This window comes from Dactylosporangium sp. NPDC049742 (genome assembly GCF_040674675.1).
Lineage (GTDB): Bacteria > Actinomycetota > Actinomycetes > Mycobacteriales > Micromonosporaceae > Dactylosporangium > Dactylosporangium maewongense.
This window is the reverse complement of sequence record NZ_JBFANF010000079.1, coordinates 1-53,379: the sequence shown is the minus strand read 5'-3', so window position 1 is coordinate 53,379 and position 53,379 is coordinate 1. Positions and strand designations below refer to the sequence as shown.

The window sequence follows — 53,379 nt, the reverse complement described above, 5'->3', positions numbered from 1 at the left end:
CCGCCGCACCGCCCGAGACCGTGCCCGCCGCACCGCCCGAGACCGTGCCCGCCGCACCGCCCGAGACCGTGCCCGCCGCACCGCCCGAGACCGTGCCCGCCGCACCGCCCGAGACCGTGCCCGCCGCACCGCCCGAGACCGTGTCCTGGACGCCGCCCGAGACAGCGCCCGAGACTGCTTCCGGCGCGGTGCCGGAAGCGGCGCCGGCGGTGCCCGGGGAGGCGTCGGGCGGCGGCCACGTGCTGGCGAAGGCGGGCCGGCCCCGGCGGGGACTGCTCCGGCCGGCGGTGGTGGCCCCCGTGGCCGCGCTGCTCGCCGTCGCGCTGCTGGCGGTCGGCGTGTACGCCCTGAACCGGGGGCCCGGCGCGCGCGATCAGGCGCTCACCGGCCAGTCCGCGTCAGCGACCGCCGCGGGATCCCCCACGGAAGCACCGACCGGCGACCTCAGCCTGGCGCTGGCGACGACCGACCGGCCGTGCCACGTCGGCAGCTGGACCAACGCCGTCACGGACGATCTGGTGGTCTGGATCGCCGTCCGCGGCATCGCCCGGGGCACACTGTCGATGGGCACGAATCTGCGCGGCATCGGCGTCCGCCTCGCGACCGGCGGCGTCGACGGCGACATCCAGTACCTGAAGGATGACGGCGCCCTCGACTACGTCACGACGTTCACCGACCGGCCCGGCGTCAACTACGGCTGGGTCGAGCTGCCCGCGGCCAAGGTCACTGCGGCGCGCGGCCGGACCATCGTCGTGACGGCCGTCATCGACCCGTCCGGGTACGTCGCGGAGGCCGACGAACGCAACAACGCCAAGCAGATCACGGTCGACGTCCCGGCGGAGCTGCCCGACCGGGGTCACTACACGGACACCGCCTGCACCATCTCGGCGTAGCCCCGCGGCGCCGGGGGTCAGCCCTTGACGGTGAGGAGGGGGCGGAGCTCGGCGACCGGGGTGGCCACGCCCGCGGTCTCCAGGGTGCGGACGACCGGGCCGACCTCCTTGTACGCCCAGGGAGCCTCCTGTTTGAGGTCGCGGCGCCAGGCGTCGAGGATGTCGCGGCGGCCGGCGAGGGCCGGGTCGCGGTGGTTCAGCGGGGTCACCACGCGGAACTCCTCCAGGAACGCGTCGAGCTCGGCGTCGCTGCCGCGGGAGGCGGAGCCACGCGGGACGCTGCGGCCGGCGCCGTGGCAGGCGCTCTGCAGGGCGCGCGGGTTGCCGAGGCCGCGCAGCAGGTGGCTGGGGGCGCCCATCGAGCCCGGCACGATGACCGGCTCGCCCCACGGGGTCGTGTCGCCGGGGCCCGCGGCGGGAGTGGCGCCCTTGCGGTGCACGACGGTGCCGTCGGGCGAGGGCCACAGGAGGTTGTGCGGCGACTCGTACACCAGCCGCGAATCGACCTGTCCGGCGACGGCGGCGAGCCCGGCCCGCATCATCAGGGCCAGGAAGAAGCGGTTGCCGATGGCGAAGTTGGCCGCGTTGGCGAACGCCGTCAGGTACTTCCCGATGCGGGCGGAGCCCTCGTCGGTCAGCAGCATGGGCAGGATGCGGTTGCGGGGCATCGGCACGCCCCGCGGCCACAGCGCGCGGGCCTGGTCCTGGCCGGTGGAGTTGGCCTGGTGGCCGAGCGAGAGCGACCCCGTGTGCACCATGAGCACCACCCGTCCCGGGGCGAGGCCCCAGGCGTAGGCGGCCGCGCCGTCGTGGATCTCCGAGACGTACTGCAGCTCGGCGAAGTGGTTGCCGCCGCCGACGCTGCCGATGATGCTGTCGTAGCTGGTGCCGCCGCCGCTGGTGATCCAGTCGTCGAAGCCGGCGGCGGACGTGACCGGGTGGCCGGCGGCGTGCAGGTTGTCCGGGGCGAAGTCGTCGGGGCGGACCTGCGCCCAGGCGCCCTCCGCGCCGGACGGGACACCGGCGGACAGCAGGCCCGGCAGGCCGTCGCGGAGCAGGCCCTCGCGGTGCGCGGGGGTGAGGCCGATGCGCCGGCCGCCCTCGAAGAACAGGTGCCGCAGGTGCTGCTCGAGGCGGTCCAGGTGCGGCCGGACCCGGTCGACGGTCAGCGACGTGGCCTCGACCCGCATGCCGCAGTTGATGTCGTTGCCGACCGCCTGCGGGATGAGGGCCCCGGTGGTCTGCAGGACGGTGCCGATCGGGATCCCGGCGCCCTTGTGGAAGTCGGGGGTGCACACGACCCGGTCCAGCCGGGCGCCCACGGCGTCGAGCGTGGCCGCCGTCTCCACGACGGTCAGCAGCTCGTCGACCGCCGCGGACTCGATCGGCACGTCGGGCGCGGCGCAGATCTCCACGGGCACGCCGTGCGGGTTGGGCAGGGTCAGCCAGGAGTCATCGGTGCGGGCGAGGCGCGGATCGGGCCGCTTGGTGGTCGACATGGTCCGCCCAGGGTAGGAAGGCGCCCCGCCCGCCGTACAACGAATTACCCGTCGAAGTTGGCCTGCTTGACGGCGAACACGTTGCGGTGCCCGACCTGCTCCTGCAGCGACCACAGCAGGTCCGCCTCGGTCGCGTCCTCCCAGTAGCTGATGCTCTCGCCGCCGCTGACCCACGCGTACGTGTGTGAGCCCGCCGACGGCGTCCAGTAGTACAGCTGCTTGGAGCCGGACGAGTTGAACCACCAGCGGTTGTTGTGCGAGGCGACGCCGTTCAGCTTGTACCAGGGAAGCTGCAGCGCCTGGCTGGCCGTGGTGCTCGCGGCGAACGTGGTGGCGCCGGCGGCGAACGGGAAGCGCACCGCCCGCGGGGGCCGGTTGGGGTAGTCGGCACAGCCGGAGGCGCACGTGTACTCGGTCATGACGATCGACCGGCTGACCCGGTCCAGCGAGATGGACGACCAGGCCAGGTTCGTGCCCGACGTGGTCGCCGCGGTGATCGTGCCGATCTGGGGCAGCACGTACGCGTAGTTGTGCGCGTAGTAGGTGGTCGCGTTCTGCCGGCCGATCTGCGCGGCGGTCCCGCCCGTGTTCGTCTTCAGGATCTTGCGCATGTCGAAGACCCGCATGCCGCGGCCGGTGTCGGCGACGTACAGGTAGTCGCCGAACCACGAGACGCCACCGGCGTGGATCTTGATGTCCTTGAAGTCGGGGGCGGCCGTCGTGCCGGTCGGCTCGACCAGCAGGACCTTGCGGTACTTGTTGGGATACGTGGCGTCCCAGTCGACGAGCGTGATCCGGCTGCGCGAGGACGCCCTGTCGCAGCCGTCCTTGGTGTACCAGCTGACCAGGATCAGCTGGTGGCCGTCGTAGTTGCCGCTGTTGGCGGTCCCGATGGCGTCCCGGCTGGTGGTGATGCCCTGCGGGTAGTTGGTGCAGTCGTTGTCGTCGCCGGAGTCGAACGAGAAGCCGGTCTCGTAGCTGATCCCGAGCGAGTCGGTGATCCCGGTCCGGTCGTGGTTGGCGTTGTCCATGACGGTGTGCACGGCCGCGGTGCCCAGCGTGGACACCAGGGCCGAGTTCACCGCGTCGAACTGGTGGTAGTTCGCCGACAGCGTGAACTGACCGGCGGGCAGCGTGGCCGGCGCCGCCGCGGCGGACGCGCTGGTGGTGGCGGTGACCAGCGTCGCGGCGACGGTGACTCCGGCGGCGAGAACAGCAAGGACTCTCATAGACGCGTAACGATAGCCGATTTGCCGGAGTTGTGCCGTCCCGATCGAGGACGGGTGCGATCGGTTTCGGATGACGGGTGCGATCGGTTTCGGATCAGGAACGCACGGGCATCACTGAAGCAGAGCCGAGGCGGAGCGGGAGCAGGCCGAGGCACACAGGAAGCAACGAGTTCAGGAGGAGCAATGACCGTCACTGGGATCATCACCGCGCTGATCGTCGGTCTGATCGTGGGTGCGCTCGGGCGGCTCGTGGTCCCGGGCCGGCAGCACATGTCGATCCTGCTGACCATGGTCGTCGGTGTCGTCGCCGCGCTGCTGGGCACCGTCCTGGCGAACGCGGTCGGCATCGCGACCGACACCCCCGGTGTCGACTGGGGCGAGCTCGTCGTGCAGGTGCTGCTCGCCGCCGTCGGTGTGGCGCTGGTGGCCGGCATCTCCGGCCGGGGCCGCCGCGCGCTCTGAGCAGACGTTCAGCGCTGGCTTCAACGGCGCCCGGCCATCGTGCCGGGCGCCGTTGCCGTATGGTCGCGGCCATGTCGAGCCTGCGGATCGGACCGGTCACCGACGACGCCACGCTCGAGGACTGGCGGCTGGTGCACAACACGGTCGTGCCGGACGCCGCGATGTCGGCCGACGAGGCGCGCGAACGGGTCGAGAAGTACCTGCTGGAGGTCGCCTACGACGGTGACGTGCTGGTCGGCTGCACCACCGTCCGCCCGCCCGAGGCCGGCGGCGGGGCGTCCACGGTGATCGTCCGGGTGCTGCCGCAGTGGCGCGGCCGTGGGCTGGGTTCGGCACTGTACGACCGGGCGATGCGCCAGGCCGCCGACCACGCCGCCCCCGCGGTCGAGACGGTGGTCTGGGCGGCGAACACCGCCGGTGTCCGGTTCGCGGAGGCGCGCGGCTTCGCCGAGGTGGACCGCTACGAGCCCGAGCCGGGCGCCGTGCCGTACCTCACGCTGCGCCGCCAGTCCGCCTGAGCCGTCGCTGACTACTGGATCACGAACGTGGTGTAGTACACGTCCATGATCTCCTTCTCCTTGTCGACCGTGTAGGCCTTGACGACCTTCTCCTTGAGCTGCGTCTTGTACTTCTCGCGGCCGTCGTTGGTCAGCAGCTCCTTGGAGTCCATGTTGCTAAACAGCGAGATCGCGGCGTCCAGCGCCTTGCTGCCGTCCGGGGCCTCGGCCGCCTTGTCGGTCGCCTGCAGCGTCATCTTCAGCTTCAGGTAGTGCCCGTCGGCGAGGTTGATCGTGATCGCGTCCAGCGGCACGACGATCCCGGCCACGAGGACCTCGGCCTCCGCCTTCTTCGGCGCGAACATGAAGTACCCACCGGCGCCACCACCGGCGAGCGCGACCAGGACGATCGCGAGGATCATGATGAGCTTCTTCTTGCCGCCCTTCTTGGGGGCATCCTCCGCCGCCGCCTTGTCCTTCTCGTCCTTCGCCATGAAGCTCCCCCTCGTGCCTGTTCGACCGCCGACCTCCGACGCTTCCTGACATCGGACCGATCGCCCGACAGGTGAGTTGCAGCCAGGTGCGGAGCGGTAGCGCCACGAGCGCACCACCGCGACGCCGGTGCGGTGCCGTGGCCGCCGGGGCGCCTGTGACGGGAGCGCCGGCAACCGTCCCGGCGGGGGACGGCACCGACGTACACATTGTGCGACGGGACGGTTGCACGCGTGGAACACTGCGATCTTCGGGGGTCGACGTTGGAGGCAGCGGTGGACACGATGGCCAGCACACACCTGCCGGGGACCGCGGGTGAGCACCTGCTGCAGTCCCGGTTCGGAACCGTCGAGCGGGCGGAGCGGTTCTACCAGCAGCAGGTGCTGCCGGAGCTGAACCCCGACATGGTGGACTTCGTCGGCCGGCAGGAGATGATGTTCGTCGCGACGGCGAGCGCGCTCGGGCACTGCGACTGCACGTTCCGCGCCGGGCCGCCGGGGTTCGTGCAGGTGCTCGGGCCGGGGCGGGTCGCGTGGCCGGAGTACCGCGGCAACGGCGTGATGGCGAGCCTCGGCAACATCGTGGAGAACCCCCACGTCGGCATCGTCTTCGTCGACTTCCTGCGCGACGTGATCGGGCTGCACATCAACGGGCGCGCCACGATCGTGCCCGACGCCGAGATGCGCCGGGCGTTCCCCGCGCTGCCGAGCGACACCGTGCCGGGGCGCCGGGCCGAGCGGTGGGTCAACCTGCACGTCGACGAGGCGTACATCCACTGCGCGAAACACATCCCGCGGCTGCGCAAGGTCACCGCCGAGGAGCGCGCGTGGGGCACCGACGACGCGCGCCGCAAGGGCGGCGACTTCTTCCACGTGGCGGCGGAGCGCGCCGGCATCGACCGCGGCGCCTGATCACCTCGTCCGCTCGTTCAGCTGTACGGCCGGTCGGGGGCGCTCAGCACCAGGTCAGTAATGGTCATGCTGGCAATCTATCCACGCCTTAGGATCGGCGGATGAGCAACCCGAGCCTGACGCAGGCCGAAGCCGAGCACAGGGCCGCGCTGCTGGCCGTCGAGCACTACGCGATCGACATCGATCTCACCGAGCTGCCGTCCGGGCCGCGGGTGCGGTGCGTGTCGCAGGTGCGGTTCACCTGCGGCGAGCCGGGCGCGCAGAGCTTCGTCGACTGCGCCGCCGAGGTCGTCAGCGCCGAGCTCAACGGCGTCCCGCTGCCACCCGCCCAGGACGGCCGGATCCCGTTGCCGGGCCTCGAGGCGACCAACCACCTGCGGGTCGAGACCGTACAGGCGGAGACCAAGGACGGCGAGGGCGTGCACAAGGCGGTCGACCCCGCCGACGGCGAGATCTACGTGTGGACGTCGTTCGAGCCCGACGAGGCGCACTTCGTGTGGGCGTGCTTCGACCAGCCGGACCTGAAGGCGCCGCACCAGTTCACGGTGCTCGCGCCACCACAGTGGACGGTCGTGAGCAACAGCGGCGACCCGGTCGTCACCACCGCCGGTGCCGCGCGCCGGTGGCAGTTCCCCGCGACGCCGCCGCTGTCGGCGTACAACACGGTCGTCAACGCCGGACCGTTCCACGAGGTGCGCCGCGAGGTCGACGGGCACGACCTGGGGCTGCTCACCCGCCGGTCCCTCGCCGCCGTGCTGGACCGCGACGCCGACGAGCTCTTCGCGCTGACCCGGCAGGGGCTCGCCTTCTACGGCGAGGTGTTCCGGATGCCGTTCCCGCAGCGCCGGTACGACCAGGTCTTCGTCCCCGAGTTCGGCGGCGCGATGGAGAACTACGGCTGCGTCACGTGGTCCGACTCGTTCATGTACCGGTCGGCGCCCACCCCGGCGGAGCGGGAGCTGCGCGCGAAGGTGCTGCTGCACGAGATGGCGCACATGTGGTTCGGCAACATCGTCACGATGCGCTGGTGGGACGACCTGTGGCTCAACGAGGCGTTCGCCGAGTTCGCCTGCAACTGGGCGGCGGAGCGGGCGACCGAGTTCACCGACGCGTGGGCCGGCCACCTCGCCGAGGGCAAGCTCCTGGCGTACCTCGCCGACCAGGGCCCGGCGACACACCCGATCCGCCAGCCGATCCACGACGTCGCGCAGGCCATGTCCATCTTCGACGCGATCACCTACCCGAAGGGCGCGTCGGTGCTGCACCAGCTGATGCGCTACGTCGGCGAGGCGGACTTCGCGACCGGCATGGCCACCTACTTCGCGCGGTACGCCTGGAGCAACACCACCCTGCAGGACCTCATCGACACGCTCGGCGCGGCGAGCGGCCGGGACCTGAACGCCTGGCGGACCGGCTGGCTGGAGACCGCCGGCACCGACCGGATCACGCTGCGCCACACCGGCGACGGCTTCGTCCTGGACGCCCGCGGCCCCGACGGTCCCCCGCGCCCGCAGGTCCTGGCGGTCGGCGCGTACCGCAGCGACGGCGGCGAACGGCTGGAGCGGACCGCCCTCGTCCAGGTGGAGATCGCCGGCCCCACCACACCGGTCGACCTGCCCTCCGGCGCCGACCTGTACCTGGTCAACGACGAGGACCTGACCTTCGCCACGACCCGCCCCTCCCCCTTCCCGACCGCGACGGCGCTGCCGAGCGCCATCTCCCGCGGGGTCGCCGTCGCCACCGTCTGGGACATACTGCTCACCGGCGAGGTGTCCGCGGCGGAGGCGGTGCGCTGCCTCACCGGCGTGCTGCTCGCCGAGACGTCGGGCTCGGTCATCGAGCCGTACCTGACGCTCGCCGCCGACGTCGCCGAGCGGTGGTCGCCGGACGCCGAACGCCCGGAGCTGATCGAATCCGTCGCCGCGACCTGCCGCAAACTCGCCGAGCACCCCGACCAGGCGCAGGTGGCGCTGCGCACCCTCGCCCGCACCGCCGCCGACCTCGACGAGGTCACGTGGCTGCGCTCCCGGGCCGGCGACGACGTGGACCTGCGGTGGCGCGCCCTCGCCCGGGCGGCCGAGCTGGGCGGCACCGTCGACGCCGACATCGACGCGCTGCTCGGCGTGGACCCCGACCCCGACGCATGGGTCCGGGCCACCGGGGTCCGGGCGGCGTCGCCCGACCCGGCGGTGAAGGAGTCCGTCTGGCAGGCCGTGGTCGTCGACCGCTCAGTGCCGATCAACGAGGTGAAGGCGGTCATGGCGACCTTCTGGCGCCCGGGCCAGGACGCGACCCTCGCGCCGTTCGCCGCCCGGTATCTGGAGCTCGCGCCGCAGCTGCACCGCGGCGGCATGACCCCGGCGATGGTGTTCGCGAACCGGCTCTTCCCACTGCACGGCGTCGACGAACCCTACCTGCGCCGCGCCGAGACCGTCACCGCCGACGTGGCCCCGGTGGTCGCCAAGTACATGACCGAACGCATCGACATCGTCCGCCGCATGCTCCACACCCGCACCACCTAACCCCGCCGCCCTCCCCGCCGAGCCCAACGCCCTCCGCCCCGGATAAATCCAGGCGCAAGCGCCCGGATTTATCCGACATTTCGCATATGCCCGACCCACTCGCACCACCGCGCGCCAGACCATGATCGAATGGCAGATCCGGTCGTCCGGACAGCCAGATCCGTCATTCGATCATGGAAGGGATTCGGCATTCGGCGGCGAAGTGGTCCATGCGATGGCGGTGGTGACGATGTCGTGGAGGGCGGCGTTGAAGGTACTGTCGCCACCTCGGTTGGTCGGGTGGTGCGGCTGGGCTGGCGGGGAGTGGGGTAATCCCGGCGAACGCGGCTTCGCTGGAGAGGTGGCAGTGGGACCAGGCCGCGAGCAAGGGCGACGACGGGACCGACGCCAGGCAGGTCAAGCAGACCGACGACCACTGGATCCGCCATTCGATCCTCGAAGGGATTCGGCGTTCGACGGCGAACTGGTCCATGCGACGGCGGCGGTGACGATGTCGCGGAGGGTGGAGTTGAAGGTGCTGTCGCCCGCCGCGGTTGGGCTGGCGGTGCGGCCGGGGCCGGCCAGAAGTGGGGTGATCCCGGCGAACGCGGCCTCGCTGGGGGATGCGGCCGCGGGACCAGGCCGCGAGCAAGGGCGACGACGGGACCGACGCCGGGCAGGTCAAGCCAACCAACGACGACCGGATCAGCCATTCAGTCTTCGAAGGAGTTCGGCGTTCGGCGGCAGGGTGGTTCACGCCGCAGCGAAATTGACGACGTTGCGGAGGCCGGCATTGAACGTGTTGCCGCCGCCGCGGTTGAGCCGGTGGCGGGTGGTGCGTCCGGAGCCGGCGGGGAATGGGGTAATCCCGGCGAACGCGGCTTCGCTGGGGATGCGGCCGTGGGACCAGGCGGCGAGTGAAGGCGAGGTAGGGACGGACGCCGGGTAGGTCGAGCAGGCCGACGCAGTCGTGATCAACCAGGACACGGAGTTGCCGGTCGCTTGACGGCGGTGGTCGGCGCTCAAAGGTGGCGGTGCGGAGAGACACCGCCCCGGGCGGTGCGCCTCTCCCCCGGTCTCCAGCGCTGGGTCACCGTGCATCCGCCCGCCGGCTGGCCCTGGTCGGGGGATCAGTCCTTGTGTTTGCGGTCTTTGCGGTCCTTGCGACGGACCGTTACGCCGCCCCAGAAGGCGAAGCCTGTGACGACGATGCGGGGGGCGCCGTGGCGGCCGGCGGTGGCGGCGCCGTGGTCGAAGCCGCCCATCACGCCCATGCCGGTGACCTCGACCGCGGCGTCGTCGGGGACGATCACGTCGACGCCGCCCATGACGGCGAACGCGCGGATCTTCAGGTCGCCGTACAGGAAGCGGGCGTCGCGCAGGTCGATGGTGCCGCCGCCCCAGAATGCCAGGCAGGTGAAGAGGCGCGGCGGGATCCAGGCGCCGCGGCGGTGGAAGCCGCTCATGACCGCGACTGCGCCGCTGCGCTCGGCCACGTCGCCGGGGCGCGGCGGTTGGACGCCGTCCAGATTGACCTTGGCCGATGAGTGGGCGGGCAGGTCGGCGAGGAGCGGCTCCAGGTCGGCGTACGTGCGGGAGGCGTACACGGCGCGCAGCCGCTCGTCGAGCTCGTCCAGGTCCAGCCGGCCCTCGGACGCGCTGGTGCGCAGGACCTCGGCGACCTGCTCCCGGTCGGCATCGGACGCGCGCAGCTGCCGGTGGTCCACCCGCTCGGGTAGCTCGCTCATGCCGCCCAGCGTAGACGGTGCCGCCCTAATCGGGTTGCCGCCGCCGGTACCGTCGACATTGGACACCGACCGGAGGGGAGCGTCATGGCGCACGCCGAGCTGCTCGACCGCGGGCACCCCTTCCGGCAGTGGAAGTCGTGGGCGATCCCCGGTGCGGGCATCACCATGAGCGGCTACTCCCGCTCCAACGACAAGACGTTCTTCCTGCTGCCGGAGCTGAAGGCGGGCGTCGACTGCGGGCTCGTCGAGGGCTGGCAGCCGGACACGGTCTTCCTGACCCACACGCACATGGACCACAGCAAGGACCTCGACTACGTCGCGGTCAAGGAGACCGGCGTCGACATCTACCTGCCGGCGGCCGCGGTCCCGTACGCGGAGGGCTACATCCGCGCGACGAGCGAGCTGAACCACAACGCCGCCTACGACCCGTCGCTCGCCCCGGCGGCGCGGCTGCACGGCGTCCGCGGCGGCGACGAGTTCAGCATCGGCAAGCGCGGCGCGCACCGGGTCAGGGTCGTCGACTGCGAGCACAAGGTGCCGTGCGTCGGCTTCGCGATCTCGTCGGTGAAGCGGGCGATCAAGCCCGAGTTCGAGGCGTTGAAGGCCGACGGCCGGCTCCTCGCCGCGAAGCGCCGCGAGGGCGTCGAGATCGACCACGAGGTGGTGACGCCGCTGGTCGCGTTCCTCGGCGACACCCGGCCCGACGTGTTCACCCGGTCGCCGTGGCTGCTGGACTACCCGGTCGTCGTCACCGAGTGCACGTTCCTCGGCGACGACCAGCTGGAGCGGGCCCGCCGCATCGGCCACACGGTGTGGAGCGAGCTGCGCCCGGTCGTCGAGGCCAACCCTGCCACGACGTTCGTGCTGACCCACTTCAGCCTGCGCCACACCGACCCGGAGATCGTCGCGTTCTTCGAGAAGCAGGCCCTGCCCAACGTGGTCGCGTGGGCGCACCCGGCCAGTCGGCTGCCGGAGTCGTACCAGTAACTCCGGCAGCCGCTGGGGTGGGTCAGTTGTTGAAGATGTCGTACACCTCGGCCGGAGCCTCGATGACGGCCTTGCCGGTGGGCTTGGCCGGCACCGTGGCGGTGTACCCGGTCACCGTCAGCTTGAGCTGGTGCGCCTTGTGCTCACCGGCGGCGGGGACGTCGATGAGCAGCTCCTTGAGCTGACCCTCGGCGTCGACGGTCACGGTGAACGGCACGGTGGCCGCCTTGTCGGCGAGGGCCTTGACGACGTCCTCGTCGGTCATCGGGGAGTCGTCGCCCTTGGCGAGGTCGAGGGTGCCGGTGAACTTGCCGGCGCCGTCGGCCTTCACCGACTGGGCGCTCTTGAGCAGCTCCTTGACGTCGAGCATGTCGGTCTCGTTGGAGGAGAAGCCCAGGCTCCCGGTGTCCTTGACCTTGGTGCGGTCGACGTGCATCCACGTCTTGCCGTCGAGGTTCTTGATGCCCATGACCTTGGCCAGCTCACCCATGTCCATCTTCACGTAGGCGTCCGGCTCGACGAGCAGGAACTCCATCGTGAACTTCGCCTCGGGGTCGGTGGTGTTCATCTTGATGTAGGCCTGCTTCTTCGACGCGTCGAACGCGGCCTGCCCGCCGCCGTCGAGGCCGGTGAAGTCCACCGAGTACACGCCCTTGTCGTACTGCGACAGCGAGGTCAGCAGCACGTCCTTCGGCTCGGGCGCCTTGGAGGTGGCCGGCGCCCCGGCCGCCGTTCCGCCGTCCGTGCTGCTCCCGCAGGCGCTCGCCCCGACCATGACAGAGGCCGCGACGATCAGCGCCGCGGCCTTTTTCCATGCAAGCTTCATTGAGTTCTTCCTCGGAGGGGATTGAGACGGCAGATCTTACCCTGCTGGCTCAGATCCAGCCGCGCCCACGGGCGATGCGGGCCGCCTCGTGACGGTTGGCGGCGCCGGTCTTAGTGACGGCCGAGGAGAGGTAGTTGCGGACGGTGCCCGGGGAGAGCGCGGCGCGACGGGCGATCTCGTCGACGGGGGCGCCGTCGCCGGCCAGCCGCAGCACGTCGGCCTCGCGGGCGGTGAGGGGGCTGTCGCCGGCGCTGATGGCCTCGGCGGCGAGCTGCGGGTCGACGTACCGGCCACCGGCGTGCACGGTGCGGACCACGGTGGCGAGGACCTCGGCGGCGACGGTCTTGGCGAGGAAGCCGCGCACGCCGCCGGTGAGCGCGCGTTTCAGGTGGCCGGGCAGGCCATGGCTGGTGACGATCATCGTGCGGCAGGTGGGCACCTCGGCGTGCAGGGTGGTGGCGACCGTCACACCGTCGAGGTCGGGGAGCTGGAGGTCCAGGACGGCGACGTCCGGGTGCAGGGCGCGGGCGAGGCTGAGCGCCTCGGCGCCGGTGGCGGCCTGCGCGACGACCTCCATGTCGTCCTCGAGGCTGAGCAGCGCCGCGATCGCACCCCGGATCAGGTGCTCGTCGTCGGCCAGCAGCACCCGGATCACGCGGCCACCGCCGGAGCGGCCACCAGGAGCGGCAACGCGACACGGCCACCGGCCGGAGCGGCCGCCAGGAGCGGCAACGCGACACGGCCACCGGCCGGAGCGGCCACCAGGAGCGGCAACGCGACACGGCCACCGGCCGGAGCGGCCACCAGGAGCGGCAACGCAACGCGGCCACCGGCCGGAGCGGCCCGCAGCGCAACCAGCAGCCGGATCACGCGACCACCGCCGGGGCGGGCGACAGCAGCGGCAGCGACACGAGCAGCTGGAAGCCGTCCGGTGGGGTGCGGACCGCGGTCACGGTGCCGCCGAGGGCCGTGATCCGCTCCGTCAGCCCGATCAGCCCGCCGCCGAACACGATCTTGCCCGAGGCCGGGACGCCGTTGTTCGTCATCGTGAGCGTCACGGCGTCGGCGCCGGTGCGCAGGGTGACGACGCAGGTGCGGGCCTCGCTGTGACGCAGGAGGTTGGTGGTGCCCTCGCGGACCACCCACCCGAGCGTGCCCTGCAGCTCCGGCGGGAGGGCGCCGCCGTCGCCGATGACGCGGCACTCGATGCCGGCGGAGGCGAGCAGCGCCCGGGCGCCGGCCAGCTCCACGTCGAGGTCGGCGGCACGGTACCCGCCGACGACGGCGCGCAGCTCGGTGAGCGAGTCCTGGGCGATGCGCCGCACCTCCAGCATCTCCGCCACCGCCTCCTCGCGCCCCCGGCGGGCGAGCTGCGCGGCCAACTCGGACTTCAGCGCCACGACGGACAGCGTACGGCCGACCACGTCGTGCAGGTCGCGGGCGAACCGCAGGCGCTCCTCGGCGACGGCGAGACCCGCCTGCACGTGCCGGGCGCGGTCCAGCTCGCGGACCACGCCGAGCATCCACAGCGACACCCGGTACGCGCCGATGATCGGGACGAGCAGGGCGCCGAGCGCGATCGCCGCCCCGGCACTGCTGGTGACGGTGCTGAAGAGGCAGCTGCCGACCACGACGGCGAGCACGACCCGGGGCCGGACGGCGGCGCACAGCGCGGTCACGTACGTGACGACGAGCACGATGAGGATGGCCGTGGCGGGACCGTCCGGCCGGCCCGGGGTCGCGTGCGGGTAGGCGAGGAAGCCGAGCGCCAGGCCGGCGGCGGTCAGCGCGCCGCCGGCGAGGATCAGGCCCGTCGGGCGGGGCCGCAGCCCCAGGTACGAGCCGATGCCCGCGTGCACGAGCAGCAGGCACACGACGGTGTGCACGACGAACCCCGCGACGACGACCCCGAGCGCGGTGCGGCTCACCTCCAGCTGCACCAGGAAGCCGATGAGCACCGGCGACAGCGTGAGCTGGCCGTAGAAGGAGCCCCGCACGTACCACTCCAGCCGCGTCGCCTGGCTGCGCCGCCGCCACCACCCGATCAAGACCCGAACCCCCATCTGCGACTAACGCCGCGGTGACCAGCGGAACCAGCGTCGCACGGCCGCCCAGCCGAGCACGGTCCACGCCGCCAGCAGCCCCGCCGGCGCGGCCGCCGCCCCGAGGACGCCGAGGACGCCCGCCCCGGGCCTGCCGAGCCAGCCGAGCCGGACCAGCTCCAGCGTCGGCGACAGCGGCAGCCACCGTAGCGCCTCCGCGACCGGCCCCGGCAGCTCGTCCAGCGGGACCGCGAAGCCGGCGCCGGCGACGCAGACCAGCAGGACCGGCAGCGTCGTCACCTGCGCCAGCTCGACGGTGCGGGTGAAGGTCGTGCTCACCGCGGCCAGCAGCGCGAACACCACCGTCCCGAGCAGCACCCCGAGGAGCAGCACGGGAGCGTTGACCGGTGCGGGCAGCCCGAACGCGGTCGCGCCGACGGCGACGAAGAGCACCATCTGCCCGAGCGCCACGGCGACCGCGGGGCCGGCGGTGCCGGCGAGGATCTCCAGGTCGGCGAGCACGCCGACCCGCAGCCGCTGGAGCACCAGGTCCTCGCGGCGGGCGACGTAGGTGCTGACCAGCGTGTAGTACAGCACCCCGACGAGGACGAACCCGAGCATCCCGGTGACGGCCGCCGTGTCGCCGCCGGCATCACCGCCGGCCGCGAGCAGGCCGATGATCATCACCGGCACGAGGACCGAGTTGAACACGGCCATCCGGTTGCGGGCGAGGAGGAGCAGTTCGGACCGGACCAGATGCGTCATGCCGCACCCGCGATCGACAGGAACGCCTCGTCCAGCGTCGCGGACCGCGCGTCCAGCCCGGTGAGCGTGATGCCGCGCGCAGCGGCCCAGCCGAGCAGCGTCGTGAGCGCCGTTTGCAGCTGCTGCGTGTGTACGAAGACCCGCCCGCCGGCCAGGTCGTAGGCGCCGACCACGTCCGGCAGCGCGTCGAGGGTCACGCCGGGCGGCAGGTCGAAGGTGATCCGGGCCGGGAACGCGGCGACGACCTCGGCGACGGAGCCGGTCGCGACCACGGTCCCGGCGCGCAGGATCGCCACCCGGTCGGCGAGCTCCTGCGCCTCCTGGAGGTAGTGGGTGCTGAGCAGGATCGTGACGCCGTCGGTGAGCAGCCCGCGCAGCAGCCGCCACGTGTCGTGCCGGGACTCGGGGTCCAGGCCCGTGGTGGGTTCGTCGAGAATGAGCAGGTCGGGCCGGCCGACGACGGCGACGGCGAGGTCGAGGCGGCGCCGCTCGCCGCCGGACAGCTGCCGGACCCGCACGTCCGCGCGGTGCGCCAGGCCGACGAGGTCCAGCGTGTCCGCGACTGGCCGGGCGCGCGTGCCGAGCGTGCCGGCCCACATGCGCAGCGTCTCCGCCGGGGTCAGGTCGGGTGGGAAGCCGCCCTCCTGCAGCATCACGCCGGTACGGGCCCGTACTGCGGTACGGTCGCGGACCGGGTCACGGCCGAGCACCCGTACCGTGCCCGCGGTCGGCCGGTCGAGCCCCTCGACCAGCTCGAGCGTCGAGGTCTTCCCGGCGCCGTTCGTGCCGAGCAGCGCGAACAGCTCGCCGCGCTCGACGTCGAAGGACACGCCCCGCACCGCTTCGAACGATCCGTAGCGGCGGTGCAGCTCGTACACCTGGACCGCCGCCGTCACGGGAGGAACCGCATCTCGGGGAACGCCGCGCACGGGCCGTCGAGCAGGCTGCCCCCGCGCCCGTTCAGGTGCCGGTCGGCCCAGGCCAGCAGGTAGGCGCGCTGCACCCGCACGGAGCGCTCGCCGTCGATCGTGCCCAGCTGCCCGGCGAGGTCCTCCGCCGGGATCCCGGCCTGCGGGAGCAGCACCTGGTAGTCGGTGAACGACATGTGCCCGGAGTCGCGCAGCTGCAGCTCGAGGCGCGGCCCGCGCAGGACCGCCCAGAACGCGGCCCAGGTCTCGTCGCCGGCGCGGCCGTGCCCGTCCGACCCGACGAGGACGAACGGCCGGTCCAGGCCCTCGGTCATCACCCGGCCCGACATGGCGCCGTCGAGGTTCACGCCGGCCTTGACGCGACGGTCCTCCAGCATGGTCTGCGCGGCGGTGGTACCGCCCAGCGAGTGCCCGATCATCCCGATCGTGCGCTGGTCCACGGCGTACCAGAGACCGCTCGGCAACGCCCGCTGGGGACGGGCGAGCCAGTCGAGGACGAACCGGGTGTCGGAGACCCGGGCGGCGAGGGCCTTCGCGATGAGCCGCTCCTCCTCGCCGGGTTCGCCGGTCGGCGGCGGCACCGCGCTCCTGGCGACGCGCCCGCCGGGGAACTCGACGAGCGGCGAGTCGTGCGTGTGGTCGATGGTGACGACGATGTACCCGTGGCTCGCGAGCTCCTCGGCGACGGCGGTGCTCGCGGTCCGCTCGACGCCGAAGCCGGGCGAGTACAGCACGACGGGCCGCCGCCCGGGCAGCGCGGGCGCGCCGAGCCGGGCGTGCGTGAGGGGCAGCTCGTAGCCGGAGCCGGGCGGGTTGATCAGCGCGGCGAACGCCGGCGACACCCACGGCGCGAGCGGCAGCCGACGCGCGTCGTGGGCGGGGTACCACAGCTGCACCATCAGCTCCCGGACCCGCTCCGCGGGCACCCACGGGTCGGGGCGGGACCGGTCGACGAGGTGCAGCGCGACGGTGCCGATGCGGTGGCGCCCGGTCGGCGCAGGGAGGACCAGCCTCACCGGTCCGGCGGCGAACGCCGGGGCGGGAACGGCGGCCACGGCGGCGGATGCCGCCGCCGCCAGCAGCACGACTCTGCGTCTCATATGGACAGTCTTCGTGGCCTGCGGCGGCGCTCGTAGTGCTGTCACACACCGGTTGCGGTGCACCGTGCACGCCCCGCCCGTGACAAATGTCAGACGGCATGTCTCTCCGTTCGCTCCCGTTCCGCACCCGCGGCGGGAACGGTTCGGGCTCAGGAACACCGAGGCGGCACCGATCAACGGACCATGTCGGTGAACGCGCTGGAGCAGCACGAAGGTGAGTACCGCGCCCGCCAGATCAGACTGGGCACGTGGGTCGGCGTCGCGGTGATCGCCATCGGCGCGGTCCGGGTGCACCTGGACTGGCGGGGCGGGCCGCTGCTCGTCGCCGCGATCGCGTTCGTGGGCGTCGCGCAGGCCGCGATGGCGCTCCTGCCGTGGCACCGGCTGGTCGACCGGCCGTGGCTGCCGCGCGCGCTGGTCGCCTGGTGGCTCGCGAACCTGGCGGTGCTGCTGGGGTTCACCGCGTACGACGTCGCCGCGCTCGCCATCTACCCCGCCGGCGTGACCCTGATCCTGGCGTCCACCGCGGCGCTCGCCTCCGAGCGGGCCGTCATCGGCATCGGCGCGGCGTCGCTGGTCGGGTACGTGTCGCTGGTGCTCACCCGGGACCGCCCCGTCACCGGTACCCTCGCCGCACTGAGCCTCGCGCTGATGGCCGGCGTCATGTGGTTCTGCGCGCGGACCGCCAGCAACCGCCGGCGCCTGGACGCGGCCCGGCTCAGCGCCGAACGGCGGATCGAGGCGCTGCTGGAGAACTCCTCCGACGCGGTCATCGCCGTGCTGCCCCGCGGCGGCGTCACCTACTGCAGCCCGTCGGTGCGCACCGTGCTCGGCTACGAGCAGGGGTTCGTCACCAGCGACCTGCTCATGGACATCACCCACCCCGACTTCCTGCCGGTGGTGATGGAGTGGTGGTTGAGCGTCGCCAACGGCGCCCCCGGCTCCTCCGCGCGGGTCGAGTCGCGAATCCGGCGCGCCGACGGCGCCTGGATCTACGCCGACGTGATCGGCACCAACCGGCTGGACGACCCGTCGCTGGAGGCCGCGGTCATCAGCATCAGGGACATCACCGAACGCAAGGAGCTCGAGGAGGAGCTGACCCGGCAGGCGTTCGCGGACTCGCTGACCGGCATGCCGAACCGGGCCCTGTTCCGCGACCGGCTCGAGCACGCCATCGCCCGCAACCGGCGCGGCGGCGGGCGGATCACGCTGCTGCTCGTCGACCTCGACGACTTCAAGCTCGTCAACGACAGCCTCGGCCACACCGCCGGCGACCAGCTGATCGCGTCGACGGCGCTGCGCCTGCACCAGCAGCTGCGGCCCGCGGACACCCTCGCCCGGCTCGGCGGCGACGAGTTCGCGATCCTCGTCGAGGACATCAACGAGTTCGAGGCGATGGACCTCGGCGACCGGCTCCTCGCCGCGATCCGCCGGCCGTTGCGCCTCGGCAACCGCGAGGTCGTCTGCTCGGCCAGCATCGGCGTCGCGACCGCGAAGGCGAGCGAGGGCGAGGACGGGCCGGACCCGGGTGAGCTGCTGCGCAACGCGGACCTCGCGATGTACGCGGCGAAGGCCGCCGGCCGGGACCGCTACGCGCTGTTCGACCCCGCCATGTACGCCGAGATCCTCCGCGAGGCCGACGACCGCGCGGAGCTGGAGCGCGCGCTCGCCGACGAGGAGTTCGTCGTCCACTACCAGCCGATCGTGGACCTGCCGACGAGCCGCCTCATCGGCGTCGAGGCCCTGGTGCGGTGGGAGCACCCGGTGCGCGGGCTGGTCGGGCCGAACGCGTTCATCCCGCTCGCCGAGTCGACCGGGCTGATCGTGCCGCTGGGCCGGTGGGTGCTGCGCCAGGCGTGCCAGCAGCTCGCGCAGTGGTGCGCGGAGTTCCCCGAGTCCGCCGGGCGGATCCGCATGAACGTGAACCTGTCGGCGCGGCAGTTCCAGCACGAGGGGCTCGTCGAGGAGGTCGGGCAGATCCTCGCCGAGACCGGCATCAACCCGCACCAGATGGTCCTGGAGATCACCGAGTCGCTGCTGATGCAGGACACCGACTCGACGATCGAGACCCTCGGCCGGCTCAAGTCGCTGGGTGTACGGCTCGCGATCGACGACTTCGGCACGGGCTACTCGTCGCTGTCGTACCTGAAGCGCTTCCCCGTCGACATCCTGAAGATCGACCGGTCGTTCGTCGACGGCATCGACACCGAGAACGGCGACGCGACCCTGGCGGAGGCCGTCGTGCAGCTCGGCCGGGCCCTGCAGCTGCAGACGGTCGCCGAGGGCATCGAGACGCAGGAGCAGTGGTCGACGCTGCAGGACCTCGGCTGCGAGTTCGGGCAGGGCTACCTGTTCGCGAAGCCAGGCGCCGCCGAGGCGATCTCGTCGATCCTCGGCGGCGCCCGTGGTGAATAGCTGTTACGCGGGGATGTTGAACGGGTCCCCGTACACCTTCCAGCTCAGCGGCGGGTTGAGGTCGAAGTTGCGGTTGTTGAGGAACACCCGCTGCGCGGTGTCGACCCGGCTGGTGTCGCTGTGCGCCTCCTCGGTCTTCATCGCCGCGACCCGCGCGTCGAGGAAGGCGTTGAGGTAGGTGAACTCGTCACCGCCCTGTGCGGGGGTGCGAGCCTTGGCCATCGCGGCCCGGCGGATGCCGCCGAAGCTGACGGCGCTGTCGCCGGGGCCGTGCATGACGATCGCGTCGTAGTAGGCGAACTGGCCCAGGGCCCGCAGGCCGTCGGCCTTCGCCTGCTGCACCGAGGGGTTGAAGTAGACGCGGTCACGCTCGTCGTTCTGCGCGGTCTGGAAGGCGGGGTCGGCCGCGGCGGTCTTCCAGTCCCTGGTGAAGTTCGGGTCGAGCCCGGCGTGCGAGTCGGTGCCGTCGACGTTGCGCAGCGCCGGCAGGTACTTGGCGAGCACGTTGCCCGGGACGCGCTGCGTGTAGAGCTGGACCAGCTCCAGCATGTCACCGGTGCCGGAGCAGAAGCCGATGATCCCGGCCGTGTACCCGCGGCCGTCGCCGATGTCCTCGATGTACTTGTACTGCGCCTTCCAGTCCAGCGAGGAGTTCTCCGCGCTGGACACCAGCTGCATGGCGATGTCCTTCTTGCGCGGGTCGGTGAGGTCCTTGCCGGCGCTGGGGCTGCTGCTCGGGGTCTTCGACGGCGTGGGGCTGGCGCTGGGGGTCTTCGACGGCGTCGGGCTGGCGCTGGGCTGCGTGCCCGGCGTCGTGCCGTACACCTTGAACTCCCACAGCGAGTAGCCGTAGGTCGTGCCGCGGGCGGTGCCCAGGACCCGGACGTAGCGTCCCGTGCCGTTCAGGCCGGTGAGGTCGTCCGTCGCCCCGTTGCCGGTGGTGGTGCTGAAGATGGTGGTCCAGGCGCCGCCGTCCGGCGAGGTCTGGATCTGGTACGCCTTGGCGTACGCCGCCTCCCAGCTCAGGTTGACGTGCGTGATCGTCTTGGCGGCACCGAGGTCGACGCGGATCCACTGCGGGTCGACGCCCTCCGCGCTGGCCCAGCGGGTGCCGGTGTTGCCGTCGACGGCGTTGCCCGGGCCGAGCGAGGACAGCTCGTCGGACGACGACGTGGCCGGTCGGCCCTGCGAGAGCAGGCTCTCCGTGGCCGCCTCGGCGCCGTAGGTGGTCACGGCGACCGTCACCCCGCCGATCAGCGCGACCGCGGCACCGATGCCGACCAGCCTGCCGGGAATCTTCACGAGGCCTCCCTCTCGTTAGATAGGTAACTTACCTGACAGATAATCTGATTCGAATCCTTCGATGTCAAGGCGCCTAAGCCAGACTTCAGACTTCGTTAGGCCAGGGAACGTGTAACCCATGGGTTACACTTTCCGGCGTGGACGACGTGGCGGAGGCGATCGCGGACCCGGTGCGCCGGGCGATCCTCGAGCTGCTGCACACCGGCGGTGCCACGCCGGCGGGCCAGGTGGCCTCGGCGATCGGCGCCCGGTTCGAGATCAGCCGCCCCGCCGTGAGCCGCCACCTGCGCGTCCTGCGCGAGTGCGGCCTGGTCCGCGACACCCTCGAGGGCCGGCGCCGGGTGTATTCGCTGGACCCCACCCGGCTCGGCGAGCTGACCGGCTGGCTCGCCCGCTTCACGGCGCCGCCGATCTGGCAGCAGCGGATGGACGCGCTGGAGACCGAGGTGTACCGCACCCGCCGCGACCGCCTTCGCAACCCACCCATCGGAGAGGAACGCACCGCATGAGCCCGACCCCCACCGGCCGCTGGATTCCCACCGCCACCGGCGGCGAACTGGTGATCAGCCGCACCTTCCGCGCCCCGATCGAGGACGTCTGGGCCAGCGTCACCGAGTCCGACCGCACGGCCCGCTGGTTCGGCCCCTGGAAGGGCGACGCCCGTCCCGGCGGCCGCATCCAGTACCAGATGATCCAGGAGGAAGGAGCCCCCTGGTCCGAGGCGCGGATCGAGACGTGCGAACCCCCGCGGCGGCTCGTCCTGACCGACTCGATGGCCCACCTGGAGCTGCGCCTGTCCACCGTGGACACCGGCACGCTGCTGGAGCTGGTCCACCACCTGCCCGGCCCCGACGGCATCGGCGCCGGCGACTACGGCCCCGGCTGGGAGTTCTACCTCGACGCCCTCGTGGCCTCCCGCGACGACACCCCGATGCCCGACTTCAACGACTACTACCCGTCCATGAAGCCATACTTCGAAGCTCTGCTCGAGTGATGTCTCCGCTGTCCTCCTCACCTTCACCTGCTGCTTGAAAGTGGCGGTCGCGGCGCCACTTCGGTCACGAACCTGCCGTACGTGCCCGGTGCGCACATGGTGTTCGACCACCACCACTCGGAGACGGTGCGCGTCGGGCCGCAGCCCAACCACATCATCGACGCGTCCGCACCGTCCGCGGCACGGGTCATCTACAACGAGTTCGGCGGCGCCGACTTCTTCACCGACGTGCCGCCGGACCTCATGGACGCGGTCGACAAGGCCGACTCCGCGCAGTACACCGTGGAGGAGATCCTCGACCCGACCGGCTGGACCCTGCTGAACTTCCTGATGGACAGCCGCACCGGCCTGGGCCGCTTCCGCGACTTCACCATCTCCAACTTCGAGCTCATGATGAAGCTCATCCACGCCTGCCACCAGCTGGACAGCGTCGACGAGATCCTGGCGATGAAGGACGTACGCGAACGCGCCGACCTGTTCCACGCACACACCGAGCCGTTCATCGACCAGCTGCGCCGCGTCACCACCGTCCACGACGACGTCGTCGTGGTCGACCTGCGCAACGAGGACACCATCTACGCCGGCAACCGCTTCATGGTCTACGCCCTCCACCCCGACGCCCGCATCTCCATCCACGCCCTGTGGGGCCGCGCCAAGCAGAACACGGTGTTCGCCGTCGGAAAGTCCATCGTGGACCGCACGTCCCCGGTCGACGTCGGCTCCATCATGCTCAACCACGGCGGCGGCGGCCACCGCGCCGCCGGCACCTGCCAGGTCGCCAACCCCACCGCCGCCCAGGTCCTCACCGAACTCATCCAGTCCCTGTCCACCCCCCGCGTCCCCGCCTGACCCCCCTCACCGCGCCCCGGCCCCGCCGATGGGCCAACCCACCCACTCCAACGCCGCCCCACCCAGCTCAGCCCGCGCCGCGGCCGCGTGCCCGGCCCGCGCTTCGGCGAGGCTCCGGTTTGCCCTGAGTACTTCCTCGGCGGCCGCGGGCCAACAGCACTCCCCCGATCAACACTCACGAGCATGCGCCATCTGAAATGACGGATCGTCGCACGGGGGCGACGGCTCGCGTGCATTCCGGGACAATTGATGCATGGGGCAGCTGCAATTGTTCACCAGGACCGAATTGGCTGCCATGCGCGACCGTAGCAGGGCGCGGAACTATTCTCCCACCGGCGAGCGGTTTCGCCGGGAACATGCCCGGCACCGCGCCTGGGGTCTGGCCATCCGGCACGCCGAGAAGCTCCGCCGCGCACACGACAACACCCCGCCCGCGATCACGGCCGCCGACCCAGAGAAGGTCGCCCAGGCCGAACCGCTCACGTCCTCCCGCGCGGCTGGAACTATCGAGGAACAGCCACCAAGCACCTCGGCCCGAACCAACCACAACGCCCCGGCGCACCATTCAGCGGAATTCAGGCAGGCCGCAGAAACACATTCCCGAACGTTGGCGAATACAACAATGGTGTCTGTCGCCGGTGGAAATCAGGTGGCAGCGGCGTGCCGTCTGGGTAGGGTCGGGCGATGCCCGAGCTGGAGCGGTTGGATGCTGGTCATGCCCCGACGGTCCTCGACTTCGAGTTGGCGAACCGTGCATATTTCGCTGCCTCGATCTCCGACCGGGGCGACGACTTCTTCGACCGGTTCGCCGACCGGTATGCCGCCTCGCTGGCCGAGCAGGAGGACGGCGTGTGCGCCTTCTACGTACTCGTCGGCGAGGACGGCTCGGTGTTTGGCAGGTTCAACCTGTACGACATCGACGGCCGCGTTGCGGAGTTGGGTTACCGGGTCGCGCAGCATGTCTCCGGCCGTGGCGTGGCGACCGCGGCCGTCCGGGAGCTGTGCCGGCTGGCGGCGGCCCGGCACGGGCTGCGCATGCTGCGGGCGGCCGCCTCCCACCAGAATGCGGCGTCCAGGAAGGTGCTGACCAACGCCGGGTTCGTCCCTGCCGGTCCGGCCGACCCGGCCCACCTCGGTGGCAAGTCAGGCACCTGGTATCAGCGCGACCTGGTGCTCGGGCCGCATCTGTAGCGGTGCCGGGCGTCAGGAGGCGTTGACGTCGCTGGGGCGCATGAGGCGTTCCCAGCCGGCGTCGGCGGACATGCCGTAGGTGCGCAGGGCGGCGATGGGGTCGGGTTCGGTGGGGTGGTTGGCCGTGGGGAGGGAGACGCAGAACCTGGTGCCGCCGCCGGGGTTGTCCTCGACGGCGATCGAGCCGCCGTGGCGTTCGACGATGCGGCGGCAGATGGCCAGGCCGAGGCCGGTGCCGCCGTAGTCGGCGGGGCGGGCGCGGTAGAAGGACTCGAAGACGCGGGCCTTGTCGCCGTCGGGGATGCCGATGCCGCGGTCGGCGACGACGAGGACGATGCGGTCGGGGTCGGACACGGCGGTGACCTCGATGTGCGGGGTCTGGCCGGCGGGGGTGTACTTGATGGCGTTGCCGATCAGGTTGTCCACGACCAGGCGCAGCAGGCCCGGGTCGGCCTTGATGTGCGGCAGGTCGCCGATGTGGATGCGCGGCGTGGGTGGGAGGGCGACCGTGGACGCCTTCGCCAGTTGCATGGGTGGGGCGAGGGCGGTGCGGTCGGCGACGACGGACGCGACGACGGCGCCCAGGTCGACGTCGGTGAGGTTGAGCGGCGCGTCGCGGGCGGTGGTGTACGCGAGCAGGTCGTCGATGATCGACCGCATCCGGATCGCGCCCTGGCGGACCCGCTCGACCGCGACCTTCGCCGTGTCGGGGCGGCGCGGGGCGACCTGAGCGGCGTCGGGGCCGGAGCGCGTGGCGCCGGCCGAGAGCGCGTCGGCGGCGACGGCGGCGAAGCCGTGCACCGCGGTCAGCGGGCTCTTCAGGTCGTGGGCGACGACGGCGGCGAACTGGGCCAGCTCCGTCTCGTACCGGCGCAGCGCCGTGATGTCGTGCAGGACCGCGACCGCGCCGCGCGGGCCGCCGCCGGAGCGGTCCAGCGGGCGGGCGCTGACGCTGACGAGGATGCCGTCGGGGTGGGTGGGGTTGCGGATCACCATCTCGACCCGGTCGACGGAGACGCCGCGCAGCGCCTTCACCATCGGCAGTTCGGCGGCGGGGAACGGGGTCGCGCGGTCCGGCAGGTAGGCGCCGTAGTGCGCGGGCCAGTCCTCGAGCGTGTCGGGGTCGCCGGCGGTGCCGAGCAGCTGGCGGGCCGCGGGGTTGTGCAGCAGCACGCGGCCGTCGGCGCCGACGACGGTGACGCCCTCGGCGAGGCTGGTGAGGATCGCCTGCTGCAGGGCGGCCTGGTCGCGGGCCTCGCGCTCGGCGGCGCGCAGCTCGCGGGTCGACTCGTGCACCAGGGTCATCGCCTTCGAGCGGCGGGTCGACAGCAGGTACACCAGCAGCGTGACGAGGACGGTCAGCGCCGCGCCGGCGGCGGTCGCGACGAGGGGCCGGTCGGTGTAGGCGCCCGGCAGGTCCCGCGGGTCGGCGCTGACCTCCAGGTGCCACACGCGTTGCGCGATGCCGATGTCCTTGGCCCGGAGCAGGGCGTCGCCGGGCATGGCGAGGCGGTGCACGGTCGCGATCGGCAGGAGCCCGCCGCCGGTCTGGGTCGCGGACAGCGTCGCGGTGACCCGGCGGTGCAGCACCTCGCCGAGCGCCCCGCCGAAGAAGCCCTCTCCGCGCAGGCCGAGCACGACCCAGCCGCGCAGCGCGCCGTCCGCGCCGGTGACGGGCGTGGCGAGGCTGAGCGTGCGCCGCTGCCCGCCGGCGATCAGTGCCGCGTTGGATACCGCCGCGTGTCCGGACAGCCGCGCCTGCCGCATGACATCGGCGAGGTCGGGGTTGTCGCCGAGGTCGCTGCCGCCCTCCAGCGGGGCGTTGCCGTCGAGCTGCCGCGCGTACACGCCGAAGTAGTGCTCCTGAATGCCTTCCGCGGGCTTGAGGGTGAGGCCGGTGGCGCCGGCGGCCCGCCACGCGTCCTGGACGACGGCGACATCCGGTACACCGGCGGGAACGACGAACACGAGGGCGGTGGCGCCGGCGAGCGACGGGATGCGGGACGTCGCCCGGTCGAACGCCTGCGGGCTCAGCCCGTCGTGCGAGCCGAGCGCGGCCGCCACGTTGTCGATGGTGTCGACGTACCGGCGGACCTCCCCCGCGACCGCCGCCGCCGCCAAATCCGACTGGCGTTGGATTGCCAGCTGCGCCGAGCGCCGCTCCTTGCCGGTGATGACGCTCGTGACGCCGAGCGTGACGAGCGCCCCGAGGACCAGGACCGCGGCGGCGAGCGCCATCGAGCCATACCGCCTCATCGCGGCCGCCGCATCGCCCGCACCACGACCCGCTCGCCGGGCCGCACCGTCCGCGGCAACGCCACCCGCAGCTCGCTGTCGCCGGCGGCCACGCTGCCGCCGTGCTGCTCGGCGATCGCCCGCACCACGGCCAGTCCGAGCCCCACGATGCCGGCCGGCTCGTCGGCGTCGCCGGTGACGGTGACCCACGCGCCGGTGCCGTCGCCGCCGGTGCCGACCCACAGCTCGGCGCACCCGGCGAAGCATCCGGCGGCATGGTTGAGCAGCGCCACCAGCAGATGCTCGAGTTGCCGTGGATCCGCCTGTACGACGCAGCTTCCGTCACCGTCCGCGCACCGCACCGCGGGCTCGCCGGGTCGCGCGTGCGCCGCGTGCGCCCGGACCGCGTGCTCGCACAGGCGGGTCAGGTCGACGTCCTCGACCACCAGCCCGTACGCGCCGGCGTCGACGGACGCGAGCAGCAGCAGGTCGTCGATCAGGCTGTCGAGGCGGTGCACGCAGGAGTTGAGCATGGTGAGCATGTGCCGCTGCCGCTCGGTGAGCGGGCCGGCCTGCTCCAGCACCTCGCTGTAGCCGCGGATGCCGGTGAGCGGCGTGCGCAGCTCGTGCGACAGCTGCCGCAGGTACTGCGGCTGCACCGCTGCGGTCATCCTCGCGGCCTCCAGACTCGAACCATCCGGAACCACCATAGTTGAGTTGATTTGTCCATATACTCAGATCGGACGCTTCACATGGGAACGGGAGGTCGGTGCTCGTGTCGACGGTGCTCGTGGCCGAGGACGACCTCGCGATCCGGGAACTGCTGACGTTCCTGCTCGACACGTCCGGCCATCAGGTCATCGCCTGCGCCGACGGCGGCACGGCCCTGGACACGGCCCGCCGCGAACATCCCGACCTGGCGATCCTGGACGTCAGCATGCCCGGCATCAACGGCATCGAGGTCTGCCGCGCCCTGCGCGAGACCGCCGACACCGAGCTGATGCCCGTGCTGATCCTCACCTCCCACGGCCAGTGGCTGGACGTGAGCACCGGCTTCGACGCCGGCGCCGACGACTACCTGGTGAAGCCGTTCGAGCCGAGCGTCCTGCTGGAGCGCATCGAGACGCTGCTCTCCGAGGCCCCTGACTAAGCTCCCCGCATGGGGAAATGGACCGGCCGCGCGGCGGCGTTCGCGGACAGCTACGCCCACCTGTGCGCGTACACGGCGCCGGCGCTGCTGTCAGCCGCGGGGCTCGCGCCGGGGATCAGGCTGCTCGACGTCGGCACGGGCACGGGGACGGTCGCGGCGCTCGCCGTCGCGGGCGGCGCCACGGTGACCGCGGTGGACGCCGAGCCGGGCATGGTCGAGCTGGCCCGCGCGGTCGTGCCCGAGGTCCTCCACGCCGGCCTGCCCGACCTGCCGCTGCCCGACGCCGCCTTCGACGCGGTGGTCGCGAACTTCGTCGTCAACCACGTCACCGACCCCGGCCGCGCGGTCGCCGAGCTGGTGCGCCTGACCACGCCGGGCGGCCGGGTGGCGGTCACCGTGTGGCCGCACCCGTCGCCGCCGCTGCAGCAGCTGTGGAACGACGTCATGGCCGCCGCCGACCTCACCCCGGCGCCGTCGATCATCCCGCCGTCGCTGAACTTCGCCCGTACCGCCGAGGGCGTCACCGACCTGCTCACCGGCGCGGGCCTCCTGGACGTCACCTGCCACACGATCAGCTGGACGCACCGCACCGACGTCGACACCTGGTGGATCGGGCCCGCCAACGGCATGGGCGCCCTCGGCGAGGCGCTCGCCGGCCGGGATCCGGCGACGGTCGCCGCCGCCCGCGGCGCGTACGAACGCCTCGCCGCCGGGTTCCTCGACGACGACGGCGCGCTCGCCCTGCCGACGGCGGCGCTCCTGGCCTCGGGACGCGCCCCGTCAGTCGGGCGCTAGCGCGAACCCGGCGAATCGGGTGGCGACGCGCCCCCTTCGAAGGCGGTGCGCGTCGCCGGCCTTCCCGGACGTAGCAGGTGCGGCCGTCCCGTCGTAAGGTGCTGGCATGCCCCGCCGCTGGATCGTGCCGCGTCGATGGCGGCCGTCCGCGGTACGCGACACCGGGCCGACCGGCACGTTCGTCGTCGCGCGGCGGCTGGCGACGGGTGGCCACGGCCCCGAGGACGTCATGTTCGACGCGTCGGGCACCGTCGTCACCGGCACCGCCGACGGCCGGCTCCTGCGTCTCGGCCCGGCCGGCTCGCACACGGTCGTCGCCGACACCGGCGGCCGCCCCCTCGGCGTGCAACCGTGCCCCGACGGCAGCGCCCTGGTCTGCGACCACGACCGTGGCCTGCTGCGGGTCACCACGGACGGCACGGTCGAGGTGCTCGTCGACACCGTGGACGGCGCGCCGCTGACGTTCGCCAGCAACGTCGTGCAGGGCCCGGACGGCACGATCTGGTTCACCACGTCGACGACCCGCTGGGACCTCGAACACCACCTCGGCGACATGTACGAGCACACGTGCACCGGCCGCCTGATCCGCCGCGACCCCGACGGCACCGTCACCACCCTGCTGCACGACCTGAAGTTCGCCAACGGCCTGGTCCTCGCCCCCGACGGCACCCACCTGCTGTTCGCCGAGACCGCCGGGTACCGCATCCGCCGCTGCTGGCCCGACGGCCGGGTCGAGCCCTTCGTGGAGAACCTGCCGGGCTTCCCCGACAACATGAGCCTCGGCAGCGACGGCCTGCTGTGGGTCGCGATCGCCGCTCCCCGTAACCCGCTGCTCGACCGCCTCCTGCCGCTGCCGGGCCTCCTGCGCCTCCTGGCCTGGAACCTGCCCGCTGCCCTGCGCCCCAAGGCGACCCCGATCGCGTGGGTCATGGCCTTCACCCTCGACGGCCGCCTCGTCCACGACCTGCGCACCACCGACGGCTCCTACGGCTTCGTCACCTCGGTCGCCGAACACGCCGGCACCGTCATCGCCGGCAGCCTCACCGCCACCGACGTCGCCGTCCTCGACATCCCGCCTCAATCGGCCGGCTAAATTGGTGCCTGGCCTCGCGCCTTGAGCTGCCGTAGGCCGCGCCACCAGGACCACGGCCGGGTGAGGACGAGGCCGAGGACGAAGGCGGCCACGGAAATGGCGAGGGTCATGGCGTCGTCCTTCCAGCTCTGGGCGCCGGCCAACGGATAGATCACGGTTGGGCTTCCGGTGTCGCGGGCGGGGAGCCTGTCCCCGACCTTGGCGCCGGGCGGCAGCCCTCCGGACAACCCCTTGTCCTGGCGCACCACGGTGCCGTCGTCGCTGACGAAGTCGCCGACCCATCCGCATCGTTGCCGTGGCGGATCCCAGCGGTCGCAGGGCCGGGGGTCGGTGAGGGTGAAGGTGCCCGTCACCCCGGCGCCCTGTGCCGCCCGCCAGGCCGGCACCGTCGTGATGGCCGCACCCGCGGTGCCGACGCCGCCGAGCAGCAGGGCGAAGATGCCGAGGACCAGCACCTTGCCTCGCTTGTTCGTGGCGATCGCCCGCATGCGTCATCGTAACTTGGTCACGTCGCGGGGCGGGTGTAGACCTCCTTCGGGATCGTGTAGGCGAGGTCGACCGCCGTCTCGATGGCTTCGTCGAGGTCCAGGTGGTGCTGGGCGACCAGGCCCGCCAGGTAGCCGGCGTCGATGCGGCGGGCCAGGTCGTGGCGGGCCGGGATCGAGGCGAACGCGCGGGTGTCGTCGACGAAGCCGGCGGTGTTGTAGAAGCCCGCCGTCTCCGTGACCGAGGCGCGGAAGCGGCGCAGGCCCTCGGGGCTGTCGAGGAACCACCACGGGGCGCCGAGGCGGACGGCGGGGTAGACGCCGGCGAGGGGGGCCAGCTCGCGGCTGTAGACCGTCTCGTCGACGGTGAACAGGATCAGGCGCAGCGCGGGGTGGCGGCCGAAGGACTGCAGCAGCGGGCGCAGCGAGCGGGTGAACTCGGCGGTGACCGGGATGTCGAAGCCGCGGTCCGGGCCGTACTGCTCGAACGCGGCGGTGCTGTGGTTGCGCAGGACGCCGGGGTGCAGCTGCATGACCAGGCCGTCCTCGCAGGACATGGCGGCCATCTCGTACAGCATGTGGCCGGCGAACGCGCGCGCCTCCGCGGGGGTGACCTGGCCGGCGAGGGCGGCGGCGTAGATACGGCGGGCCTCGGCCGGCGGCAGCGGGGTGGTGTCGGCGGACTCGTGGCCGTGGTCGGTGGCGAGGGCGCCCACGGCGATGAACGCCTGCCGCCGGGCGCGCAGCGCCGCCAGGTAGCCGTCGTAGTCGTCGGTGGGGACGTCGGCGCGCTTGGCGAGGGCGGCGACGTCGGCGCTCCACGCAGGACGGTCGAGGTGGACGAGGGCGTCGGGGCGGAAGGTGGGGATGACCCGGCCGCCCCACCCCGAGGCGGCCAGGCGGGCGTGGGCGTCGAGGTCGTCCAGCGGCGAGTCGGTGGTGGCGAGCACCTCGATGCCGAACCGGGAGAACAGGGCCCGCGGGCGGAACTCCGGCGATGCGAGGCGCGATGACAGGGCGTCGTACAGCTCGTCGGCGGTGGCCGCGGACGGGACGATCGAGACGCCGAAGACCTCGACGAGCTCGTGGGTCAGCCAGTACCGCGACGGGGTGCCCCGGAATAGTCGCCAGTTGGCGCAGAACGTCCGCCAGATCGCCCGCGGGTCGGTCGTCGCCGAGGGGCCCACGCCCAGCGCCTCCAGCGGTACACCCGCCGCATGCACCAACCGGGTCACGTAGTGGTCCGGGGTGATCAGCAGCGCGGCCGGGTCGCCGAACGGGGTGTCGTCGGCGAGGAGCGCGGCGTCGACGTGGCCGTGCATGCAGACCAGCGGCAGCGACCGGGTCGCGGCGTAGACGGTGCGGGCGAGCTCCCTGGTCGTGGGGTCCGGTGGCAGGGCCCGGTCGGGGTCGAGGTGGAGCTGCGGCACCGTGGTGACTCCTCAGAGGTAGATCCCACAAACGTTCTCATCACTGTGTGCGCACGAAATCGCCGCGTCAAGAGTGAGCGTGAGGAATCTCTTGACATCGACCTACAAACGATTTCATGCTTGCCGTCATCACGAGACCCAGGGAGCGTGCTCGATGCCGGTGACGATCAAGGACGTGGCCCGCGTGGCCGGCGTGTCGCCGTCGACGGTGAGCCGGGCGCTGACCACACCCGCGCTCGTCCAGGCCGAGACCAGGTCCCGGGTCGAGCGGGCGGCGGCCGAGCTGGGCTACCAGCCCAACCGCGCGGCCCGCGGCCTGATCACCGGCCGCACCGGCAACATCGGGCTGATCGTGCCCGACCTCACCAACCCGTTCTTCCCGGGCGTCGTCAAGGGCGTGCAGAGCCGCGCCCGCGAGTCGGACTTCTCGGTCTTCCTCGCCGACACCGACGAGGACCCCAACGCCGAGGCCGGCCTGGTCAGGGCGCTGAGCAAGCAGGTCGACGGCATCGTGCTCTGCTCGCCGCGCATGACCGAGGAGGACCTGCGCTCGGTCGCCGGCGAGACGCCGATCGTCATGCTCAACCGCCGGGTCGGCCAGATCCCGGCGATCACCATCGACAACGTCGACGGCATCCGGCAGGCCGTCGCGCACCTCGCCGCCCTCGGCCACCGGCGGATCGCCTACGTCGCCGGCCCGCGGGCGTCGTGGTCCAACCGGGAGCGGGCCAAGGCGCTGCGGGCGGTGACCGCGGCCGGCGACATCGAGCTCGTCGAGGTCGGCAACTTCGTGCCGCAGTTCGCCGGCGGTGTCGCGGCGGCGGATCTGGTGCTGGCGACCGGCGTCACCGCCGTCATCGCCTACAACGACCTGGTCGCGCTCGGCCTGCTGAACTGGTTCGCCACCCGCGGCGTGAAGGTGCCCGAGGCGATCAGCGTCATGGGCTTCGACGACATCGTGCTGTCCCAGATGGTCAGCCCGTCGCTGACCACCGTCGCCCAACCGCAGGAGCCGATCGGCCGCGCCGGCGTCGACATGCTGCTGCAGCTGCTCGAAGACCCCGACCGCGCCGCCCTCGCCCGCCGCGAGCTCCCGTCACAACTCATGGTCCGCCACTCGACCGGGCGCCCACCCGCGGCCAGCACCACCTGAGCAACTCCGCACGACACCCCCTGAAGCGTGCACCAGAAGGGAATCCCGCTATGTCCCTGACCCGCAGACACTTCGCCGCACTGCTCACCCTCACGCTCGTCGCCGGCTGCGGCGCCCCGGCGAAGAACACCCCGTCGGCCGCGTCCAGTGGCGACCTGCCGCTCAAGCCCGCGTCCCCCGTGACGCTCAACATCCTCGACGTCGCCGGCAACCTGCAGCTCACCCAGGGCATGATCGACGACTTCGTGTCCGCGCACGGCGACACGATCAGCAAGGTCACCTACTCCAAGGCGACCGCGCCCGAGCTCGCACCGAAGGTCAAGGCGCAGCAGAACGCCGGACGGGTCGACATCGACCTCGTGCTCACCGGTGTCGACGGCCTCGCCGCCGGTGTGGACCAGGGGCTCTGGCAGCCGTTGCTTCCCACGTACGCCCAGCGCCTGTCCAACATGAACAGCTACCTGCCCGGCGCCGCCGCGATGCAGAAGCTCGCCGGGGACTTCGGCGTCACCGTCACCTACTACCCGTCGGGCCCGCTGATCGAGTACCTGCCGGACAAGGTGCCGAACCCGCCGAAGAGCGCCGACGAGCTCCTCGCGTACGCGAAGGCCAACCCGGGCGCCGTCCAGTACGCCCGGCCCGCGAACTCCGGGCCCGGCCGCACGTTCCTCATGGGCCTGCCGTACCTGCTCGGTGACAAGGACCCGAAGGACCCGGTCAACGGCTGGGAGAAGACCTGGGCGTACCTCACCGAGCTCAACAAGTACGTCGAGCTGTACCCGAGCTCGACCAGCGAGACGATGAAGTCCCTCGCGAACGGTTCCGCGAAGATCATCGCGACGACGACCGGCTGGGACATCAACCCGCGCGTCCTCGGCCAGGTGCCGAAGGAGGCGAAGATCGGCTCGCTCAACGGCTTCCACTGGGTCACCGACGCGCATTACGCCGTCGTGCCGAAGGGCGTCTCCGCCGACAAGCAGGCCGCGATCCTGTTGTTGTTGCAGGACATGCTCAGCCCGAAGCAGCAGGCGAAGGCCTACGACAAGGGCTACTTCTACCCGGGCCCGGCGGTCAAGGACGTGCCGCTGTCGATGGCGCCCGCCGACAGCCAGAAGGCGATCACCGACTTCGGCCGGCCCGAGTATGACCAGCTCATCTCCGGCAACCCCCTGGAGGTCCCGCTCGACGCGAAGGCGCTCGTCGCCGCGTTCGACAAGTGGGACCGCGAGGTGGGCGGGGCGAAGGTGAAGAAGTGACCTTCAACCAGTTGCGGCTCGAGGGCGTGACCCGGCGCTTCGGCGGTCAGGACGCGCTCGTCGACCTCAACCTGACGATCGAGCGGGGCGAGTTCATCGCCCTGCTCGGCCCGTCCGGCTGCGGCAAGTCGACCGCCCTCAACTGCCTCGCCGGCCTGCTGCCGCTCACCGCCGGCAGCATCTGGCAGGACGACACCCGCCTCGACACGCTGCTGCCGGAGAAGCGCGGCTTCGGCATGGTCTTCCAGAACTACGCGCTGTTCCCGCACCTGACGGTGGCGAAGAACATCGCGTTCGGGCTCCAGATGCGCCGCCTGCCCAGCGCCGAGATCCGCCGCCGCACCGACGAGGCGATCGCCCTGGTCCACCTGGAGCAGCAGGCGCGGAAGCTGCCCGGGCAGCTGTCCGGCGGGCAGCAGCAGCGGGTCGCGATCGCCCGCGCGGTCGTGCTGGAGCCGTCGCTGGTCCTGATGGACGAGCCACTGTCCAATCTGGACGCGAAGCTGCGGCTGGAGATGCGCACCGAGATCCGCCGCCTGCACCAGGCGCTCGGCCTCACCACCGTCTACGTGACGCACGACCAGGAGGAGGCGCTGTCGATGGCCGACCGCCTGGTCGTGCTCCGCAACGGGCGCGTCCAGCAGGTCGGCACCCCGGAGCAGCTGCACACCCAGCCCGCGAACCGGCACGTCGCCGACTTCATGGGCTTCCGCAACCTGCTGCCGATGAAGGTCGTCCACACCGGACCGTCCACAGTGGTGGAGGCCGGCGGGTTGACGTTGACCGGCACCCCCGTCGGCGACCTGACCGTCGGGGATGCCGTTGTCGCCGGTGTACGACCGGAGTCGCTGCGGGTCGCCGACGACGGGTTCCCCGCCACCGTCGAGGTGGTGGAGTACCAGGGCCGCGAGGTCGCCGTCGAGGTCGTGACGGAGGCCGGGCAGCGCCTGCACCTGCGCACCGAGACCCGGCCCGCGCCGGGCGACAAGGTCCGTCTCGCGGTGGACCCGTCGGCGCTGCTCGTGTTCCGCGCCGGCGGTGACGACTGATGGCCAAGGTGGCGCTGCGGCACCGGCTCGCCGAGCGCGGCGTCGACCGGCAGCTGCTCCTGCTCGGACCCGCGCTGCTGTTCGTGGTGACGCTGTTCGTCTACCCGTTCTTCTACGGCATCGGCCTGTCGTTCCAACCCGAACAGGGCGGCCCGTTCGAGGCCTACCGGTCGTTCTTCGCCGACGCGTACGAGCGCGGCACCCTCACCACGACGCTGTGGCTGTCACTGCCGGTGGCGCTGCTCAACGTCGGCGCGTCGGTGCCGATCGCCTACCGGATGCGGGGCCGGTTCCGCGGCAAACGGCTGCTCACCACGGTCCTCGTCGTGCCGATCACGCTCGGCACGGTCCTCACCGCGCAGGGGCTGCTCAACTTCCTCGGCCCCACCGGCTGGTTCAACCGCACCCTGATGGCGGCCGGGATCATCGACGACCCGGTCCGGCTCACCCACAACTACTGGGGCGTGTTCTTCTCCCTCGTCATCACCGGCTTCCCGTTCGCGTTCCTGCTGGTGCTGTCGTACCTGTCGGGCATCGACCCGACCCTGGAGAAGGCCGCCGCGACCCTCGGCGCCGGCTGGGCGCAGCGCTTCCGGCGGATCACCCTGCCGCTGCTCGCGCCGGGCCTGGCGACCACGTTCTGCCTGACGTTCGTGCTCGCGTTCAGCGTGTTCCCGTCCGCGGTCCTCGTCGGCGACCCCGCCGGCGACACCCGCGTCATCTCCATCGCCGCCTGGCACGCCGGCTACGAACAGTACGACTACCCGAAGGCGTCCGCGATCGCGGTCGTCATGGGCCTCGTCGAGCTCGCCGTCATCGCCGCCGTCCTCGGCTGGCGGTCGCTGCTGTACACCGGATCCACCGGAGGCAAAGGATGAGACTCACCGCGCGTCCTGCCGCCTGGCTCGTCTGGGGTGTCGTCGCGTTCTTCTTCGTCAACCTGTTCGGCCTCGTCGGCTCCGTCGTCGTCAGCTCGTTCGGCCGGCAGTGGTTCGACACGTGGCTGCCCTCCGGCTTCACCGGCCAGTGGTACGGCGAGGCGTGGCGCGACTTCGGGCTGCTCCCCGTCCTCGTCACCACCCTGGAGGTGTCCGCGCTCGTCGTCGGCATCTCCGTCCTCGTCGGCGTGCCCGCCTCCTACGTGCTGGCCCGCCGCTCGTTCCCCGGCCGGCGCGTCCTGTACCTGCTGTTCCTGCTGCCGATCCTGATGCCGCCCATCACGTACGGCATCCCCCTGGCGACCGTGCTCTACAAGTACGGGTTCGCCGGGCACATGACCGGGGTGGTGCTGGCGAACCTGGTGCCGTCGGTGCCGTTCGTCATCCTCACCATGACCCCGTTCATCGAGCAGATCGACCCCACCATCGAACGCGCCGCCCGCATGTGCGGCGCCGGCACCCGCCAGATCTTCACCCGCATCCTCGCCCCGCTGCTCGTCCCCGGCATCCTCGCCGCGTCGATCCTCGTCCTCGTCCGCACCGTCGGCATGTTCGAGCTGACGTTCCTGACCGCCGGGCCCGACTCGACCACGCTCGTCGTCGCGCTCTACAACTCGATGTCCGCCGCCGGCATCCGCGCGCAGCAGTCCGTCGACGCGATGGCCGTCATCTACACCGGCACGATGCTCGTGCTGCTCGTCCTGGCCCTGCGCCTGGTGAACCCGACCCAGCTCGTCGCCCGAGTCAAAGAGGAAGACCCCGCATGAGGATCAGCGAGGCCCGGGTCATCGTCACCTGCCCCGACCGCAACTTCGTCACACTGAAGATCGTCACCGACGACGGCGTCACCGGCGTCGGCGACGCCACCCTCAACGGCCGCGAGCTCGCCGTCGCCAGCTACCTCACCGACCACGTGGTGCCGCAGCTCATCGGCCGTGACCCGACCCGCATCGAGGACACCTGGCAGTACCTGTACAAGGGCGCGTACTGGCGGCGCGGGCCCGTCACGATGAGCGCGATCGCCGCCGTCGACACCGCCCTGTGGGACATCCTCGGCAAGATCGCGGGGCTGCCGGTGTACAAGCTGATCGGCGGCCGCTCCCGCGAGGGCGTCACCGTTTACGGCCACGCCAACGGATCCACGGTGGACGACGTGCTGGTGGAGGTCGCCAGGTACGTCGACCTCGGCTACAAGGCCATCCGGGTGCAGACCGGCGTCCCCGGGCTCGCCAGCACCTACGGCGTCTCCGGCGACAAGATGTACTACGAGCCCGCCGACGCCACCCTGCCGACCGAGAACGTGTGGTCCACGGCGAAGTACCTGCGGCACACGCCGTCCGTGTTCGCCCGCGTCCGCGACGAGTTCGGCCCCGACGTCAGGCTGCTGCACGACGTGCACCACCGGCTCACCCCGATCGAGGCCGCCCGGCTCGGCAAGAGTTTGGAACCGTACGACCTGACCTGGATCGAGGACCCCGTCCCCGCCGAGCTGCAGGACGGGTTCCGGCTCATCCGCCAGCACACCACCACCCCGATCGCCGTCGGCGAGGTGTTCAACACGGTCTGGGACTGCGAGCAGCTCATCCGCGAGCAGCTCATCGACTACATCCGCGCGACCGTCGTGCACGCCGGCGGCATCACCCACCTGCGGCGCATCTTCGACCTGGCGGCGCTGCACCACGTGCGGTCCGGCTCGCACGGCGCCACCGACCTGTCCCCGGTCTGCATGGCCGCCGCCCTGCACGTCGACGTCGCCATCCCGAACTTCGGGCTGCAGGAGTACATGCGGCACACCCAGGCAACCGACGAGGTGTTCCCGCACGGGTACCACTTCGACGGCGGCTACCTGCACCCGTCCGAGGAGCCGGGGCTGGGCGTCGACATCGACGAGGAGCTCGCCGCGCGGTACCCGTACAAGCCGGCGTCGCTGCCGGTGAACCGTCTCGAAGACGGGACGATGCACAGTTGGTGACCCGCCTGTCGATGTCCGCGCTGCGATCGCTGCCCGCGTTGCCGTACAACCCGGCGGACGTGCGGGTCGGCATCGTGCACCTCGGCGTCGGCGCGTTCCACCGGGCGCACCAGGCCGTCTACACCGACGCCACCCTGGCCGCCGACCCGACCTGGGGGATCGCCGGATTCACCCAGCGGTCCACGACCGTCCGGGACCAGCTCGCGCCGCAGGACTGCCTGTACACCGTCCTCGAACGGGGCGTCGGCGCCGGGCCGCCGCGGATCGTCGGTGCCCTGCGCGAGATCGGCCTGGCGTTCGAGCTGGTGAACAGGATCGCCGACCCGGCCGTGCGCCTGGTGACCCTCACCGTGACCGAGAAGGGCTACCGGCCCGGCAACGCGGTCGAGCGGCTCGTCGCCGGCCTGGAGCTGCGCCGCCGCGCCGACGCCGGGCCGCTCAGCGTGCTGCCGTGCGACAACCTGCCCGCCAACGGCGCCACCCTGCGCCGGATCGTCCTCGACCACGCCGCCACCCTGCCGGCCGGTGACCGGCTGGTCGAGTGGATCGGCTCCTCGGTCGCGTTCCCGTCCTGCATGGTGGACCGGATCGTCCCCGCGACCTCCGCCGCCGATCTCGCCGATGTACAGCGGATCCTCGGCGTCCGCGACGAAGGCACGGTCGTCGCGGAACCCTTCAGCCAATGGGTCATCGAGGACACGTTCGCCGCCGGGCGGCCCGCGTGGGACGCCACGTTCACCACGGACGTCGCGCCGTACGAGGCGGCGAAGCTGCGGCTGCTCAACGCGACCCACTCGCTGCTCGCGTACACCGGCGCCCTCGCCGGCCACGGGACGATCGCGTCGGCGATGACCGACCCCGCCCTCGCCGACGCCGCGTGGCGGCTCATGACCGAGGACGCCGCGCCGACCCTGACCCTGCCGGACGGCTTCGACCTGCGCGGCTACCAGGAGTCGATCCTGCGCCGGTTCGCCGACCCGGCGCTCGGCCACCGGACCGTCCAGGTCGCCGCCGACGGGTCACTCAAACTGCCGATCCGGCTGCTCGGCACCGCCCGCGACCGTCTCAGTTCGGGACACACTCCACAGTGGACGGCGCTCGCCGTCGCGGCGTGGATGGTGTACGTCGCCACCCGCCAACCCGTCGAGGACCCGCAGGCGGCGGCGCTGGCGGACGCGGCGGCCGGCCGCTCCACCCCTGCCTCGCTCGTCGACGCGCTCCTGCCGTTCCTCGGTGACCCGCTCGGCACCACCTGGCGGGACCTGCTCGTCGAACAGGTCGCGCGGCTGCGTTTCAACTGAACACGGCACCTCACCGCTGCCCCGCCCGGGGCGGCGCGTACCGCCATACGTCCCGTTCGGGAGTGAACAATGCCCAGGATCGTCACGTGGCTCGCCACGGCCGTCATGGTCGTGGCCGCCAACGTGATCGCGGCGCCCCACGCGTCCGCGGCCACGTACACCCCGCCCGCGCTCCGGCAGCGGGTCGACCTCAACTCCGGCTGGCGCTTCACCAAGGGTGACGTCGCCGGCGCCGAGGCCACCGCCTTCAACGACAGCGGCTGGCAGCAGCTCAGCGTCCCGCACACCTGGAACGCCGCCGACGGCGCCGACGGCGGCAACAACTACTACCGCGGCGTCGGCTGGTACCGGCGGCACTACACCGTCCCGGCGTCCTTCGCCGGCAAGATGCTGTTCCTGCAGTTCGCCGGCGCGAACCAGGTCGCCGACGTGTGGGTCAACGGCACCTATCTCGGCAAGCACTCCGGCGGCTACTCCCGCTTCCGCTTCGGCGCCACGTCGGCGTTCAAGGTGGGGCAGGACAACGTCATCGCGGTCAAGGTGAACAACGCCAACAACGCCGACATCCCGCCGCTGTCCGCGGACTTCACGTTCTACGGCGGCATCTACCGCAACGTCAGCCTGCAGGTCGTCGACCCCCTCGCCGTGCGGATGCTCGACTCCGCCGGGCCCGGCGTGTACCTGCGGCAGCGGTCCGTCACCGCGGCGTCGGCGACCGTCGACGTGACCACGAAACTGTTCAACAACTACACGTCGAGCCGCTCCGTCGTCGTCCGCACGGTCGTCACCGACGCGGCGGGCAACATCGTCGCGGACCAGTCGCTGCCCGCCCGTACCGTGGCCGCGAACGCCGGTGTGGACGTCGTGCAGACCGTCACCATCGCCAACCCGCACCGGTGGGACGGGCTCGCCGACCCGTACATGTACAAGGCGAACGTCGAGATCCGCTCCGACGGTCAGGTCACCGACGTGGTCACCGAGCCCCTCGGCCTGCGCACCTTCGGCGTCGACCCCAACAATGGCTTCACCCTCAACGGTCACCCGTACGACCTGCACGGCGTGAACCTGCACCAGGACCGTGCCGGGGTCGGCTGGGCCGTCGACGACACCCAGCACACCCAGGACTTCGACCTGATCCGCGAGATCGGCGCGACCACCATCCGGATGGCGCACTACCAGCACGACCAGAAGGACTACAACCTCGCCGACGAACGCGGCCTCGTCGTCTGGGCGGAGATCCCGCTCGTCAACGACACCACCAACTCCGCCGGGTACACGGCGAACGCCCGCCAGCAGATGATCGAGCTGATCCGGCAGAACTACAACCACCCGTCGATCGTCTTCTGGGGCATCGGCAACGAGCAGCGGGTCGACAACGCCGCCACCAACGCCCTGCTGGACAACCTCGCCGGCCTCGTCAACACCGAGGACCCCGACCGGGTCTCCGTCTACGCCAGCTGCTGCGTCAGCGACACCGGCGCCGTCAACAACCACGCCGAGGCCAGCGGCTACAACAAGTACTTCGGCTGGTACAACGGCGGCTACAACGACCTCGGCGGGAACCTGGACAGCCTGCACGCCGCGAACCCGTCCCGCCGCATCGCCCTGTCCGAGTACGGCGCGGGCGCCAACACCACCCAGCACGCCCTCAACCCCGCCGCCCCCAGCCCCGGCGGCCAGTACCACCCCGAGGAGTACCAGGCGCTGCTGCACGAGGCGTCCTGGAAGCAGCTCGACGCCCGCCCGTACGTGTGGGGCACGTACGTGTGGAACATGTTCGACTTCGCCGCCGACGCGCGCAACGAGGGCGGCCAGCCCGGCATCAACGACAAGGGGCTCGTCACCCGCGACCGGGTCACCCGCAAGGACGCCTTCTACTTCTACAAGGCGAACTGGTCGGCGGCGCCCACCCTGTACATCACCAGCCGCCGCTGGACCCAGCGCACCACCGCCGCGACCGAGCTGAAGGTCTACTCGAATGCGGCATCCGTCACCGCCACCCTCAACGGCGTCTCGCTCGGCTCCCGCACCAGCGCCGATCACATCTTCAAGTGGACCGGCGTGACCCTGCGCGCCGGCGCCAACACCTTCCAGGTCACCGCCACCATCAACGGCACCCCCGTCACCGACACCGTGACCTGGAACCTGAACTGACCGCGCCACGGGCGGTCCTTTCCGATGTCGAGAACGTGTTGCCGGCTCCGTCCATGGGGTAGGAACAACCGGTACCGTCCGCATCAGAAAGGACCGCCCGACATGGCCGTCGCCGAAGACCTCGACCGCGCCACCGACTCGAAGTGGGACTGGGTCGCCGAGCACACCCGCAAGTACCTGGCCTCCGGCGGCACCGAGGGGCACGAGTCGAACGGCGTGCTCACCCTCGTGCTCGCCACGACCGGCCGCCGGACCGGCGAGCCGCGCCGCAACTGCCTGATCTACGGCACCACGGGGGACGACTTCGTGGTCGTCGCCTCCAAGGGCGGCGCCGACGACGACCCGGCGTGGTTCAAGAACCTGGAGGCGGACCCGAGCGTCGGGGTGCAGGTCGGCACCCGCCGGTTCACCGCCCGCGCCCGCGTCGCGTCCCCGGCCGAGCGCGCCCCGCTCTGGACCCAGATGGCGGGCATCTTCCCGCTGTACGACGAGTACGCCCAGAAGACCGACCGCGAGATCCCGATCGTCCTGCTCACCCCGGTGTCCTAGGGCAGCAGCCGCCGTTGTGGCCGGCGCTCTGCTGTCATCCGGCGGCGGCGCGACGCCGGCGAGCCGCCCACACCCTCACGAAGACGACGACGGCTGCCGCCACCGGTGCCAGCAGGCACAGCAGGCACAGCGCGGCCTGCGCGACGACCGACCAGCGGGCGGGCAGCATCGCCGGTGCCGGCACCGGACCGCCGAACTGCCCGTTGCGGACCAGGTCCTGCGCGATGTCGATGGAGGCGACGTCGGCCGGCGGATCCAGCACCACGTCCACGGCTCCAGGCCGAAGCGCCAGCACGCGGACATGCCGGATCTCCCGCGTCTCGCTGTCGGCTGCGGTGACGTAGTCCTCTGACTCGTACTGCACGACGACGAGGGCATCGCCGTGCCAGCCGAGCGCCCGCACCGCCGCGCCGGTCACCTCGGGCAGCGCCGGCCCTTCGCGGTCGGCACCCGTGGCGGGGTCCAGATACGAGACCCGCCATCCCCGGGCGTCGCGCTGATCGTGATCACACTGGAACGGGCATTCGTCGACGGTCAGCAGCGCCACCGTCGAACTGTCCGAGGTGTAGGCGCCCGAGCCCGCCAGTCGTCGGCCGCCGAGGTCGCGGGTCCACACCCGGCGGCCGGTGGCGTCGTAGCCGCGCAGTTCGGTGCCGTGGGCGGCCGTCCTCGCCGCGACGAACCCACGGCCGTCGGGGGCGAACGCCGCCCCCCACGCCGAGGCGTTGTCGTCCCACAGAAGCCGGTCTTCGACCGGAGTGACCGCGCCGCTGGCCAGGTCGACCAGGACGTACCGCGCCGCCGGGCCGTCGATCGGATAGCCGTCGCGGGCGGACTGCAGTGCCAGGACGGCGCCGCTGTCCGGCCGCCAGGCCACGACCTCCGCGCAGCAGGCCGTCTCGCCGCCGCTGTAGCCACGGCTACGACCGGTACGCAGATCGGTGACCACCAGCCACCCAGCCGGCCCGCCGGTCAGATCGCTGTGCGCGACCAGGCTGCCGTCCGGCGACAGCCGCGCGCCCTGCCCGGCGCGCACTCCATCGCTGGGATAGCGCAGTATGCGGTAGTCGCCGTTGTGGCCGAGCACGGCGAGCTTGCCGCCGTCCTCCTCGAACGGGTCGCTGCTCAACCCCAGACTGTCGCCGCCGAACAGCACCGAGGCCGGGCCCGGCGGCGCCATGTCAACCGTCGCCTGCCAGAAGTACGGAAGCCCGACGCTGCGGGGGACGACCGGGCCGCCCTCGGCCGGCTGGGGCTCGACATGCAGGCCGGGCAACACGGCCACGGCCGCACACAGCAGCACCACCGCGGCGACGGCAACGATCCTGCCCCGGGACCGCTGCCGTCTCCCACGCCGCCACAGATCCGTGGGCAGCCACGCAGGCGACATACTGCCGGCGCTCACCCGTTCCCAGTGCCGGGCGACCTTGATGAGCGTCACCTGCACCAGATCCTCCGCGGCGTGCCGGTCTCCGCACAGCAGATACGCCAGCCGCGACAACGCCGCGAGCCGGCCCGACACGTACGCGTGGAACGAGTCCTGTGTCGCCATCACACCTCCCCGAAGGCACACACGCTGACACATGCCCCGGCGGGTGGGTCGTTTGGGTGCCGCTTCGCTCACTACGCACGACGACTCGGCCTCGGACGTCCCCCGAACGCGGGCTGCCGTACTAGCCGAGCTGGCGGAGGATGCTCGGGTCGGTGATCTTGTGGTCGTCGGCCAGCAGCATGGCCTTCGACAGCACGATCGACAGCATGGCGTCGCCCTCGAAGGGGATGAAGCGCACCCCCGGGGTCTTGGCGGCGCCGGCCGGCACGATGCACAGGTAGCGGTCGTTCGGGGACATGAGGATGTTGCCGCTGCCGATGTGGATGCGGTACGTGTGGCGGCGGCCGTCGACGACGAGGTAGTGGCCGTCGAGCTTGGCCCGGTCGCGGATCTTCAGCCGTGGCAGCAGGTGCTCCAGGACCTGCCGGCGGACCTGGCCGTTGGCCGTCAGCTCGCCGAACGCGAACGCCTGCCAGTAGCCGAACCGGGCGTCGTCGGTGCGGTGGTCGGCCCAGGTCGGGTCGGTGGCGATGGAGGTGACCCCGACGAACAGGTCGACGTCGCGCATCGCCTCGCTGAAGACCCTTGCCGGGATCTCCGCCAGCGGGACCTCCTGCCGCGCCCGGCCGCGGCCCCGCTCGAACCGGACCCGGTCGGTCGAGCAGAACTGCACGGGGTCGCCGCCACCGTCGACGGCCTGCTCGTGGTGGAAGACGGCCGTCAGGCCGGCCGCGGGGAACTCCCGCTTCGCCTCGCCGTCGTAGCCCCCGTCCCAGCCGCCGAGGTAGTTGCTGCCCCACCGGCGCTCCTTCATGAGCGCGTAGGCCTGCTGGTACCGCAGGATGTGCGCCGCGAACCGGTTCGAGTGGACGCGGGTCTCCTCCTCGGCGGGGGTCAACAGGTACACCTCGCGGAATGCCTGCTTGAACGGCTGCGCCAGCTCGTGGTCGAGGATGTGCGCCCGCCAGGCGCGGACCTCCTCCGGATCGGCGTCCACCGGGTGCCACAGGCGCACCCGCGCCGCGTCGCCCGGCATCGTGTTCGTGCCGTCCGCCATGGTGAAACGTCCGTCCGCGTCCGGTATGCCGGTGTACCGGTGGTCCCCGTCGCTGACCGTCCACAGCAGGCGGGTGGCGAGGCCGCCCGTGACCGGGTGCTCGGCGTACCGCTGCCGCCACACCGGAATGGGCCAGTCGCGGTCCTCGACGAGCAGGTCCTCGAGGCGGGCCCGCTCGTCGGCGAGGGCCTTCTTCAGGTCGGCGGTGGCGCGGCGCACCTCCGCGTCCGTCTTGTCCGCGCCGTCGTCCCACGTCACGCGGACCCGGGCCCGCTCGTCGACCTCGATGAGCGCGGCTCCGATGCGCCGCTGCCGCCGCCGGTCGAGGCCGCAGTCGGGAATCGTCAGCTCGGTGAGCTCCGAGCGGCTGATCCCGGCGGCGGCAGCGGCCTCGTCCAGCGCCGCCGCGATCTGCTTGAGCTTCCCGCGGTGCCGGGTAGCGCGCTGCATCCGCACGAGCGCGGCGATCGCGTCGGCGTCGCCGCGCCGGCCCAGCACCGCGTAGCAGGCGTTGAGCGGCTTCGGCTCGTGCAGCGTCGGCTCCAGCGCCAGCACGACGTGCACCAGCCACTCCTCGCCGGACACCTGCGCCGCCCACAGCAGCCCCCGCACCAGGTCGGCGTTGTGCTGACTGACCCGCATGGGGAACGTCGCATAGTGCTGCTCGACCGACTCGGGCCGGCAGTTGTGGGCGAGATGCAGCAGCCGGTGCAGCAGATCGAGCAGCCCCGCCCGCCCGTCCAGCAGCCCGGCGGCGCGCTGCACCCACGCCTTCGTCGGCCGCGGACCGGACGTCAGGGTCAGCGCGTGGTCGAGCAGCGGGCCGAGGTCGTCGGTGCCGGCCGGCGCGGACCGCAGCAGCGCGACCGCGGCCCGGCTCCAGCCGTCGCCGAGCCAGATCCGCCCCGCCCAGCCAGGCACGCCGTTGCCGGTGGTGTCCGCGAGCTGCATCAGCCGCCGCACCAGCTCCGCCCGAGCCGCGGAGGAAGCGTCGATCGCCTGCGCCTCCCAGAAGCGCTCCACGAGCTGGGCCCGGCCGGCCGCGTCCAGTCCTTCGGCGGCGCCGACGGCGACCCGGAGCACGGCCTCCGCCGACCTGCTGGACGCCCGCCGGGCGAGGTCGAACAGCAGCCCGACGTCGGTCACCGTCCACGCCGGCCGGCGGGCCTCGAGGTCGGGAAAGAGGCGGCCGGGCGCCCACGCTCCCCACCCGTAGTTGCCCGCCGCCCGCTCGACGAGCGCGACCGTGACGGACCGGACGTGCTCGTCGTCGAGGGACGGCAGCACGCGCCGCCGCACGTCCTCGACCGCGTCGGCGTTCAGCCCGGCGGGGTTGGGGAGCACCTGCGCGGCCCGGGCCTGGTGTGCGGCGAGGGCTTCGGCGGCGGTCATCCGCCGACCAGCTGCACGAGGCGGATGAACACCACGCGGGACGCCTCGTCGAGCGTCAGCTCCTCGTCGAGGTCCTCCACCTGCCGGTCCCCGACGAGCACGAAGAACCCGTTCCGCTCGAAGGCGGCCACCGCGGCGTCCGCCTGCCGCTCCCAGTCGATCCGCGCCGGCGTGGGCATCAGGTACCCGTTGAGATCCGCCTCGGCCGCCGTCGGCCGGACCAGCCCGTGGAAGCGCTCGACCGGCCGCGCGTTGTACCGCGCGACCTCCTCCCGCACCCGCAACCGGATCAGCTCCCGCAGCCGCACCGGCCCGGCAACGTCCAGCTCCATCGCCCCGACGACCCGCCCACCGGCCGTCTCGTCATGGATCTTCACCCGCACGGCCGGAGCCTAGGCCACCCCGCCGACCCCTGTCACGACCCGCCCGCGCCCCGATCAGGGTCCGGCAGGCCTCCCGGTCCGGGGGAAGCCCGACCGCGGCGAGGCGCGACGGCGTGTCCGTCGCCCACTCGCCCCAGACGGAGTCGTTGCCGACCAGCCGATGCAGGAACTCCCGCTGGTTGCCGGTAAGCGGCCGCTCCTGCCATCCGGGCGGGAACGCCACCCGCAGCAGCGGCCCCCACCCGTTCCCGGTCGTCCCGGCCTCCGGCGTGGCGACCACGAGGGCGCCGGGCACCAGCTCGTCGAAGCCGCCCGCCCGCTCTCCCGCCGCCGCGAACTCCATGTGCAGCCGCAACCGTTGTAGCCGCGACCCCAGACCCAGCCAGTCGTCGTTGTCCGGGGTGTGCCGCAACGCCTCCTCCAGCGCCGCGACCGCACGGGCATCGCCGGCGGTCGCCGGCGACAGCGCCGTGCAGGCCCGCACCGCCAACGCCGCCCGGTCCAGCAGGTCCGCAGTGTCGGCGCCCAGCTCCGCCAACGCGTACGCCGCCGCCGCACCCACCCCGCCGTCATCCCGGCCGGCAACCACCCGCAGCCGCCGAACCACCACCGCAACCCGATCCCCCGCAGCAGCGCCCGCCGCGGTGCCCCGGCACTCCGGCAGCAGCAACTGGACGAACCGGGTCACCGCGAACACCGCGGCCTGGCCGATCCGGACGTCCGCGTCGTCGAGGTACTTCAGCACGGCGTCGAGCACATCCCCGGCCACCGCCCGCACCCCGAGCCGCTCCGGCGCCTCCTCCCCGGCGCCTGGCCACCGTGGCGCCGGCGCGACCCGGTTCCGGATCACGACGCAGGCCTTCGCCGGCGTCCACGACGCGGACACCGTCACGCCCGGCGACGACCGCCCGCCAGCGCTGAGCGGATCAGCGGCGACGAACCAAACCCGGCGCGGTCAGGTCATCAGCAGCAGGGCGATCACGGCCAGGGCGCCGAGGGCGAGCGCCGACAGGGTCAGGGTCAGCACCACGCGGCGCCTCGTCCACCAGGAGACGGAGACCACGACCATCGGGGCGATGAGGGCGTAGGAGAACGTCGTCCAGTCCGCGACGCGCAGCGCGCGGGACTGCTCGGGGGTCTGGGCGACGTTGGAGTCGGGACCGATCTGGCCGATGGCGTAGAGCCAGATCACCGGGCTCAGCATCCACAGCAGCATGAGCGCGAGCAGCAGCATGGACAGGGGTGCCCGGCGCCAGGTGAATGGCGCCGGGGCGGGCCGGGCGGTCACGCCGGTCAAGGTAGCCGCGGTGATCAAGTGCGGCCGCCGGGCCGGGTTCAGCGGCGGCTGACCGCCGAAGGCGCGGGTGGCCGCATGCGGTTCCACCACTGGGACAGCGCGACGGCGAGCAGGACCAGCAGGGCGCCGGCGAGGGCGAACCACGACGTCAGCTCGGTCTTCTTGCGCTGGAGGGTGACCTGGCTGGGCAGGTCGCGGAGCACGTCGCCGAGGGCTTCGGCGTCCTCGGCCTTGAAGTACTTGCCGCCGGTGGTCTCGGCGACCTTCGTGAGGGTGCCCTCGTCCATGTCCTGGAAGCGGCCGCGGCCGCCGAACTGGCCGCCGGGGCCGGGGCCGCCGCGGAACTGGCCGCCGCTGCTGATCTGGTCGCTGGAGCAGACCATCGGGGAGGGGACGGAGGTGCCGAAGCCGATCGTGTAGACGCGCAGGCGGCGGGCCTCGGCGGCGGCCGCGGCGGTCATCGGGTCGACGCCGTCGGTGTTGCGGCCGTCGGTGAGCACGACGATGGTGTCGGGCTCGTACTCGCCGGTGGCGACGCCGTCGTCGGGGACCTCGACGCCAGTCGGTGGGACGTCGGGGTTGATCTCGGCGATCGCGTCGATGGAGGTGAGGATGGCCAGGCCGATCGCGGTGCCGCGGGCGGTGCGCAGGCCGTCGATGGCGTCGAGGAGCTGCTTGGTGTCGGTGGTCGGCGGGACGATCAGGCCGGCGATGCCGGAGAACGCGACCAGGCCGATCTTCTGGTTGCCGTCGTGGTCCTTGATGAACTCCCGGGCGGCCTTCTGCGCGGCGGTGAGCCGGTTGGGTGAGACGTCGGTGGAGCACATCGAACCGGACACGTCCATCGCCAGGATGATCGTGGCAGCGCTGTCGGGCACGACGACGGACGCCTCCGGCCGGGCGGCCGCGGTGCCGGTGACGAGCAGCCCAGCGGCGAAGATCCACAGCGGGATCCGGCGTTTCCATGATGTACGGCCGGGCAGCGCCGCCCTGATCAGCCCCACGCTCGGCAGCCGGACGGCGGCCCGGCGGCGACGGCGGCGGGTCCACCAGCGGACCGCGAGGAGCAGCGGAAACGCCAGCAGCGCGACGAGGGCCCACGGCCAGTGCAGCGACATCAGAGGATCCGTCCGAACCAGGTGGTCATCAGTACTCCCCCGATGGTGAGCAGCAGCACGGCGAGCGCCGCGGCGGCGCCGGTCAGCTCGACCGGCTTCGTCTGCACGGTGAGCCGGAGGTCCAGCGACTCGTACACGTCGTGGAGGGCCTCGGCGTTCTCGGCGCGGTGGTAGCTGCCGGTGGTGGTCTTCGCGACCTCCGTGAGCAGCTCCTCGTCCAGGGACGTCGCGACCTGGAAGCCGTCGACCTCGACGGTGGTGCCGTCGACGGTGCCGACGCCCACGGTCTCGATGTGGACGCCCGCGGTCGCGGCGAGCTGGGCGGCGGCGACGGCGTCGGGTCCGCCGGTGTTCTCGCCGTCGGAGAGCAGCACGATGGTGGCGTTGCCCCAGTACCCGAGGTCCGGCGCGGGCTGGCCGTCCTCCGGGAGGGTGGCGGGCTTGCCGGCGATGACCGTGAGGGAGGCGAGGATCGCCTGGCCGAGGGAGGTGCCGCCGTTGACCCGGAGGCGTTTGATGGCGGCGGTCGTCGCGGCCCGGTCCTCGGACGGCTGCTGGGTGGTGAGCGCGCCCTCGTCGAACGCGACGACGCCGATGCTGACGCTGTCGGGTTGCGCGTCGGCGAACTCGATCGCGGCGGCCTGGGCGGCGGCGAGCCTGGTGGGTGCGACGTCGTCGGCGCCCATGCTGTTGGACACGTCGAACGCGAGGATCACGGTCCCGGCGGCGCGGGCGACCGGCAGCTCGGCCTGGGGCCGGGCGACGGACAGCAGCAGCAGGGTCAGCGCGACGAGGAACAGCACGGGCGGCACGTGGCGGCGGATCCGATCCTTGCCCACGGCAAGGCCGGCGGAGCGCAACGCAAGACCACGCTGCCGCTGCAGCCACCAGTAACCGCCGGCGACAACCACTCCGACGACCACTCCGACGACCAGCAGCCAGGGATTCTGAAAGCTCATGCCGACGCCTCCGCTGCGCTCCGGCATCGGCCTGAGCTCCACCCTGCACCCATGATTCGCGGGTCCTCGCTCCGCTGCGGCCCGCTCATGAGCGGCGCCGCTTCGACCAGCGGACCATGTCGACCAGGGCGAGGAGCGGGTCCTGGTCGGTGGTGACGAGGTGTGGGGTCACGCGCGCCCGGCGCATCGCCGCCGCGACCGCGGCCTCGCGGCCGTCGACCTCCTCGCGCAGCCGCTGCTGGAAGAGTGGGTCGCTGGTGTCGACGAGGACCTGCTCCCCGGTCTCGGCGTCCTCGACGAGGACCAGGCCCAGGTCGGGCAGGTCCAGCTCCATCGGGTCGACGACCCGGATCGCGACGACCTCGTGCCGGTGGGTGAGCCGCGTCAGCGACGACTCCCAGTTGACGGCGTCGCCGCTGATGAAGTCGGAGATGACGAACACCAGGGACCGGCGGCGGGCCTGCGACGCGGCGAGGCGCAGCATCCCGTCGACGTCCGTGGCGGCGCCCGGCTTGTCCCCGACGGCCGAAGCGGCGCGGGAGATCTCGTGGGCGAGCCGCAGGACGTGGTTGCGGCCGGTGCGCGGCGGGACGACCCGCTGCAGCCCGTTGTCGTAGAGGACGGCGCCGATCCGGTTGCCGCCCTGGGTGAAGAGCCGCGCGAGGCAGACCGCCAGCTCGGTGAGCAGGCCGTCCTTGCCGCCGGAGGTGCCGAAGCGCATCGAGGCCGACAGGTCGAGGACCAGCCAGGCGGTGAGCTCGCGGTCCTCGGTGTACTGACGGACGTAGGGCTCGTCCAGGCGCGCCGTGACGTTCCAGTCGATGTGGCGGACGTCGTCCTCGTGCGTGTACTCGCGCAGGTCGGCGAAGTCGATGCCGGAACCGCGGAAGACGGTGCGGTAGGAGCCCAGCAGCTGCCCGTCGAGTCTTCGGATCACCTGCCACTCCAGGCGCCGCAGCAGCCGGTCGGGTGCGCCCGTCACGGTCAGCGGCTTCCGCTGCGCACCGGCGCCGGCACCGGCAGCGCCGCCATGACCCGGGTGAGGATCGTGTCGGCGGTGACGTCGTCGGACAGCGCCTCGTAGGAGAGCACGAGCCGGTGCCGGAACACGTCGAGGGCGAGCTCGGTCAGGTCGCGCGGGATGACGTAGTCGCGGCCGCGGATGAACGCGAGGGCCCGCGCGGCGAGGACCAGGTTGATCGAGGCGCGCGGGCTGGCGCCGAAGCTGATGTACCGGGCGAGGTCGCCCTGCCCGACCTCCTCGGGCCGGCGGGTCGCGTTGGCGAGGCGGACGGAGTACTCGATGAGCGCCGGGTCGACGTAGACCTGCTCGACCTCGCCCTGCATCTCGATCAGCCGGGTGGGGTCGACGATCGCCTGCAGCAGCGGCGCCGGGGAGATGGCCCGCTCGACGATGACGAACTCCTCCGTCGGGCTCGGGTAGCCGACGACGACCTTCATCATGAACCGGTCGACCTGCGCCTCGGGCAGCGGATACGTGCCCTCGGACTCGATCGGGTTCTGGGTGGCCATGACCAGGAACGGCCGCGGGATGTGGTGCGTCTCCCGGCCGATCGTCACCTGCTGCTCCTGCATGACCTCCAGCAGCGCGCTCTGCACCTTCGCCGGCGCCCGGTTGATCTCGTCGGCGAGCAGCAGGTTGGTGAACACGGGTCCGAGCGACACCTGGAACTGGCCGCTGACCTGGTGGTACACGCGGGTGCCGACGATGTCGGCGGGCACCAGGTCGGGGGTGAACTGGACGCGGTGGAACTGCCCGCCGATCGCCGCGGCGAGCGCCTTCACCGCGAGGGTCTTGGCCAGGCCGGGGACGCCCTCGACGAGGATGTGCCCGCGCGACAGCAGGGCGACCATGAGCCGCTCCAGGAGCGCGTCCTGCCCGACGATGGTCTTCTTGACCTCGTACAGAACCTGCTCGACCGCGCTGGTGATGCCGCTTTCGGATGGTGTGTCCACGTATCGTCCTTACGTCTGCGAGCGGGTGCTTACTGCTGTGGTGCCTGGTCTCCGCCGCCCGCGCCGAGGGCGGCGCCGATCGGCACGGCGAAGCCGACGCCGACGAACGTGCCGGCGGAGGTCGGGTTGGCGAGGGCCACGACGATCGCGATCGTCTCGCCCTTGGCGTTGAGGAGCGGGCCGCCGGAGCTGCCGGGGTTCACGGCCGCGTCGAACTGGATGAGCCCGGTGAGCTTGGTGCCGTCGGGGTTGGTCGCGGTGCGTTGCAGGCCGGACACGACGCCGGCGGTGGCGCTGCTGGTGAGCCCGAGCTGGTTGCCGATGGCGATGACGGTGTTGCCGACGGCGAGCCGCTCGGAGTTGCCGATGACGGCGGGGACGAGCACGTCCGGCAGCCCTTCGGGGGCGAGCGCGGCGATGTCGAGGGCCGGGTCGGACTGGGCGACCTTCGCCCGGGTCTTGGTGCCGTCGGCGAAGATGACCTGGATGCCGGCGGCACCCTCGACGACGTGGAACGCGGTCAGGATGATCCCCTGCGCGCTGGCGACGACGCCGGTGCCGGACGCGGTGACGGCCTCGCCGTTCATGGCCTGGATGGTGACGACCGACGGGGCGACGGCCGCGTAGACCTGCGCGATCGTCGGCGGCCCGGACGCCGACGGCGAGGGCGACGCCGACGGGCGCGGCTTCGCCGTCTCGGCTCCGCCGCCGCCGGCCTGGAACGCGACGTAGGCGGTCAATGCCAGCGCGAGCAGGACCACGGCGGCGAGCAGCACGTTCCTGCGGGGGGCGGGCAGTTTCGGCCACTGCCGGGGCGGGCGCGACGGGGCGTCGTCACCCTGGGCGAGGACGTCGCCGTGGGCCGGGACATCGAACTCGACCTCAAGGTCGCGTGGTGCCTCCTCGCGGCGCATGCAACCAACGTAACGGTGCTTCCTGGGAGCCAGGTAAGAACTTTCTGCCAAATCAAATTCTCATCCGGCAATCACCGGGTCCTGATGTCCTTTCCCGGCGGGTGCCGCTCGTTCCATGGTTGAGTTCCCGAGATGGAAGGAGCGGTCCGATGCCGCAGTACCTCGCACTGACCTACACCGCCGACGTCGACTGGTGGGCGCCGGAGCAGGCAGCCGAGCTCGCCGAGTACCGGCAGTTCGCGGTCGACAACGCCGGCAGCCTCCGGGCGAGCGCCGTCCTGCACCCGACGGCGACGGCCACCGTGGTCCGGGTCGAGGGCGCCCGCGGCGGGAAGGTCGTCACGACCGACGGCCCGTACGCGGAGACGAAGGAGGCCCTGACCGGCTACTACCTGATCGAGGCCGCCGACCTGGACGAGGCCGTCGCGATCGCCGCGCAGATCCCGGCGGCGTGGGGCGGCGCCGTCGAGGTCCGCCCGGTCATCGCCGCCAGGTAGGCGGCGTGCACGACGCCGTCGCCGAAACGGTCCGGGTGGAAGGGGCGCGGATCCTCGCGACCCTGATCCGGACCGTCGGCGACGTCCAGATCGCCGAGGACGCCGTGCAGGAGGCGGCCCTCGCGGCGCTCGGGGCATGGCCGGTGACCGGGGTGCCGCCGCAGCCCCGCGCGTGGCTCACCGTCACCGCCCGCCGCAAGGCCATCGACATCCTGCGCCGCGAGCAGGCCCGCCGCGGCAAGGAGGAGGAGGGCACCCGGATGATCGAGCTGGCCCGCGCGGACCTGCCGCCCGACGAGGTCGTGCACGACGACCTGCTCCGGCTCATCTTCACCTGCTGCCACCCGGCGCTGTCGCCCCCGACGCAGGTCGCCCTCGCGCTGCGGACGCTGTGCGGCCTGTCGCCCGCGCAGATCGCCGGGCTGCTGCTCAGTACCGAGGCGGCGACGGAGAAACGGCTCACCCGCGCCCGGCAGAAGATCGCCGCCGCGCACATCCCCTACCGGGTGCCGGCGCCGTCAGAGCTCCCGGCGCGGCTCCCCGCGGTGTGCGGCGTGATCCACAGCCTGTACACGTCGGGGCACGCCACCTATGACGTGGATGCCTGCCGCGAGGCGGTCCGGCTCGCCGAGCTGCTGCACGCGCTGCTTCCCGGCCAGCCCGCGCCCGCCGCCGTCCTCGCGCTGCTGCTGCTCACCGAGGCCCGCCGGCCCGCCCGCCTCGACGCCTCCGGCGCCGTGGTCACCCTGGACTGCCAGGACCGCACGCGGTGGGACGCGGCGGCGATCGCCCGCGGGATCGCGCTGCTCAACGCGTCGCTGGAGGCGTCGCAGCGGCGCGCCGACCCGTACCAGCTGCAGGCCGCGATCGCCGCGGAGCACGCCCGCGCCGCCTCCTACGACGGCACCGACTGGCCGGAGATCGTGCGCCTGTACGACCTGCTCATGTCGGTCGCCCCGAACCCCGCGGCGGGGCTGGCCCGGGCCGTCGCCGCCGCGGAGGCGTCGGGTCCGGCGGCCGGCCTCGCCCTGCTCGCGGACC

General features: G+C 72.2%; 50 protein-coding genes and 1 pseudogene. 25 read left to right on the top strand and 26 right to left on the bottom strand.

Features of this window, described 5'->3' with window-relative positions:
- Nucleotides 1-893, top strand: a pseudogene (locus tag AB0J72_RS51660) (hypothetical protein); the annotation flags it as partial.
- 17 nt (nt 894-910) lie between these two features.
- Here the strand turns inward: AB0J72_RS51660 and AB0J72_RS51655 are convergent.
- Together AB0J72_RS51655 and AB0J72_RS51650 are read right to left on the bottom strand one after the other, a co-directional pair.
- Complete coding sequence (locus AB0J72_RS51655) at nt 911-2,392, bottom strand: RtcB family protein (protein ID WP_363414183.1); 1,482 nt, start codon at nt 2,390-2,392, stop codon at nt 911-913.
- A 44-nt stretch (nt 2,393-2,436) separates the two neighbouring features.
- Entirely contained in the window at nt 2,437-3,621 is a 1,185-nt protein-coding gene (locus tag AB0J72_RS51650; protein WP_363414180.1) for a hypothetical protein, read from the bottom strand.
- A gap of 183 nt (nt 3,622-3,804) precedes the next feature.
- On the opposite strand from AB0J72_RS51650, the gene AB0J72_RS51645 reads away from it, so the two are divergent.
- Nucleotides 3,805-4,083: a GlsB/YeaQ/YmgE family stress response membrane protein gene (locus tag AB0J72_RS51645; protein ID WP_363414177.1), complete on the top strand. Its 279-nt coding sequence runs from the start codon at nt 3,805-3,807 to the stop codon at nt 4,081-4,083.
- A 71-nt stretch (nt 4,084-4,154) separates the two neighbouring features.
- Nucleotides 4,155-4,601 (top strand): GNAT family N-acetyltransferase, encoded by a 447-nt coding sequence (locus AB0J72_RS51640; RefSeq protein ID WP_363414174.1) that lies wholly within the window; start codon nt 4,155-4,157, stop codon nt 4,599-4,601.
- 11 nt (nt 4,602-4,612) lie between these two features.
- Here the strand turns inward: AB0J72_RS51640 and AB0J72_RS51635 are convergent, their stop codons facing one another.
- A complete protein-coding gene (locus AB0J72_RS51635; RefSeq protein ID WP_363414171.1) occupies nt 4,613-5,074 on the bottom strand; it encodes a flagellar basal body-associated FliL family protein in 462 nt (153 codons plus the stop codon).
- 282 nt (nt 5,075-5,356) lie between these two features.
- On the opposite strand from AB0J72_RS51635, the gene AB0J72_RS51630 reads away from it, so the two are divergent.
- Together AB0J72_RS51630 and pepN are read left to right on the top strand one after the other, a co-directional pair.
- Complete coding sequence (locus tag AB0J72_RS51630; protein WP_363414168.1) at nt 5,357-5,983, top strand: pyridoxamine 5'-phosphate oxidase family protein; 627 nt, start codon at nt 5,357-5,359, stop codon at nt 5,981-5,983.
- A gap of 101 nt (nt 5,984-6,084) precedes the next feature.
- Nucleotides 6,085-8,505, top strand: a complete 2,421-nt coding sequence (gene pepN, locus AB0J72_RS51625) for an aminopeptidase N (protein WP_363414165.1) — start codon at nt 6,085-6,087, stop codon at nt 8,503-8,505.
- Nucleotides 8,506-9,614: 1,109 nt separating this feature from the next.
- On the opposite strand, the gene AB0J72_RS51620 is transcribed toward pepN, so the two are convergent.
- The gene (locus AB0J72_RS51620) at nt 9,615-10,232 is read right to left on the bottom strand and encodes a DUF1707 domain-containing protein (protein ID WP_363414162.1); all 618 of its coding nucleotides are present in this window, start codon (nt 10,230-10,232) and stop codon (nt 9,615-9,617) included.
- A gap of 84 nt (nt 10,233-10,316) precedes the next feature.
- Here AB0J72_RS51620 and AB0J72_RS51615 point away from each other — a divergent pair, with 84 nt between their 5' ends.
- Nucleotides 10,317-11,219 carry an MBL fold metallo-hydrolase gene (locus AB0J72_RS51615; RefSeq protein ID WP_363414160.1) on the top strand — a complete coding sequence of 301 codons (903 nt, stop codon included), beginning with the start codon at nt 10,317-10,319 and terminating at the stop codon, nt 11,217-11,219.
- Between the two features lie 22 nt (nt 11,220-11,241).
- Here the strand turns inward: AB0J72_RS51615 and AB0J72_RS51610 are convergent, their stop codons facing one another.
- The 7 genes from AB0J72_RS51610 to AB0J72_RS51580 are packed head-to-tail and all read right to left on the bottom strand — an operon-like array spanning nt 11,242 to nt 16,881.
- A complete protein-coding gene (locus AB0J72_RS51610; protein ID WP_363414157.1) occupies nt 11,242-12,045 on the bottom strand; it encodes a hypothetical protein in 804 nt (267 codons plus the stop codon).
- Nucleotides 12,046-12,094: 49 nt separating this feature from the next.
- Nucleotides 12,095-12,700: a response regulator transcription factor gene (locus tag AB0J72_RS51605; RefSeq protein WP_344499366.1), complete on the bottom strand. Its 606-nt coding sequence runs from the start codon at nt 12,698-12,700 to the stop codon at nt 12,095-12,097.
- Nucleotides 12,697-12,915 (bottom strand): hypothetical protein, encoded by a 219-nt coding sequence (locus AB0J72_RS51600; RefSeq protein ID WP_363414154.1) that lies wholly within the window; start codon nt 12,913-12,915, stop codon nt 12,697-12,699. Before AB0J72_RS51600 ends, AB0J72_RS51605 begins: the two co-directional genes overlap by 4 nt.
- Nucleotides 12,912-14,093, bottom strand: a complete 1,182-nt coding sequence (locus AB0J72_RS51595; RefSeq protein ID WP_363414151.1) for a histidine kinase — start codon at nt 14,091-14,093, stop codon at nt 12,912-12,914. The genes AB0J72_RS51600 and AB0J72_RS51595 overlap by 4 nt, the downstream gene beginning before the upstream one ends.
- Nucleotides 14,094-14,114: 21 nt before the next feature.
- Nucleotides 14,115-14,852, bottom strand: a complete 738-nt coding sequence (locus tag AB0J72_RS51590; RefSeq protein ID WP_363414148.1) for an ABC transporter permease — start codon at nt 14,850-14,852, stop codon at nt 14,115-14,117.
- A complete protein-coding gene (locus AB0J72_RS51585; RefSeq protein WP_363414145.1) occupies nt 14,849-15,748 on the bottom strand; it encodes an ABC transporter ATP-binding protein in 900 nt (299 codons plus the stop codon). Before AB0J72_RS51585 ends, AB0J72_RS51590 begins: the two co-directional genes overlap by 4 nt.
- On the bottom strand, nt 15,745-16,881 hold the full coding sequence (locus AB0J72_RS51580) for a hydrolase (RefSeq protein ID WP_363414142.1): 1,137 nt from the start codon (nt 16,879-16,881) through the stop codon (nt 15,745-15,747). Before AB0J72_RS51580 ends, AB0J72_RS51585 begins: the two co-directional genes overlap by 4 nt.
- Before the next feature lie 183 nt (nt 16,882-17,064).
- Here AB0J72_RS51580 and AB0J72_RS51575 point away from each other — a divergent pair, with 183 nt between their 5' ends.
- Nucleotides 17,065-19,296 carry an EAL domain-containing protein gene (locus AB0J72_RS51575; RefSeq protein WP_363414139.1) on the top strand — a complete coding sequence of 744 codons (2,232 nt, stop codon included), beginning with the start codon at nt 17,065-17,067 and terminating at the stop codon, nt 19,294-19,296.
- Between the two features lie 3 nt (nt 19,297-19,299).
- Here the strand turns inward: AB0J72_RS51575 and AB0J72_RS51570 are convergent, their stop codons facing one another.
- A complete protein-coding gene (locus tag AB0J72_RS51570) occupies nt 19,300-20,598 on the bottom strand; it encodes a chitosanase (RefSeq protein ID WP_363414136.1) in 1,299 nt (432 codons plus the stop codon).
- A gap of 137 nt (nt 20,599-20,735) precedes the next feature.
- Here AB0J72_RS51570 and AB0J72_RS51565 point away from each other — a divergent pair, with 137 nt between their 5' ends.
- The 4 genes from AB0J72_RS51565 (at nt 20,736) to AB0J72_RS51550 (ending at nt 23,632) form a co-directional block, all read left to right on the top strand.
- Nucleotides 20,736-21,107, top strand: a complete 372-nt coding sequence (locus AB0J72_RS51565; RefSeq protein ID WP_363414133.1) for a metalloregulator ArsR/SmtB family transcription factor — start codon at nt 20,736-20,738, stop codon at nt 21,105-21,107.
- Nucleotides 21,104-21,592 (top strand): SRPBCC family protein, encoded by a 489-nt coding sequence (locus tag AB0J72_RS51560; protein WP_363414130.1) that lies wholly within the window; start codon nt 21,104-21,106, stop codon nt 21,590-21,592. The genes AB0J72_RS51565 and AB0J72_RS51560 overlap by 4 nt, the downstream gene beginning before the upstream one ends.
- Before the next feature lie 96 nt (nt 21,593-21,688).
- On the top strand, nt 21,689-22,441 hold the full coding sequence (locus tag AB0J72_RS51555; protein ID WP_363414127.1) for an exopolyphosphatase: 753 nt from the start codon (nt 21,689-21,691) through the stop codon (nt 22,439-22,441).
- A 684-nt stretch (nt 22,442-23,125) separates the two neighbouring features.
- Complete coding sequence (locus AB0J72_RS51550; protein ID WP_363414125.1) at nt 23,126-23,632, top strand: GNAT family N-acetyltransferase; 507 nt, start codon at nt 23,126-23,128, stop codon at nt 23,630-23,632.
- A gap of 12 nt (nt 23,633-23,644) precedes the next feature.
- Here the strand turns inward: AB0J72_RS51550 and AB0J72_RS51545 are convergent, their stop codons facing one another.
- Together AB0J72_RS51545 and AB0J72_RS51540 are read right to left on the bottom strand one after the other, a co-directional pair.
- The gene (locus AB0J72_RS51545; RefSeq protein WP_363414123.1) at nt 23,645-25,888 is read right to left on the bottom strand and encodes an ATP-binding protein; all 2,244 of its coding nucleotides are present in this window, start codon (nt 25,886-25,888) and stop codon (nt 23,645-23,647) included.
- Nucleotides 25,885-26,538 (bottom strand): HAMP domain-containing sensor histidine kinase, encoded by a 654-nt coding sequence (locus AB0J72_RS51540; protein WP_363414121.1) that lies wholly within the window; start codon nt 26,536-26,538, stop codon nt 25,885-25,887. Before AB0J72_RS51540 ends, AB0J72_RS51545 begins: the two co-directional genes overlap by 4 nt.
- Nucleotides 26,539-26,642: 104 nt before the next feature.
- Between AB0J72_RS51540 and AB0J72_RS51535 the strand changes: the two genes are divergently transcribed.
- The 3 genes from AB0J72_RS51535 (at nt 26,643) to AB0J72_RS51525 (ending at nt 28,905) form a co-directional block, all read left to right on the top strand.
- The gene (locus tag AB0J72_RS51535; protein WP_354896400.1) at nt 26,643-27,017 is read left to right on the top strand and encodes a response regulator transcription factor; all 375 of its coding nucleotides are present in this window, start codon (nt 26,643-26,645) and stop codon (nt 27,015-27,017) included.
- Nucleotides 27,018-27,026: 9 nt separating this feature from the next.
- On the top strand, nt 27,027-27,812 hold the full coding sequence (locus AB0J72_RS51530) for a methyltransferase domain-containing protein (RefSeq protein WP_363414118.1): 786 nt from the start codon (nt 27,027-27,029) through the stop codon (nt 27,810-27,812).
- A 106-nt stretch (nt 27,813-27,918) separates the two neighbouring features.
- Nucleotides 27,919-28,905: an SMP-30/gluconolactonase/LRE family protein gene (locus AB0J72_RS51525; RefSeq protein WP_363414115.1), complete on the top strand. Its 987-nt coding sequence runs from the start codon at nt 27,919-27,921 to the stop codon at nt 28,903-28,905.
- Here the strand turns inward: AB0J72_RS51525 and AB0J72_RS51520 are convergent.
- The gene (locus tag AB0J72_RS51520) at nt 28,902-29,393 is read right to left on the bottom strand and encodes a hypothetical protein (RefSeq protein WP_363414112.1); all 492 of its coding nucleotides are present in this window, start codon (nt 29,391-29,393) and stop codon (nt 28,902-28,904) included. The genes AB0J72_RS51525 and AB0J72_RS51520 overlap by 4 nt on opposite strands.
- A gap of 17 nt (nt 29,394-29,410) precedes the next feature.
- The gene (uxaC, locus tag AB0J72_RS51515) at nt 29,411-30,820 is read right to left on the bottom strand and encodes a glucuronate isomerase (protein WP_363414110.1); all 1,410 of its coding nucleotides are present in this window, start codon (nt 30,818-30,820) and stop codon (nt 29,411-29,413) included.
- Between the two features lie 154 nt (nt 30,821-30,974).
- Between uxaC and AB0J72_RS51510 the strand changes: the two genes are divergently transcribed.
- From AB0J72_RS51510 to AB0J72_RS51470, 9 genes are all read left to right on the top strand, one after another.
- Nucleotides 30,975-31,973 (top strand): LacI family DNA-binding transcriptional regulator, encoded by a 999-nt coding sequence (locus AB0J72_RS51510; RefSeq protein WP_354896414.1) that lies wholly within the window; start codon nt 30,975-30,977, stop codon nt 31,971-31,973.
- A 50-nt stretch (nt 31,974-32,023) separates the two neighbouring features.
- Nucleotides 32,024-33,229 (top strand): extracellular solute-binding protein, encoded by a 1,206-nt coding sequence (locus AB0J72_RS51505; RefSeq protein ID WP_344499330.1) that lies wholly within the window; start codon nt 32,024-32,026, stop codon nt 33,227-33,229.
- Entirely contained in the window at nt 33,226-34,278 is a 1,053-nt protein-coding gene (locus AB0J72_RS51500) for an ABC transporter ATP-binding protein (protein ID WP_363414106.1), read from the top strand. Before AB0J72_RS51505 ends, AB0J72_RS51500 begins: the two co-directional genes overlap by 4 nt.
- Nucleotides 34,278-35,156, top strand: coding sequence for an ABC transporter permease subunit (locus AB0J72_RS51495; protein ID WP_363414103.1), 879 nt, complete (start codon nt 34,278-34,280; stop codon nt 35,154-35,156). Before AB0J72_RS51500 ends, AB0J72_RS51495 begins: the two co-directional genes overlap by 1 nt.
- On the top strand, nt 35,153-35,983 hold the full coding sequence (locus AB0J72_RS51490; protein WP_363414100.1) for an ABC transporter permease subunit: 831 nt from the start codon (nt 35,153-35,155) through the stop codon (nt 35,981-35,983). Before AB0J72_RS51495 ends, AB0J72_RS51490 begins: the two co-directional genes overlap by 4 nt.
- Complete coding sequence (gene manD, locus AB0J72_RS51485) at nt 35,980-37,188, top strand: D-mannonate dehydratase ManD (protein WP_363414097.1); 1,209 nt, start codon at nt 35,980-35,982, stop codon at nt 37,186-37,188. The genes AB0J72_RS51490 and manD overlap by 4 nt, the downstream gene beginning before the upstream one ends.
- Nucleotides 37,185-38,489 (top strand): mannitol dehydrogenase family protein, encoded by a 1,305-nt coding sequence (locus tag AB0J72_RS51480; protein WP_363414094.1) that lies wholly within the window; start codon nt 37,185-37,187, stop codon nt 38,487-38,489. The genes manD and AB0J72_RS51480 overlap by 4 nt, the downstream gene beginning before the upstream one ends.
- A 69-nt stretch (nt 38,490-38,558) precedes the next feature.
- The gene (locus tag AB0J72_RS51475; RefSeq protein ID WP_363414091.1) at nt 38,559-40,643 is read left to right on the top strand and encodes a glycoside hydrolase family 2 TIM barrel-domain containing protein; all 2,085 of its coding nucleotides are present in this window, start codon (nt 38,559-38,561) and stop codon (nt 40,641-40,643) included.
- Nucleotides 40,644-40,745: 102 nt separating this feature from the next.
- Nucleotides 40,746-41,192, top strand: a complete 447-nt coding sequence (locus AB0J72_RS51470; protein WP_363414088.1) for a nitroreductase family deazaflavin-dependent oxidoreductase — start codon at nt 40,746-40,748, stop codon at nt 41,190-41,192.
- Between the two features lie 34 nt (nt 41,193-41,226).
- On the opposite strand, the gene AB0J72_RS51465 is transcribed toward AB0J72_RS51470, so the two are convergent.
- The 10 genes from AB0J72_RS51465 to AB0J72_RS51420 all read right to left on the bottom strand — a co-directional run bounded on the left by AB0J72_RS51465 (nt 41,227) and on the right by AB0J72_RS51420 (nt 51,841).
- Nucleotides 41,227-42,744: a sigma factor gene (locus tag AB0J72_RS51465; protein ID WP_363414085.1), complete on the bottom strand. Its 1,518-nt coding sequence runs from the start codon at nt 42,742-42,744 to the stop codon at nt 41,227-41,229.
- Between the two features lie 121 nt (nt 42,745-42,865).
- Complete coding sequence (locus tag AB0J72_RS51460; protein WP_363414082.1) at nt 42,866-45,193, bottom strand: DUF4132 domain-containing protein; 2,328 nt, start codon at nt 45,191-45,193, stop codon at nt 42,866-42,868.
- Complete coding sequence (locus AB0J72_RS51455) at nt 45,190-45,576, bottom strand: hypothetical protein (RefSeq protein ID WP_363414079.1); 387 nt, start codon at nt 45,574-45,576, stop codon at nt 45,190-45,192. Before AB0J72_RS51455 ends, AB0J72_RS51460 begins: the two co-directional genes overlap by 4 nt.
- Entirely contained in the window at nt 45,557-46,468 is a 912-nt protein-coding gene (locus tag AB0J72_RS51450; RefSeq protein ID WP_363414076.1) for a hypothetical protein, read from the bottom strand. The genes AB0J72_RS51455 and AB0J72_RS51450 overlap by 20 nt, the downstream gene beginning before the upstream one ends.
- A 63-nt stretch (nt 46,469-46,531) precedes the next feature.
- Entirely contained in the window at nt 46,532-46,864 is a 333-nt protein-coding gene (locus tag AB0J72_RS51445; protein WP_363414073.1) for a hypothetical protein, read from the bottom strand.
- 47 nt (nt 46,865-46,911) lie between these two features.
- Nucleotides 46,912-47,991 carry a VWA domain-containing protein gene (locus AB0J72_RS51440; RefSeq protein ID WP_363414070.1) on the bottom strand — a complete coding sequence of 360 codons (1,080 nt, stop codon included), beginning with the start codon at nt 47,989-47,991 and terminating at the stop codon, nt 46,912-46,914.
- On the bottom strand, nt 47,991-48,950 hold the full coding sequence (locus tag AB0J72_RS51435; protein ID WP_363414067.1) for a VWA domain-containing protein: 960 nt from the start codon (nt 48,948-48,950) through the stop codon (nt 47,991-47,993). Before AB0J72_RS51435 ends, AB0J72_RS51440 begins: the two co-directional genes overlap by 1 nt.
- An 85-nt stretch (nt 48,951-49,035) precedes the next feature.
- Entirely contained in the window at nt 49,036-49,932 is an 897-nt protein-coding gene (locus AB0J72_RS51430) for a DUF58 domain-containing protein (RefSeq protein ID WP_363414064.1), read from the bottom strand.
- A 2-nt stretch (nt 49,933-49,934) separates the two neighbouring features.
- Nucleotides 49,935-50,927 (bottom strand): MoxR family ATPase, encoded by a 993-nt coding sequence (locus AB0J72_RS51425; RefSeq protein ID WP_363414061.1) that lies wholly within the window; start codon nt 50,925-50,927, stop codon nt 49,935-49,937.
- A gap of 29 nt (nt 50,928-50,956) precedes the next feature.
- Entirely contained in the window at nt 50,957-51,841 is an 885-nt protein-coding gene (locus AB0J72_RS51420) for a trypsin-like peptidase domain-containing protein (protein WP_363414058.1), read from the bottom strand.
- 149 nt (nt 51,842-51,990) lie between these two features.
- Here AB0J72_RS51420 and AB0J72_RS51415 point away from each other — a divergent pair, with 149 nt between their 5' ends.
- A complete protein-coding gene (locus AB0J72_RS51415; RefSeq protein ID WP_344499299.1) occupies nt 51,991-52,338 on the top strand; it encodes a YciI family protein in 348 nt (115 codons plus the stop codon).
- A gap of 5 nt (nt 52,339-52,343) precedes the next feature.
- Nucleotides 52,344-53,379 (top strand): sigma-70 family RNA polymerase sigma factor (locus AB0J72_RS51410; RefSeq protein WP_363414054.1); only part of this gene is annotated, 1,036 nt, incomplete at its 3' end.

Bases quoted from the DNA above. Each gene is read 5' to 3' on its own strand.
- AB0J72_RS51655 (WP_363414183.1), bottom strand. From the start codon at position 2,392: ATGTCGACCACCAAGCGGCCCGATCCGCGCCTCGCCCGCACCGATGAC.
- AB0J72_RS51650 (WP_363414180.1), bottom strand. From the start codon at position 3,621: ATGAGAGTCCTTGCTGTTCTCGCCGCCGGAGTCACCGTCGCCGCGACG.
- AB0J72_RS51645 (WP_363414177.1), top strand. From the start codon at position 3,805: ATGACCGTCACTGGGATCATCACCGCGCTGATCGTCGGTCTGATCGTG.
- AB0J72_RS51640 (WP_363414174.1), top strand. From the start codon at position 4,155: ATGTCGAGCCTGCGGATCGGACCGGTCACCGACGACGCCACGCTCGAG.
- AB0J72_RS51635 (WP_363414171.1), bottom strand. From the start codon at position 5,074: ATGGCGAAGGACGAGAAGGACAAGGCGGCGGCGGAGGATGCCCCCAAG.
- AB0J72_RS51630 (WP_363414168.1), top strand. From the start codon at position 5,357: ATGGCCAGCACACACCTGCCGGGGACCGCGGGTGAGCACCTGCTGCAG.
- pepN (WP_363414165.1), top strand. From the start codon at position 6,085: ATGAGCAACCCGAGCCTGACGCAGGCCGAAGCCGAGCACAGGGCCGCG.
- AB0J72_RS51620 (WP_363414162.1), bottom strand. From the start codon at position 10,232: ATGAGCGAGCTACCCGAGCGGGTGGACCACCGGCAGCTGCGCGCGTCC.
- AB0J72_RS51615 (WP_363414160.1), top strand. From the start codon at position 10,317: ATGGCGCACGCCGAGCTGCTCGACCGCGGGCACCCCTTCCGGCAGTGG.
- AB0J72_RS51610 (WP_363414157.1), bottom strand. From the start codon at position 12,045: ATGAAGCTTGCATGGAAAAAGGCCGCGGCGCTGATCGTCGCGGCCTCT.
- AB0J72_RS51590 (WP_363414148.1), bottom strand. From the start codon at position 14,852: ATGACGCATCTGGTCCGGTCCGAACTGCTCCTCCTCGCCCGCAACCGG.
- AB0J72_RS51580 (WP_363414142.1), bottom strand. From the start codon at position 16,881: ATGAGACGCAGAGTCGTGCTGCTGGCGGCGGCGGCATCCGCCGCCGTG.
- AB0J72_RS51575 (WP_363414139.1), top strand. From the start codon at position 17,065: ATGTCGGTGAACGCGCTGGAGCAGCACGAAGGTGAGTACCGCGCCCGC.
- AB0J72_RS51560 (WP_363414130.1), top strand. From the start codon at position 21,104: ATGAGCCCGACCCCCACCGGCCGCTGGATTCCCACCGCCACCGGCGGC.
- AB0J72_RS51555 (WP_363414127.1), top strand. From the start codon at position 21,689: ATGGTGTTCGACCACCACCACTCGGAGACGGTGCGCGTCGGGCCGCAG.
- AB0J72_RS51550 (WP_363414125.1), top strand. From the start codon at position 23,126: ATGCCCGAGCTGGAGCGGTTGGATGCTGGTCATGCCCCGACGGTCCTC.
- AB0J72_RS51545 (WP_363414123.1), bottom strand. From the start codon at position 25,888: ATGAGGCGGTATGGCTCGATGGCGCTCGCCGCCGCGGTCCTGGTCCTC.
- AB0J72_RS51540 (WP_363414121.1), bottom strand. From the start codon at position 26,538: ATGACCGCAGCGGTGCAGCCGCAGTACCTGCGGCAGCTGTCGCACGAG.
- AB0J72_RS51530 (WP_363414118.1), top strand. From the start codon at position 27,027: ATGGGGAAATGGACCGGCCGCGCGGCGGCGTTCGCGGACAGCTACGCC.
- AB0J72_RS51525 (WP_363414115.1), top strand. From the start codon at position 27,919: ATGCCCCGCCGCTGGATCGTGCCGCGTCGATGGCGGCCGTCCGCGGTA.
- AB0J72_RS51520 (WP_363414112.1), bottom strand. From the start codon at position 29,393: ATGCGGGCGATCGCCACGAACAAGCGAGGCAAGGTGCTGGTCCTCGGC.
- AB0J72_RS51510 (WP_354896414.1), top strand. From the start codon at position 30,975: ATGCCGGTGACGATCAAGGACGTGGCCCGCGTGGCCGGCGTGTCGCCG.
- AB0J72_RS51505 (WP_344499330.1), top strand. From the start codon at position 32,024: ATGTCCCTGACCCGCAGACACTTCGCCGCACTGCTCACCCTCACGCTC.
- AB0J72_RS51495 (WP_363414103.1), top strand. From the start codon at position 34,278: ATGGCCAAGGTGGCGCTGCGGCACCGGCTCGCCGAGCGCGGCGTCGAC.
- AB0J72_RS51490 (WP_363414100.1), top strand. From the start codon at position 35,153: ATGAGACTCACCGCGCGTCCTGCCGCCTGGCTCGTCTGGGGTGTCGTC.
- manD (WP_363414097.1), top strand. From the start codon at position 35,980: ATGAGGATCAGCGAGGCCCGGGTCATCGTCACCTGCCCCGACCGCAAC.
- AB0J72_RS51475 (WP_363414091.1), top strand. From the start codon at position 38,559: ATGCCCAGGATCGTCACGTGGCTCGCCACGGCCGTCATGGTCGTGGCC.
- AB0J72_RS51470 (WP_363414088.1), top strand. From the start codon at position 40,746: ATGGCCGTCGCCGAAGACCTCGACCGCGCCACCGACTCGAAGTGGGAC.
- AB0J72_RS51465 (WP_363414085.1), bottom strand. From the start codon at position 42,744: ATGGCGACACAGGACTCGTTCCACGCGTACGTGTCGGGCCGGCTCGCG.
- AB0J72_RS51460 (WP_363414082.1), bottom strand. From the start codon at position 45,193: ATGACCGCCGCCGAAGCCCTCGCCGCACACCAGGCCCGGGCCGCGCAG.
- AB0J72_RS51440 (WP_363414070.1), bottom strand. From the start codon at position 47,991: ATGTCGCTGCACTGGCCGTGGGCCCTCGTCGCGCTGCTGGCGTTTCCG.
- AB0J72_RS51435 (WP_363414067.1), bottom strand. From the start codon at position 48,950: ATGAGCTTTCAGAATCCCTGGCTGCTGGTCGTCGGAGTGGTCGTCGGA.
- AB0J72_RS51420 (WP_363414058.1), bottom strand. From the start codon at position 51,841: ATGCGCCGCGAGGAGGCACCACGCGACCTTGAGGTCGAGTTCGATGTC.
- AB0J72_RS51415 (WP_344499299.1), top strand. From the start codon at position 51,991: ATGCCGCAGTACCTCGCACTGACCTACACCGCCGACGTCGACTGGTGG.